Annotated in this window: 57 protein-coding genes and 2 pseudogenes (2 of these 59 running past the window's edge); 19 read left to right on the top strand and 40 right to left on the bottom strand. The window is 66.3% G+C overall.

Translation table 11 applies throughout. The features are described from left to right. From QZL87_RS00795 to ahcY, 4 genes are all read right to left on the bottom strand, one after another. On the bottom strand, window positions 1-493 hold the 5' portion of the coding sequence (locus tag QZL87_RS00795) for a phosphotransferase (protein WP_295327077.1). 479 nt of this gene lie to the left of the window's left edge; only the first 493 of its 972 coding nucleotides appear in the window; it begins with the start codon at window positions 491-493; its stop codon lies off the left edge, out of view. Further along, complete coding sequence (gene tsaE / locus QZL87_RS00790; RefSeq protein WP_295322612.1) at window positions 490-939, bottom strand: tRNA (adenosine(37)-N6)-threonylcarbamoyltransferase complex ATPase subunit type 1 TsaE; 450 nt, start codon at window positions 937-939, stop codon at window positions 490-492. The genes QZL87_RS00795 and tsaE overlap by 4 nt, the downstream gene beginning before the upstream one ends. Window positions 940-1021: 82 nt before the next feature. After that, window positions 1022-3385 (bottom strand): PAS domain-containing sensor histidine kinase, encoded by a 2364-nt coding sequence (locus QZL87_RS00785; protein WP_295322608.1) that lies wholly within the window; start codon window positions 3383-3385, stop codon window positions 1022-1024. 252 nt (window positions 3386-3637) lie between these two features. Further along, window positions 3638-5053: an adenosylhomocysteinase gene (ahcY, locus tag QZL87_RS00780; protein ID WP_295322605.1), complete on the bottom strand. Its 1416-nt coding sequence runs from the start codon at window positions 5051-5053 to the stop codon at window positions 3638-3640. Between the two features lie 392 nt (window positions 5054-5445). On the opposite strand from ahcY, the gene QZL87_RS00775 reads away from it, so the two are divergent. Further along, window positions 5446-5844 carry a hypothetical protein gene (locus QZL87_RS00775; RefSeq protein ID WP_295322603.1) on the top strand — a complete coding sequence of 133 codons (399 nt, stop codon included), beginning with the start codon at window positions 5446-5448 and terminating at the stop codon, window positions 5842-5844. Between the two features lie 115 nt (window positions 5845-5959). On the opposite strand, the gene QZL87_RS00770 is transcribed toward QZL87_RS00775, so the two are convergent. The 8 genes and pseudogenes from QZL87_RS00770 to QZL87_RS00740 form a co-directional block, all read right to left on the bottom strand. Then, window positions 5960-6523: a YqgE/AlgH family protein gene (locus QZL87_RS00770; RefSeq protein ID WP_295322600.1), complete on the bottom strand. Its 564-nt coding sequence runs from the start codon at window positions 6521-6523 to the stop codon at window positions 5960-5962. A gap of 122 nt (window positions 6524-6645) precedes the next feature. Then, the gene (locus tag QZL87_RS00765; protein ID WP_295322598.1) at window positions 6646-7380 is read right to left on the bottom strand and encodes a DUF4336 domain-containing protein; all 735 of its coding nucleotides are present in this window, start codon (window positions 7378-7380) and stop codon (window positions 6646-6648) included. 58 nt (window positions 7381-7438) lie between these two features. Then, window positions 7439-7621, bottom strand: coding sequence for a DUF2238 domain-containing protein (locus QZL87_RS19220; RefSeq protein WP_362988204.1), 183 nt, complete (start codon window positions 7619-7621; stop codon window positions 7439-7441). Then, on the bottom strand, window positions 7539-8060 hold the full coding sequence (locus QZL87_RS00760; RefSeq protein ID WP_362988201.1) for a DUF2238 domain-containing protein: 522 nt from the start codon (window positions 8058-8060) through the stop codon (window positions 7539-7541). The genes QZL87_RS19220 and QZL87_RS00760 overlap by 83 nt, the downstream gene beginning before the upstream one ends. Before the next feature lie 242 nt (window positions 8061-8302). Further along, on the bottom strand, window positions 8303-9328 hold the full coding sequence (locus QZL87_RS00755; RefSeq protein WP_295322594.1) for an aspartate-semialdehyde dehydrogenase: 1026 nt from the start codon (window positions 9326-9328) through the stop codon (window positions 8303-8305). Window positions 9329-9367: 39 nt separating this feature from the next. Continuing rightward, the gene (locus QZL87_RS00750) at window positions 9368-9976 is read right to left on the bottom strand and encodes a DUF1287 domain-containing protein (protein ID WP_295322592.1); all 609 of its coding nucleotides are present in this window, start codon (window positions 9974-9976) and stop codon (window positions 9368-9370) included. Between the two features lie 98 nt (window positions 9977-10074). Further along, a complete protein-coding gene (gene rplS / locus QZL87_RS00745) occupies window positions 10075-10452 on the bottom strand; it encodes a 50S ribosomal protein L19 (RefSeq protein WP_037555002.1) in 378 nt (125 codons plus the stop codon). A gap of 5 nt (window positions 10453-10457) precedes the next feature. Continuing rightward, window positions 10458-10547, bottom strand: a pseudogene (locus QZL87_RS00740) (tRNA (guanosine(37)-N1)-methyltransferase TrmD); the annotation flags it as partial. 238 nt (window positions 10548-10785) lie between these two features. On the opposite strand from QZL87_RS00740, the gene QZL87_RS00735 reads away from it, so the two are divergent. After that, window positions 10786-12156, top strand: coding sequence for a sulfatase-like hydrolase/transferase (locus tag QZL87_RS00735; RefSeq protein WP_295322591.1), 1371 nt, complete (start codon window positions 10786-10788; stop codon window positions 12154-12156). Here QZL87_RS00735 and trmD read toward each other — a convergent pair. From trmD to QZL87_RS00720, 3 genes are read right to left on the bottom strand one after another with little or no spacing between them, the layout of a single operon-like run. Beyond that, window positions 12129-12836, bottom strand: a complete 708-nt coding sequence (trmD, locus tag QZL87_RS00730) for a tRNA (guanosine(37)-N1)-methyltransferase TrmD (protein ID WP_295322589.1) — start codon at window positions 12834-12836, stop codon at window positions 12129-12131. The two genes, QZL87_RS00735 and trmD, sit on opposite strands and share 28 nt — an antisense overlap. Beyond that, complete coding sequence (locus QZL87_RS00725) at window positions 12833-13159, bottom strand: hypothetical protein (RefSeq protein ID WP_295322586.1); 327 nt, start codon at window positions 13157-13159, stop codon at window positions 12833-12835. Before QZL87_RS00725 ends, trmD begins: the two co-directional genes overlap by 4 nt. Further along, on the bottom strand, window positions 13156-14076 hold the full coding sequence (locus tag QZL87_RS00720) for a LysR substrate-binding domain-containing protein (protein WP_295322584.1): 921 nt from the start codon (window positions 14074-14076) through the stop codon (window positions 13156-13158). Before QZL87_RS00720 ends, QZL87_RS00725 begins: the two co-directional genes overlap by 4 nt. Window positions 14077-14177: 101 nt before the next feature. Here QZL87_RS00720 and QZL87_RS00715 point away from each other — a divergent pair, with 101 nt between their 5' ends. Next, the gene (locus tag QZL87_RS00715) at window positions 14178-14378 is read left to right on the top strand and encodes a hypothetical protein (protein ID WP_295322581.1); all 201 of its coding nucleotides are present in this window, start codon (window positions 14178-14180) and stop codon (window positions 14376-14378) included. A gap of 74 nt (window positions 14379-14452) precedes the next feature. Here QZL87_RS00715 and QZL87_RS00710 read toward each other — a convergent pair whose 3' ends face one another. The 4 genes from QZL87_RS00710 to QZL87_RS00695 all read right to left on the bottom strand — a co-directional run bounded on the left by QZL87_RS00710 (window position 14453) and on the right by QZL87_RS00695 (window position 19553). Continuing rightward, window positions 14453-15970 (bottom strand): serine hydrolase domain-containing protein, encoded by a 1518-nt coding sequence (locus tag QZL87_RS00710; protein ID WP_295322578.1) that lies wholly within the window; start codon window positions 15968-15970, stop codon window positions 14453-14455. A gap of 257 nt (window positions 15971-16227) precedes the next feature. Next, window positions 16228-17820 (bottom strand): MDR family MFS transporter, encoded by a 1593-nt coding sequence (locus tag QZL87_RS00705; RefSeq protein ID WP_295322575.1) that lies wholly within the window; start codon window positions 17818-17820, stop codon window positions 16228-16230. Window positions 17821-17985: 165 nt separating this feature from the next. Continuing rightward, on the bottom strand, window positions 17986-19107 hold the full coding sequence (locus QZL87_RS00700; RefSeq protein WP_295322570.1) for an HlyD family secretion protein: 1122 nt from the start codon (window positions 19105-19107) through the stop codon (window positions 17986-17988). Next, window positions 19107-19553 carry a MarR family transcriptional regulator gene (locus QZL87_RS00695; RefSeq protein WP_295322567.1) on the bottom strand — a complete coding sequence of 149 codons (447 nt, stop codon included), beginning with the start codon at window positions 19551-19553 and terminating at the stop codon, window positions 19107-19109. The genes QZL87_RS00700 and QZL87_RS00695 overlap by 1 nt, the downstream gene beginning before the upstream one ends. Window positions 19554-19679: 126 nt before the next feature. On the opposite strand from QZL87_RS00695, the gene QZL87_RS00690 reads away from it, so the two are divergent. The 3 genes from QZL87_RS00690 to QZL87_RS00680 all read left to right on the top strand — a co-directional run bounded on the left by QZL87_RS00690 (window position 19680) and on the right by QZL87_RS00680 (window position 23256). Further along, window positions 19680-20327, top strand: a complete 648-nt coding sequence (locus QZL87_RS00690; RefSeq protein ID WP_295322563.1) for a 2-hydroxychromene-2-carboxylate isomerase — start codon at window positions 19680-19682, stop codon at window positions 20325-20327. Between the two features lie 261 nt (window positions 20328-20588). After that, on the top strand, window positions 20589-21341 hold the full coding sequence (locus tag QZL87_RS00685) for an alpha/beta hydrolase (protein ID WP_295322559.1): 753 nt from the start codon (window positions 20589-20591) through the stop codon (window positions 21339-21341). 76 nt (window positions 21342-21417) lie between these two features. Then, window positions 21418-23256: a M2 family metallopeptidase gene (locus tag QZL87_RS00680; RefSeq protein ID WP_295322557.1), complete on the top strand. Its 1839-nt coding sequence runs from the start codon at window positions 21418-21420 to the stop codon at window positions 23254-23256. 226 nt (window positions 23257-23482) lie between these two features. On the opposite strand, the gene QZL87_RS00675 is transcribed toward QZL87_RS00680, so the two are convergent. Further along, entirely contained in the window at window positions 23483-23809 is a 327-nt protein-coding gene (locus tag QZL87_RS00675; protein WP_295322554.1) for a metalloregulator ArsR/SmtB family transcription factor, read from the bottom strand. Window positions 23810-23857: 48 nt separating this feature from the next. Between QZL87_RS00675 and QZL87_RS00670 the strand changes: the two genes are divergently transcribed. After that, window positions 23858-24340 carry an SRPBCC family protein gene (locus QZL87_RS00670; RefSeq protein ID WP_295322553.1) on the top strand — a complete coding sequence of 161 codons (483 nt, stop codon included), beginning with the start codon at window positions 23858-23860 and terminating at the stop codon, window positions 24338-24340. A gap of 210 nt (window positions 24341-24550) precedes the next feature. On the opposite strand, the gene QZL87_RS00665 is transcribed toward QZL87_RS00670, so the two are convergent. The 5 genes and pseudogenes from QZL87_RS00665 to ffh form a co-directional block, all read right to left on the bottom strand. Further along, window positions 24551-26032: an AMP nucleosidase gene (locus QZL87_RS00665; protein WP_295322551.1), complete on the bottom strand. Its 1482-nt coding sequence runs from the start codon at window positions 26030-26032 to the stop codon at window positions 24551-24553. 228 nt (window positions 26033-26260) lie between these two features. Next, complete coding sequence (locus tag QZL87_RS00660; RefSeq protein WP_295322549.1) at window positions 26261-26743, bottom strand: peroxiredoxin; 483 nt, start codon at window positions 26741-26743, stop codon at window positions 26261-26263. 303 nt (window positions 26744-27046) lie between these two features. Beyond that, window positions 27047-27538 (bottom strand): ribosome maturation factor RimM, encoded by a 492-nt coding sequence (gene rimM / locus QZL87_RS00655; RefSeq protein WP_295322545.1) that lies wholly within the window; start codon window positions 27536-27538, stop codon window positions 27047-27049. Window positions 27539-27697: 159 nt separating this feature from the next. After that, window positions 27698-28162, bottom strand: a pseudogene (gene rpsP, locus QZL87_RS00650) (30S ribosomal protein S16); the annotation flags it as partial. Between the two features lie 104 nt (window positions 28163-28266). Beyond that, entirely contained in the window at window positions 28267-29724 is a 1458-nt protein-coding gene (gene ffh, locus QZL87_RS00645) for a signal recognition particle protein (RefSeq protein WP_295322538.1), read from the bottom strand. A 426-nt stretch (window positions 29725-30150) separates the two neighbouring features. Here ffh and QZL87_RS00640 point away from each other — a divergent pair, with 426 nt between their 5' ends. The 6 genes from QZL87_RS00640 (at window position 30151) to QZL87_RS00615 (ending at window position 36290) form a co-directional block, all read left to right on the top strand. After that, a complete protein-coding gene (locus QZL87_RS00640; RefSeq protein ID WP_295322535.1) occupies window positions 30151-31782 on the top strand; it encodes an EAL domain-containing protein in 1632 nt (543 codons plus the stop codon). Window positions 31783-31932: 150 nt separating this feature from the next. Beyond that, window positions 31933-32739: a diaminopimelate epimerase gene (gene dapF, locus QZL87_RS00635; protein WP_295327075.1), complete on the top strand. Its 807-nt coding sequence runs from the start codon at window positions 31933-31935 to the stop codon at window positions 32737-32739. Next, window positions 32736-34043, top strand: coding sequence for a MiaB/RimO family radical SAM methylthiotransferase (locus tag QZL87_RS00630; protein ID WP_295322533.1), 1308 nt, complete (start codon window positions 32736-32738; stop codon window positions 34041-34043). The genes dapF and QZL87_RS00630 overlap by 4 nt, the downstream gene beginning before the upstream one ends. Then, window positions 34040-34966, top strand: a complete 927-nt coding sequence (ftsY, locus tag QZL87_RS00625; RefSeq protein ID WP_295322530.1) for a signal recognition particle-docking protein FtsY — start codon at window positions 34040-34042, stop codon at window positions 34964-34966. The genes QZL87_RS00630 and ftsY overlap by 4 nt, the downstream gene beginning before the upstream one ends. After that, window positions 34963-35619, top strand: a complete 657-nt coding sequence (locus QZL87_RS00620) for an inner membrane-spanning protein YciB (RefSeq protein WP_295322529.1) — start codon at window positions 34963-34965, stop codon at window positions 35617-35619. Before ftsY ends, QZL87_RS00620 begins: the two co-directional genes overlap by 4 nt. Before the next feature lie 98 nt (window positions 35620-35717). Further along, entirely contained in the window at window positions 35718-36290 is a 573-nt protein-coding gene (locus QZL87_RS00615) for a urate hydroxylase PuuD (RefSeq protein WP_295322525.1), read from the top strand. A gap of 129 nt (window positions 36291-36419) precedes the next feature. Here QZL87_RS00615 and QZL87_RS00610 read toward each other — a convergent pair whose 3' ends face one another. From QZL87_RS00610 to QZL87_RS00590, 5 genes are all read right to left on the bottom strand, one after another. Continuing rightward, window positions 36420-36974 carry a gamma carbonic anhydrase family protein gene (locus QZL87_RS00610; protein ID WP_295322524.1) on the bottom strand — a complete coding sequence of 185 codons (555 nt, stop codon included), beginning with the start codon at window positions 36972-36974 and terminating at the stop codon, window positions 36420-36422. After that, complete coding sequence (locus QZL87_RS00605; RefSeq protein ID WP_295322521.1) at window positions 36971-39223, bottom strand: fused MFS/spermidine synthase; 2253 nt, start codon at window positions 39221-39223, stop codon at window positions 36971-36973. The genes QZL87_RS00610 and QZL87_RS00605 overlap by 4 nt, the downstream gene beginning before the upstream one ends. Before the next feature lie 4 nt (window positions 39224-39227). Next, entirely contained in the window at window positions 39228-40226 is a 999-nt protein-coding gene (gene hemB, locus QZL87_RS00600) for a porphobilinogen synthase (protein ID WP_295322517.1), read from the bottom strand. A 183-nt stretch (window positions 40227-40409) separates the two neighbouring features. Continuing rightward, the gene (locus QZL87_RS00595) at window positions 40410-41951 is read right to left on the bottom strand and encodes a M23 family metallopeptidase (RefSeq protein ID WP_295322515.1); all 1542 of its coding nucleotides are present in this window, start codon (window positions 41949-41951) and stop codon (window positions 40410-40412) included. 123 nt (window positions 41952-42074) lie between these two features. Beyond that, the gene (locus QZL87_RS00590; protein ID WP_295327169.1) at window positions 42075-42371 is read right to left on the bottom strand and encodes a hypothetical protein; all 297 of its coding nucleotides are present in this window, start codon (window positions 42369-42371) and stop codon (window positions 42075-42077) included. Here QZL87_RS00590 and QZL87_RS00585 point away from each other — a divergent pair. The 6 genes from QZL87_RS00585 (at window position 42268) to QZL87_RS00560 (ending at window position 51177) form a co-directional block, all read left to right on the top strand. Further along, on the top strand, window positions 42268-45024 hold the full coding sequence (locus QZL87_RS00585; RefSeq protein WP_295322512.1) for a helicase-related protein: 2757 nt from the start codon (window positions 42268-42270) through the stop codon (window positions 45022-45024). The two genes, QZL87_RS00590 and QZL87_RS00585, sit on opposite strands and share 104 nt — an antisense overlap. Window positions 45025-45031: 7 nt before the next feature. Next, window positions 45032-45331 (top strand): RNA-binding S4 domain-containing protein, encoded by a 300-nt coding sequence (locus tag QZL87_RS00580; RefSeq protein ID WP_295322508.1) that lies wholly within the window; start codon window positions 45032-45034, stop codon window positions 45329-45331. 173 nt (window positions 45332-45504) lie between these two features. After that, entirely contained in the window at window positions 45505-45843 is a 339-nt protein-coding gene (fdxA, locus tag QZL87_RS00575; RefSeq protein WP_188235565.1) for a ferredoxin FdxA, read from the top strand. A gap of 357 nt (window positions 45844-46200) precedes the next feature. Beyond that, on the top strand, window positions 46201-46851 hold the full coding sequence (gene clpP, locus QZL87_RS00570) for an ATP-dependent Clp endopeptidase proteolytic subunit ClpP (RefSeq protein ID WP_295322505.1): 651 nt from the start codon (window positions 46201-46203) through the stop codon (window positions 46849-46851). A gap of 260 nt (window positions 46852-47111) precedes the next feature. Next, window positions 47112-48383, top strand: coding sequence for an ATP-dependent Clp protease ATP-binding subunit ClpX (gene clpX, locus QZL87_RS00565; protein ID WP_295322502.1), 1272 nt, complete (start codon window positions 47112-47114; stop codon window positions 48381-48383). A 271-nt stretch (window positions 48384-48654) separates the two neighbouring features. Continuing rightward, window positions 48655-51177 carry a TonB-dependent receptor gene (locus tag QZL87_RS00560; RefSeq protein ID WP_295322500.1) on the top strand — a complete coding sequence of 841 codons (2523 nt, stop codon included), beginning with the start codon at window positions 48655-48657 and terminating at the stop codon, window positions 51175-51177. A gap of 349 nt (window positions 51178-51526) precedes the next feature. On the opposite strand, the gene QZL87_RS00555 is transcribed toward QZL87_RS00560, so the two are convergent. From QZL87_RS00555 to QZL87_RS00510, 10 genes are all read right to left on the bottom strand, one after another. Beyond that, window positions 51527-51937: a SufE family protein gene (locus QZL87_RS00555; protein WP_295322498.1), complete on the bottom strand. Its 411-nt coding sequence runs from the start codon at window positions 51935-51937 to the stop codon at window positions 51527-51529. A gap of 182 nt (window positions 51938-52119) precedes the next feature. Beyond that, on the bottom strand, window positions 52120-52365 hold the full coding sequence (locus tag QZL87_RS00550; protein ID WP_295322497.1) for a hypothetical protein: 246 nt from the start codon (window positions 52363-52365) through the stop codon (window positions 52120-52122). Between the two features lie 23 nt (window positions 52366-52388). Then, window positions 52389-52649, bottom strand: coding sequence for a hypothetical protein (locus QZL87_RS00545; protein ID WP_295322496.1), 261 nt, complete (start codon window positions 52647-52649; stop codon window positions 52389-52391). A 34-nt stretch (window positions 52650-52683) separates the two neighbouring features. Further along, window positions 52684-52947 carry a hypothetical protein gene (locus QZL87_RS00540; RefSeq protein WP_037554916.1) on the bottom strand — a complete coding sequence of 88 codons (264 nt, stop codon included), beginning with the start codon at window positions 52945-52947 and terminating at the stop codon, window positions 52684-52686. 13 nt (window positions 52948-52960) lie between these two features. Then, on the bottom strand, window positions 52961-53281 hold the full coding sequence (locus QZL87_RS00535; RefSeq protein WP_295322494.1) for a hypothetical protein: 321 nt from the start codon (window positions 53279-53281) through the stop codon (window positions 52961-52963). Between the two features lie 10 nt (window positions 53282-53291). Continuing rightward, window positions 53292-53591: a hypothetical protein gene (locus QZL87_RS00530; protein ID WP_295322492.1), complete on the bottom strand. Its 300-nt coding sequence runs from the start codon at window positions 53589-53591 to the stop codon at window positions 53292-53294. A gap of 38 nt (window positions 53592-53629) precedes the next feature. Then, window positions 53630-54010 (bottom strand): envelope stress response membrane protein PspC, encoded by a 381-nt coding sequence (gene pspC, locus QZL87_RS00525; RefSeq protein WP_058804067.1) that lies wholly within the window; start codon window positions 54008-54010, stop codon window positions 53630-53632. Window position 54011: 1 nt separating this feature from the next. Further along, window positions 54012-54290, bottom strand: a complete 279-nt coding sequence (pspB, locus tag QZL87_RS00520; protein WP_295322487.1) for an envelope stress response membrane protein PspB — start codon at window positions 54288-54290, stop codon at window positions 54012-54014. Window positions 54291-54302: 12 nt separating this feature from the next. Further along, the gene (pspA, locus tag QZL87_RS00515) at window positions 54303-54965 is read right to left on the bottom strand and encodes a phage shock protein PspA (protein ID WP_295322484.1); all 663 of its coding nucleotides are present in this window, start codon (window positions 54963-54965) and stop codon (window positions 54303-54305) included. 114 nt (window positions 54966-55079) lie between these two features. Next, window positions 55080-55122: the final stretch of a hypothetical protein gene (locus QZL87_RS00510; protein WP_295322481.1), read on the bottom strand. Its footprint extends 242 nt past the window's final position; only the last 43 of its 285 coding nucleotides appear in the window; the start codon falls outside the window, past its right edge — the gene reads right to left on this strand; the stop codon is at window positions 55080-55082.

Here is a 55122-nt window from a genome sequence, read left to right as displayed (position 1 = left end):
ACGCGGCGCGGAATGCGTCGCGATCGGCCTCGATACCCAGGGCGGGACAATACCAGTCGGTGAACAGCATCACCTCGTCGAGCCACTGCGCGAGCCCATGCACCGGCAGCCCATCCATCGGCGGCCGCGCGTGGAGGTGGACGAGCAGGTCGGTCACCCCGGCATAATATTCGGCTTCGCGGTGCAGCGCGGCATCGACCGTTTCGCGCAGCCGGACGTCGCCGAAATCCTCGATCAGCAGCAACCCCCGGTCGAGGTCGCGTGCGAGGATCGTCGGCGCGTTGAGCCCCTGTTCGCACAGATATTCGGCGACCGCGATGAACGGGCGCGGGTCCTCGTGCGGCGGCGGCGCGTCCATCAGCACCGCCTGCCGGCCGCCCTCGACGACGCGGAAATAGCGGCGGAAGGATGCATCGCCCGCAAGCGGCAAAATCCGGGCGTCGCCCCAGCCATGCGCGGCAAGAAAGGCGGGCGCATGAGCGGGCGGAATCATCGAAGCGGCCATCGCGTTTCCCAAGCGGGCGGCACATCGGCTGTCAAGACGCGCGCGTCGCCTTCGCCCGAAATGCGGAGCGTCAGCGCACCGGGCCAGCCTTCGCCGCCCAGCCGTTCGGGCCATTCGATCAGCAGCGCGCCGTCGTAAAGATAATCGTCGAGCCCCAGTTCGATCAGCTCGTCCGCATCCTCGATCCGATAGAGATCGACATGCGCGATGGCGAGGTCGATCTCGGGCGGCGCATAGGGCTGAACGATCGCGAAGGTCGGGCTCGGCGCCTCGCCCGCCAGCCCGCGCGCCTTCAGCACCGCGCGCGCGAGCGTCGTCTTCCCCGCGCCGAGCTCACCCGACAGCAGCACGACGTCGCCCGCCTTCAGCGCCGCGCCGATCGCGGCGCCGATCCGCTCGGCTTCTTCGAGAGAGTAGGAATGGCGGGATTGCATCAAGGCTCAGCGCGGCCGCGAAAAAAAGCCGTGTGCTCCCGCCTTCGCGGGGACACACCGACAATGATTGTTGCGCTAGCCATCACGCCCCCCGCGGCAAGCTGATCCGCACCAGCGTCCCCTGCCCCTGCTCGCTCACCACTTCCATCGTCCCGCCGTGCGCGGCGACGAGCTGGCGCGCGAGCGCGAGGCCGATGCCGCCGGTCGCGGTGCCCGCCTGCTGTCCCTTGGCGACCGCCGCGGCCGCTTCGGGCATGCCGGGGCCGTTGTCGGACACGATGATGTCGATCCCGCGCGCGTCGCCGTCGGCGTGGAGCAGAACGCGCGCGCCCGATTTGCGCGACGGCGCGGTGAAGCGCACCGCATTGTCGAGCAGCCCCGCGACGAGCCGCGACAGCCGCGGCGCGTCGCCTTCGATCGTGCCGAGGTCCGCCGAGATATTGCCGACCAGTTCGACCTTCTCGCCATCGGCAAAACCCTTGGAGTCAGCGAGCGCGCTTTCGAGCAGCGCGCCGACGTCGACCGGCGCGCGTTCGATCGCGAGCGTCCCCGCCTCGCCCTGCGCGAGGTCGAGCACATTGTCGATCTGGCGGCCGAGCACAGCGACCGAATCCATGATCGCGTCGATATAGGCGCGCTGCTGGTCACCGAGCTTGCCGGCATAGCCCGCCTGCAGCATCTCGCCGAAGCCACCGATCGAGGTCAGCGGCGTGCGCAGTTCATAGCTCATCCGCGACAGGAAGGCGGTCTTGGCCTTGTCGGCCGCCTCGAGCGCCTCGTTGCGCTCGCGCAGCGCCCCCTCCATCTTCCGGCTCGCGGTGATGTCGAGCATGATGAGCAGCGCATTGCCGTCGGGAAGCGGGATCGAGGCAAAGTCGAAATGGCGCCCGTCGGCGAAGCGGACCTCGCCGACGCGCTGCTGGCGTTCCAATGTCGCGGCGCGGATCACTTCCTGCACGATGCTGATCTGGTTCGGCTTCGCGAGCCGGTCGGCGAGCCCCGCCATCAGCGCATCGACGCGCGGATGCGCCGCGAGCGTCGGCTCGTCGATGCCCCACAGGCGGCGGAAACGCTGGTTCCACAGGTGGAGCCGCCCGTCGGGCGCGAACACCGCGACCGCCTCGAACAGATTGTCGAAGGTCGCGGTGCGGACGCGGAGCAGCGTGTCACGCGCCCCCGCGAGCTGCACCTGTTCGGTCTTGTCCTCGGCGATCAGCAGCAGGCCGCCGTCGGGGGTCGGCTGTGCGACGACGTGAAGGTGCGTGCCGTCGCGCAGCAGCCAGTCCTCCTCGCTCGCCTCGGCCTGCGCGAACCAGTCGACATGCGCCTGCCGCCATTCGGGATAGTTGCGCACTTCGGGGGTCCGCCCGCGCTCGCGCCAGTCGTCGAGCAACCGCGCGAAAGGCAGCGCCTCGGCGACGTCGTCGGCCTCGATCCCGAACAGGCGGCGGAACGGCAAGTTCGCGAAATTGAGTCCCTGGTCGGGACCGAATTGCGCCACCGCCGCCGACAGCCGGTCGAGCAGTTCGCGCTGCGTATCGACGAAGCGGCGGTGCGCCCCGCGCTCGGTTTCGAGTTCCTGGATGTCGATCGCATAGCCCGCAACGCCGATTACCCGGCCGCCCTCGGGCGCGAGCGGCACATCGACGACGCGCATGATCCGCCGCTCGCCCTCGATCGTCACCGGGATGGTGCGCATCTGCGCCGATCCGGCGGCGCGCGCCGCATCGGCGGCGTCGGCGGCGCTCACCCCCGCGACGGTTTCGCACAGCTCGACGCCGCCGTCGATCACGGCGGCTGCGCCCTTCGCCTCGACCGCGCGGACATAGGCGCTATTGACGAGCGCGAGCGACAGATCGGTGTCGCGGAACCACATCGGGAAGGGCGCCGCTTCGATCAGCCCCGACAGCGCCTCGAACGCCGCCATCGCTTCGTCGCGCTCCTGCCGCGCGTGCGCGAGCGCCTGCTGCCCGTCGGTCGCGTCGCTCAGCCAGAGCAGCACGCTGCCCGGCCCGCCGACCGCCTGCGGCGCCGCGGCGCCATGGACGATGATCGTGCGGTGGCTGCCGTCGGGCTTGAGGCTCAATACGAAGGGTTTGGCGCCGCGCTGCGCGCCGAGGATCGCCTGACGCAGCGCGTCGTGCGCCTGCGCGTCGAGCCCGCTGCCGAGCCCGCGAAGCTCGTCGAAATTGCGCGGTCCGTGGTCGAGCCCGAGCCAGCGCCCGAGCCGCTCGCTCGCCTCGATCCGCCAGTCGGCGCGGACGATGACCGGAAGCTGCGGCGACGCCTCGACGAGGCTCGCGAGCCGTTCGGCCTGCCCCGCAACGAATGCCGAGCGCCGCTGCATCGCAATCCCGCGCAGCGTCGCCCATAGTCCGGCGAGCAGCCAGAGCGCCGCGAACAGGCCGAGCGCGAACAGCAGGGTCGGCGAAAGCGTGTCGCTCATCCCGCTTCAGTCTTCCACTTTTCCGCCGATTGCGCGATTACCATGATCGCCAGCCCTATAGGCGATACCGGCATGTTTCAATCGCGTGTCACCGCCAGTCGCCGCGTCCGATCGTCCGATGAGCTTGTCATCCACAATTTTCGTCATTGCGAGCGAAGCGAAGCAATCCAGAATAGCCTAAACCGCCCTAGATTGCTTCGCGTCGCTCGCAATGACGAGGAAGAAGCGAGCGTGCGGCCCGCCTCTTCGAAATCAATAACGATAATGATCGGGCTTGAACGGCCCTTCGACCGGCACGCCGATATAGTCGGCCTGCTTCTGCGTCAGCTTCGACAGATGCACGCCGAGCTTTTCGAGGTGCAGCGCCGCGACCTTTTCGTCGAGATGCTTCGGCAGAACGTACACGTCGTTCTTGTACTGCTCGCTGCGCGTCCACAGCTCGATCTGCGCGAGCGTCTGGTTGGTGAAGCTCGCCGACATCACGAAGCTCGGGTGGCCCGTCGCATTGCCGAGGTTCACCAGGCGGCCCTTCGACAGGATGATGATCTGCTTGCCGTCCGGAAATTCGACCAGATCGACCTGCGGCTTCACCTCGGTCCACTTGTAATTGGCAAGCGCCGCGATCTGGATCTCGCTGTCGAAGTGGCCGATGTTGCACACGATGGCCTGGTCTTTCATGGCCTGCATGTGTTCGCGGGTAATGACGTGGTAATTGCCGGTGGCCGTGACGAAGATGTCGGCATGGGGCGCGGCTTCTTCCATGGTGACGACCTTGTAGCCTTCCATGGCGGCCTGCAGCGCGCAGATCGGATCGATTTCGGTGACGAGCACGCGCGCGCCGCCATTGCGGAGCGACTGCGCCGAACCCTTGCCGACGTCGCCGAAGCCCGCGACGGTCGCGACCTTGCCCGCGAGCATCACATCGGTGCCGCGGCGGATCGCGTCGACGAGGCTTTCCTTGCAGCCATAGAGGTTGTCGAACTTCGACTTGGTGACGCTGTCGTTGACGTTGATCGCGGGGAAAGGCAGCTCGCCCTTCTTGGCGATATGATAGAGGCGGTGGACGCCGGTCGTCGTTTCTTCCGACACGCCCTTGATCGCCTTGACCGTCTTGGTCAGGTAGCCGGGGTTGGCGGCGACGAACGCCTTCAGCGCGCGCTGCATCTCCACTTCTTCCTCATTCTCGGGCGCCGGCATCGTTTCGCCCGCCTCGAGCTTCGCGCCCCACAGCGCGAACATCGTGGCGTCGCCGCCGTCGTCGAGGATCAGGTTGCAGGTCGTACCGTCCTCGACGCCCCAGTCGAAAATGCGGCCGACATAGTCCCAATAATCGGCAAGGCTTTCGCCCTTCACCGCGAACACCGGCACGCCCGACGCGGCGATCGCGGCGGCGGCATGGTCCTGGGTCGAGAAGATGTTGCACGTCGCCCAGCGCACTTCGGCGCCGAGCGCGGTCAGCGTCTCGATCAGCACCGCGGTCTGGATCGTCATGTGCAGCGAACCGGTAATGCGCGCGCCCTTCAGCGGCTGAGCGGCGCCATATTCGGCACGCAGCGCCATCAGGCCCGGCATTTCAGTTTCGGCGATGTTGATTTCCTTGCGCCCGAAATCGGCGAGGCTGATGTCGGCAACGACATAGTCACGGGTGTCGGCGGCGAGAGTAGCCACGGGGATTCTCCATATTTGGCATGTCGACCGCAGGCGAGCGGCCACGAAATTATCTTGCGCGCCCTAGCCGAAACGCCGCCGCCGATCAAATATAAACTTTTCTTTATATCACGCCCGCAGAACGATCCGTCGACATCTGCGCCCGCGCGAATCGGCGGCGCGAAAACGCACCGGCCGCAAAAATAATTTTCGCGCGCATCAATTGTGACAATCGGGGGCCCCGATTGTGACATGGAGTCGCAAAGCCCAAGATTCTGAAAAACCGGACTTATAATGCGCCTTGCGTTGAGCTTAATCGCTCTTTGTGACAGCTATGTTACAAACCCCCGAAAACATTGACTTTTTACACAGCGCACGAGAAAATCGGCCCAAGTTTTCGGGGAGATACCTAGATGAAAAAAATTCTGCTGCCGCTGATCGCCTTGGCGCTTTCGAGCCCTGCCGCGGCGCAATCGATCGTCGTCGTGACCGCGCCGGAGGCCGATTCGGTAATCCTTCCGGTCGCCTATGCCGAACTCAAGGCAGGCGAAAACGACGCCGCGGTCGAAAAGCTGACCGGCGACACCGGCCTCGACGCGCGCGACCCCTCGCGCCTGATCAATCTCGGCACCGCTTATGCCCGGCTGGGCCGCACCGCCGAAGCGGCGGCGGCCTATGACGCCGCGATCGGCAGCCCGATCCGCTACGATGTCGAGCTGGCGAGCGGCCGCTACATGGATTCGCGCTGGGCGGCGCGCACCGCGCTCGCCAACCTCAACCAGGGCAAGCCGCTGCTGGCGCTGGCTCGATAAAAACACGACTAAGAGCACGTCGCCCCCGCGAAGGCGGGGGCCGTTGCCGGCCTTATGCAACGCCGAAAGCATGACCTCCAGCGGCCCCCGCCTTCGCGGGGGCGACGGCTAAGGCTCAGGCCTCACCGCCCTCGGTCGTCAGCAGGCGGGCGTCCACTCCCGCCTCGGCAAACGCCGCCTGCCACCTTTCGGCGGGCGGCGTTTCAAAGAGCAGGCCGTCGCTGCCCGGCGTGACATGCCAGCCGTGGCGCACCATCTCGCCTTCGAGTTGCCCGGGCGACCATCCCGCATAGCCGAGCGCGACCAGCCAGCGCGACGGGCCGCGCCCTTCGCCGATCGCGCGCAATATGTCGTGCGAACTCGACACCATCCAGCGATCGCCGACCTGCACCGCCTCCTGCCCGCCCCAGTCGCGGCTGTGGAGCACGAAACCGCGCGACGGCTCGACCGGCCCGCCGAGGAAAACCGGCTGGTCGAGCGGCTCTTCATGCTCGATCTCGAGCTGGTCGAGCACCGCCCCGACGGTCATTCCGTCGATCGGATCGCCGATGCCGATCCCCATCGCGCCGTCCTCGTCATGGCTGATCATCGCGATCACCGAATGTTCGAAACGGGGATCGCCGATGCCCGGCAGCGCGAGCAGCAATTGGCCGGTGAACCAGGCGGGGACGGTTTCCATATCCGTACAATGCCGCGACAGGCCGAAAGGGTCCAGCCTCTTTGCCGCAAGCGAAGCGCGACCGGCGGCTTCGAAGCGTCGAGCGGAAGCAGCAGACCATCCCCGCGAGCAGCCCGCCCGGGCTAAAGCGCCCATCCGAACGCGCGGCGCAATTCGGCCGCGCCGCCGCGTTCATAGGGGAGGCCGTGCGCCATCACGACGCGCTCGCAGTCCCAGGCCACGATTTCCGTCATCGCGGCGCGCACGGCGCGGCGGCGCGGCCAGAAGGTCAGGCGCATGTCGGCGGGAGTGCCGCCCGCCGGGTGCGCGACGCCCGCCAATCGCACCAGCCAGCGAAACAACCGGCTGCGCACGCGCGCGGGTTCGAAATTTTCGATCAGATCGGCCAGAATGACGGTGCGTGAAGCCGCGTGAAAAAACACCGCTTCGCTGACCATCGTGCCCGGAACCAGCACGCCCGCGATCCCGCCCGGAAGCGGCATCGCCGGACCTTCGAGCAGCGCGTCGATGCGGAAGTCGCGCTTCGCCTTTTCGGCGAGCCCCGGCACGGCGAGCGTGCGCGCCGCGGGATAGCGCGCCTGCCAGTCGGCGACGTACCAATAATGGATGCTGTTCGGTGCGACGAGCCAGGCCACCTCGCCCAGCCGGTCGATCGCCGCGAACAACGCCTCGTCGGGGGCGATCGGCGAGTGGATCCACAGCCGCCTGCCCGGCAGACGCACGACCGTCATCCGCGTCGGAAAGGGCATCGAGGCGGGGCCGTAATCCATGCGGATTTCGGGACCGTCGACGGTCCATATCCGCTCGCCGAACGGCTTGGGCACGTTGAGCGGCGCATAGGGAACGAAGCTGGACATGGACGGCAGGGTATAGATGCGGCGGCCGCCTTTCAATTCGCCGGTCGTTCCCGCATGCCTATTTCCCGCCGCGCCGCGGGATCGCGAGCACGAGTATCGCACCCAGGGCTGCGAGCGCCATATCCTTTTGCGCGTCCCATATGTCGCCCTGTTGTCCGTTATAGCGATCGGCGGTCTCGCCCGCCGCGACGATGGTGAGCAGCCATTCGAAGATTTCGTAGAGGCACGAGATCGCAAGCACCCAGCCGAGCACGGCCACAGCCGCGCCGGCCGAGCCCGCCCCTCCGCCGGGCGATTTCGGCGACGGGGATCACCGACAGCGCGCCGAAGGCGAAATGAGCGAGCCGGTCATAATGGTTGCGCGTCCAGCCGAAGGCCTCGGACGGGCTCGTGCCCGTCAGCGCGCGGGCCCATTCGTCGTAGGGGACGTTGCTGTAGGCGTAACGGCCGCCGAGCGTGTGGAGCGCCATGAAGAGGGCGATGCAGGCCAGCGCAGCGGTGGACAGCGGCCAGCGGCGGAGCAGCCAGGGTGACGCGGCGAGCAGAAGCAGCGTCGGGATATGCTGAAGCAGCGCGACCTCGGGATAGGGCTGGTCGATCTGCGCGAGGAGCAGCAGCGCGAAGAGCAGGCCGAGCAGGCGGCGCTGCGGGCGAGGGATGGCGGCGAGAGAGGCGAACATGACCTTCCCTACCGAGCCGGAGCGGAATCTTTAAGTCCTCCTCTTCGGAAGGCGTCGGCTTTGGCTGGTTAGCTGCCATTCCCAACATTCGTCATTCCCGCGAAAGCGGGAACCCAGAGCGTGCGTCGGCTGACTCCGCACTGGGTTCCCGCTTTCGCGGGAATGACGAAGCTATGAGATGCTCAGCGTCCGCAACCGGCCGAAAGCAGTCATACCGCTTTCCTCTTTGCAATGGATATGCCTCAACCCTTCTTCAGATGCCGGCGGCCGAGCAGTTCGGCGATCTGCACCGCGTTGAGCGCCGCGCCCTTGCGGAGATTGTCCGAAACGCACCAGAGGTTGAGGCCGTTTTCGACCGTCGGGTCCTCGCGCACGCGGCTGACGAAGGTCGCGAAGTCGCCGACGCATTCGACGGGGGTGATGTAGCCGCCGTCCTCGCGCTTGTCGTGGAGTACGACGCCCGGCGCCTCGCGCAGGATGCGCTGCGCGTCCTCGGCCGACAGTTCCTCCTCGGTCTCGATATTGATCGCTTCCGAATGGCCGACGAAGACGGGCACGCGCACGCAGGTCGCGGTGACCTTGAGCTTGGGATCGAGAATCTTCTTGGTCTCGACCACCATCTTCCATTCCTCCTTGGTCGAACCGTCGTCGAGGAATTTGTCGATGTGCGGGATGACGTTGAAGGCGATCTGCTTGGTGAACTTGTTGACGTCCTTCTCGTCGCCGACGAAGATCTGGCGCGTCTGGTTCCACAACTCGTCCATGCCCGCCTTGCCGGCGCCCGACACCGATTGATAGGTCGAGACGACGACGCGCTTGATCGTCGCGGCATCGTGCAGCGGCTTCAGCGCGACGACCATCTGCGCGGTCGAGCAATTGGGGTTCGCGATGATGTTCTTCGCCGTATAGCCGTCGATCGCCTCGGGGTTCACCTCGGGCACGATCAGCGGCACGTCGGGGTCCATGCGGTAGAGCGAGCTGTTGTCAATCACGACGCAGCCCACCGCGGCCGCCTTGGGCGCGTGGATCGCGGTCGCGTCGCTGCCGATCGCGAAGATCGCCATGTCCCAGCCCGACCAGTCGAAATTCTCGATATTCTGGCACTTCACGGTTTTACCGGTATCGCCGATCTCGATCTCGTCGCCCTGGCTGCGCGACGATGCGACCGCCGCCAGTTCGTCGTAGGGAAATTCGCGCTCGGCGAGAATGGCGAGCACTTCGCGCCCGACATTGCCCGTGGCTCCGGCGACAACGATACGATAACCCATTTACTCACTCCTCGGTGCAAACTCGGTTGAAAACGATAATCAGACTTTCCAGCGGAAATGGCCGGTCAGCGGGTGGTCGAACAGCGCATCCTCCTCGCGCGTGCCGCCACCGATATTGTGGAGGACGAGCGGCACGCCGGTGGTATCCTTGCGGTCGGACACGATACCGGTATGCGGCATCCGCCCGCCGACCATCTGGGTGAAGATGTCACCCGGACGCCAGTCGGCGGGGTCGTCGGTGACGGGGAGCGAAGCCCCCTGCCGCCGCCAATAGGTCGCGAGATTGGGCACGCGGCGATGGTCGATGTTGCGGTCGGGGCGCCCCAGCCCCCAATTCTTCGGATAGGCCCCGAAATTGGCACGCATGTCGGCGTTTACAAGGGCCTGAAGGTCGGCGCCGAGCGCATCGCGGAACGCGCGGATCACGACGTCGGTGCAGACGCCCTTGGCGCGGTCGACGTCGCCGTTGGGAAAACGCAGGACGCTGTAGGCGGGGTCATAGGTCAGCGTGACCCCGACCTGGCGCCGCGCCGCACGCACCACGCGCTGCGCGGGGGTGAGCGCCATCGCCTCGCCCGACACGCCGAACGCGAGCACCGCGCCAAGAAAGGCGCGCCGTGTCGGCCGGAAGGATGAGGGTGCTCGCATCAGATTCGCCTTGCCCAAAAGAAAACGACCGGCTCTGCCTGTTGGCGGAACCGGTCGTTTTTGAAAGCTGTTTCGGCTTTGGGTGAGAGAAGCTCTCCTTAGCCTTCGCCGGCTTCCGACCGGTAATCGCGGCGCTCCGCAATACGTGCCGATTTACCAGTGCGCCCACGCAGATAGTAAAGCTTCGCACGACGGACAGCGCCCTTGCGGACGACGGTAATCGAATCGATGTTGGGCGAATAGAGCGGGAACACGCGCTCGACACCTTCGCCGAACGACATTTTGCGCACGGTGAAGTTGGAGCCCATGCCCTTGTTCGAGCGTGCGATGCACACGCCTTCGAAATTCTGGACGCGGGTGCGTTCGCCTTCGACCACCTTCACGCCGACTTTCAGCGTGTCGCCGGGACGGAAGGTCGGAATCGTCTTGCCGGCCTTGGCGATTTCTTCGGCTTCGATCGTCTGGATGAGGTTCATATCCTCTAGTCCTTTTCTTTTCGCCGCGCGCCAGAGGCAGGTCGGGCCCGAGCGCCCTCATGGCGCTCCCAAAGGTCCGGCCTGCGTAACCGTGTCCGTCGGCAAGGCCCCCCGATCGCAGCACTTCGGGAACCCTGCGCCCCGCCCGGCAGACCGGTCGGGGATAAGCGGAAACAGACGCGCGCAATCGACGCGATTCGCCACGGCTCCGCTTGAAGCCGCGGCCACTACGCCGGAAAGCGACGAAATGCAAGGGGTTCGGGGTGCAGCGGACAGGGCCGATTTAAACGGCCCTTAACCAAAATCGCCCATGGAGGGCGCCGGAGGGACCCGATGTCATATGTGACCGCCATCAAGCCGCTGGCAAGCCGCGTTTTCGCGCCCGCCGACGGCGCCGCGCTGGCCGCGTTCCTCAACTGGGCGCTGTGCTGGTTGCTGCTGCCCAACCTCGCCTTCCTGCCGATCACGATCATGGGCGGACCGATGCGCGCACCCGAAATCTGGCTGTGCGGCGCGGTCGGCCTTGTCGCGAGCTGGTTCGGATATTGGGTCCGCGTCGCCGCCTTCTTCGCGCTGCTCGCCTATCTGGTGCTCGTTTTCATCGCGAGCATGTTCAACATGCACGTCAGCATGATCCTTTCGGTCGTCGCGCTCGTGCTCGACATTCGCCCCGCCGCCTCGCCCGAATATCTGATCGGCGGCGCGTTGCTCATCCTCGTCCTCGCGCTCGCCGCTCGTCAGCTTCGCCGGCCGAACAAGCTGCGCGGACTGCAGTGGTTCGTCGCCGCGGCGGCGCTGACCTATGCCCTGGCGACGGCGGACTATGTCAGGGCGCGCGACAGCGCGACTGCCTATAACCGGCTCGCCCCCGCCGACGCGCCCTTCACCTCGGCAACGCGGCAAACCGGCTTTCTGAAGCTCGCCGACGGCGAGAGGCATGTGATGATCGTCATGGTCGAAGCGATGGGCCTTCCGACCGAGCCCAGCCTCCGCGCGCGGCTCGATGCGATCTGGACGCGCCCCGAACTCGCCGGGCGGTTCGAGATCAGTCAGGGCGACACGGCCTTCTATAATTCGACGACCAAGGGCGAGATTCGCGAGCTGTGCCAGCACTGGGGCGACTATAAGGAGATCGTCGCGCCGGCGCCCGATTGCCTGCCCGCCGCCCTCGCGCGGCGCGGTTATGCGACACACGCCTACCACGGCTTTTCACCTGGATTTTTCGACCGCGACCGCTGGTATCCGCTGATCGGGTTCGAGCTGACGAGCTTTCGCGACGCGATCGAGGCGCAGGGCGCCGGCCATTGCCCCAACGTCTTTCCCGGCGCGTGCGACCGCGACATCCCGCGGCTGATCGGCCGCGACCTCGCCGCGGCGCAGCGGCCGCAATTCGTCTATTGGCTGACGCTCAATTCGCACCTGCCGGTGGTCGCCAACGCCGAACTGCGCACCGAGGATTGCCGCCAACTGGGGGCGACGCTCGATGCCGATTATCCGCAGGTCTGCCGCCTCTTCGCGATCTGGGACGACACGGCGGCGGCGCTCGCCGCGATGGCGAGCCGGCCCGGTTTTCCGCCGACCGACATATTGATCGTCGGCGACCATATGCCGCCCTTTACCCAGCAGAAGAGCCGGATGATGTTCGACAGCGGCAAGGTGCCGTGGGTATTGCTGCGCTATCGGTCCTCGCGCCCCGCAGCATAGGCCTGCCACAGATCGGGGCGGCGCGTTCGCGTATCCTGCTCGGCGCGCTCGCGGCGCCAGGCGGCGATCTTCTTGTGATCGCCCGAACGCAGCACTTCCGGAATGTCGCGCCCCTCCCAGCTGACCGGCCTTGTATAGTGCGGATATTCGAGCAGTCCTTGTTCGAAGGATTCGTCGTCGCCGCTGACGGCCGCACCCATGACGCCGGGCAGCAGGCGAATACAGGCGTCGAGCAGCAATAGCGCCCCCATCTCACCGCCCGACAATATGATGTCGCCCATCGACACCTGTTCGACCGCGCGCGCGTCGAAGATGCGCTCGTCGAATCCCTCGAAGCGGCCGCAGAGGATGATCGCGCCGGGACCCGACGAAAGCTGGCGGACGCGCGCTTGTGTGATCGGCGTGCCGCGCGGGGTCATCGCAAGGATTGGCAGCCCCGGATGCGCCGCCATCGCATGGTCGACGGCGGCCGCCAGCACATCGGCCTTGAGCACCATGCCGGCGCCGCCGCCCGCGGGGGTGTCGTCGACGGTGCGATGCTTGTCGGTCGCGAAGTCGCGGATCTGCACCGGCGCGCAATGCCAGGTCCCGCTTTCGAGCGCGCGCCCCGCCATGCTGTGCCCGAGCGGGCCGGGGAACATGTCGGGATAGAGGGTGAGCGGAACCGCGGTGAAGGTCATTGAGAGCGTCCGCCTGAAATCTGACCCCAAGTCCATTGCATCAAGCCATGTCCCAATAGCCACGCCAAAATTGCGCCAACCGGCCCCCACCAAAGAAAAGAAACGGCGAACATCCAGCCAAAAGCGGCAGAGTAGAGCCACAATCCGACCAAAACCGGAATCAGCAACAAAGCCGGCACAATCGCGGGAGCGACAATAGCCATTTCCCGGAAACCAACGCCGCCCCTGCCTGCACGACGTAACGAAGCGCGATAGAGGAACATCATCCCAAGCTGCATGGCGAGAATAAACGAGATCAGCGAGATGGCCGGAATTATGCTCATGACGGCGGCTGCCATAGCGCGTCGGGGATGAGGTGGCGATCCTTGGCGAGCTCGGCGTGCAGCCATTCGCGGAAACGTTCGATCTTGCGCACGCCGACGCGGTTTTCGCGGTGGACGAGCCACATGGCGCGATCCGAAACATGGAGCGTTTCGAACGGCTGGACCATGCGGCCGCTGGCGAGGTCGGCCTGCCAGAAGAGCGGGGTCATCATCGCGGCGCCGAAGCCCGCCTGCACCGCGCTCGCTTCTTGGAGCTGGCTGTCGAGTTCGATCCCGCGCCGCGACGGCGCGAGCGGCGTTTCCACCCCGGCGGCCGCGAACCAGTCGGCCCACCAGCTGTCGTTCGGCGCGAGCCGCTGGACGCGCAGCAGGTCAGCGGGTTCACGAATGCCATGTTCCTCGATGAACGCGGGCGAGGCCAGCGGCGCGACATGCTGGCGCATCAGGAAGTCGCTACGCAGCCCCGGCCACGACCCCGTCCCGATCCGGATCGCAAGGTCGACGTTCGACGCGTCGAAATCGATCAACTGGTTGCTCATCGACATGCGCACCGCGAGTTCGGGGTAGAGAAGCTGAAAGCTGCCGATGCGCGCGCTGAGCCAGCTGCCCCCGAAACTGGTTACCGTGCTGATCGTCAACACTTCGGCCTCGTCGCTGCCCAAGGCGGCGAAGGCGTCGCCCATCGCGGCGAAGGCGCCCGAGATCGCGGGGAGCAGCCGCTGCCCGGTTTCGGAGAGGCGCACGCGCCCTTTTTCGCGCACGAAGAGCGCGCGGCCGAGCCGGTCCTCCAATTGGCGGACCTGATAGCTCACCGCCGCCTGCGTCAGCCCCAACTCTTCGGCGGCGCGCGAGAAATTCTGCAGGCGTCCGGCGGCTTCGAAGGTGCGTATAGCGGCAAGGGGCGGAAGGCGGGACATGCGACCTTATAAGTTCAGCTTATGATATGGTCCACGCCTTTTGTTGGCGCTGCCGTGCATGGAGGGGCATTTAGGCGGCACCAAGCGAAAGGAGATGAGCGATGAAAGACGAGCAGTTCATGCGCGTTTGGAATGGCGGTCATGATCATTTCAGCGCCGACATCACCCGTGCCCTCAAATGGCTGGCCGAACCCTTCCGCCGCATGGGCGAATATATGGGCCCGGCGAGCGCACCGGGCGAGGATAGCTTCTTCACCCGCGCCGCCGCGCATTGCGGTGTGCATCCGCGCCGCGCGCGATAATCGCTGCCCCCTCTCGAAGGTCCGGGGCGAAACGGGACGGGGCCGTCCCTTGCAAAGACCCCGTCCCGTTTCCATCAGTCCCTATCGGGCGGAACGACGCGAAAACGCAGCGCCTGCACCGTCGCCGGCGTCGTCGGGGCGAGCAGCAAGACCCCGTCGAGCTTGCCCTTTTCGCAGTTGAGCCGGAAGGCGGTCGACATCGCGCCCATCGGCGCGAGCGGTTCGTCGGCGGGGCATTCGCCAACCTCTTGCTTCAGCGCCGCGAATTCGGCCGCCCAGTTGGCGGCCGAGCGGTCCATCAGGAAATTCATCGCGAGCCTGCCCCGAAGCGCGCCGAGATCGCCTGCGGCATAAGCGGCCTTTGCCGCCGCATAAGCCTCCGCCACGGCGGACGACACCGGCACCTCGCGCGGTTCGAGCAGCCCCGCCCTCTCCATCGCGACCGCCGTATTCCACGCGGGCGCCGACGGTCCGGCGTAGGTGCGGTTCGCCATCGCGAAGACGCCAACGCCATGATCGGGCATCAGCATCACATGACTGCCATAGCCGGGATAGCCGCCGCCGTGCGCGAGCGTCAGCCCGAGGTCGCAATCCTGCGCGACGCGCCAGCCCATGCCATAAGCCGCCGCCTGTTTGCACGCGCTCGCGCCGCTCGTGCCGATGCGATTGGTCACCGATACGAAATTGAGCCCCTGCGCGACCTCACGCACCGTCGACCGCTTCACCGGGCCGGTGTCCGCATCGTCGCGCGCGGGCCACGCCGAGAGCAGAAAGGCGACCCATTTGGCATAGTCGTTCGCGCTGACCTGCAGCCCGCCCATCGCGTTGAACGCGCCGTCGGCCATTTCGGGCTCCGCCGACCAGCGGCCGTTTTCCCAGCGATAGCCGAGCGCATAGCGCGCCTTCGGTGCCTGGGTGACGTCAAAGCCGCTCGCCGTCATGCCGAGCGGGATCAGGATCGCCTGCCGGACATAGTCGGTGTAAGCCATGCCCGACGCCTCGGCGACGATGCGGCCGAGCAGCGCATAGCCGAAGTTCGAATATTCATGCTGGCTTTGCGGCACGCGGCTGAACGGCACGCCCGCGGCGAGCATTTTCGTAAATTCGTCCTGCGGCAGGACCTGCTGCCGGTCGCCCCACGGGTCATCGGTGACGAAGCCCGCGACATGGTGGAGCAGGTCGCGGATACGGATACGCGGGCTGTCGCTGGTCGGATAGGTCCAGCTTTTCATTTCGGGAACATGGACTTCGGCGAGATCGTCGAGGCGGAGCTTGCCGTCGTCGCGCAGCTTGAGGATCGCGAGCGCGGTGAACGCCTTGGTCATCGAGGCGATGCGGAACAGGCTGTCGGGAGTGACGGGACTTTTGTCGGTCAGGGTCTGGACGCCGATGCCCTTCACATAGGCGAGCTGACCGTCCTTGACGACGCCATACACCATGCCGGGGATATGCTGATCGGCCTGATATTTCGCGAACAGCGCGTCGATTTCGGGGGCGAGCTGGTCGAGGGCCTCGGGAGTGGCTTCCTGTGCGGCGGCAGGGACCGAGCTTCCCAGGATGAGGGCGAAAGCGAAACCCGGTTTCCAGCGCATAATCCCTCCGTGACCGATCGCCGTCAGGCTAACAGCGGCGGCGGCGGCCGGCAATCAGCGATAGAAGGACGATCATCTCACCGGGACGGCGAAGGCCTTAAACGACCGAAGGCCGACATTCCGCATCCTTAAAACTTCGTCATTCCCGCGAAAGCGGGAACCCAGAGCGTGCGTCGGCTGACTCCACACTGGGTTCCCGCTTTCGCGGGAATGACGAATGTTGGGAAGGGCGGGAAGCCACTCCAACGCCGACGCCTCTAATGTCCCATATCCGCCGCCGATGCTTTGGGCCCACCTGGCTTCGGCGACCTCAGCAGCACTACCAGCGGCACCGACGCCAGCGTCACCCACATCATCAGCCAGAAATCGTCGATATAGGCGACCATCGCCGCCTGCCGGTTGATCTCGGCGTTGACCATCGCCATTGCCGCCTCGCCCATGATGCCGAAACGGTCGGAGGTCGACGGGTCGAGCAGGCCGACCGAGCTGTTGGTGACATGCGCCGCCAGGTCCTCGTGGCTCGTCTGCGTGTTCGCGCCGAGTAGGGTGGTGACGACCGAAATGCCGACCGACGCTCCAAGGCTGCGCAGGAGGTTGAGCAGGCTCGACCCGTCGGTGCGGTGCTGCGGCGCGATCGTCGCAAAGGCCATGGTGTTGAGCGGGATGAAGATCAGCCCCATGCCCAGCCCCTGCACCAGCCCGCTGATGACCACCGGCTGCATCCCCATGGCGAGCGACCAGTGGCTCATCTGCCACAGCGAGTATGCGGCGATGACGAGACCGGTGCCGACCAGCCAGCGCGCATCGATCCGGCCGAGCAATTGTCCCGCGACCCACATGCTCATCAGGATGCCGACGCCGCGCACCGCAAGGACGATCCCGGTGTCGATCACCGGCCAGCCGAACAGAGTCTGCAGCATCGGCGGCAGCAGCGCCATCGAAGCGAACATTACGACCCCGATCACGACCATGAAGCCCATTGCGGTGACGAGGTTGCGGTCGGCGAGCATCTTGCGGTTGAACAGCGTATCGCCGCGCGCGGTGAACAGATGGACCAAGAACATCCACAGGCACGCGATGGCGACCCCGCACTCGATCCAGATTTCGACGCTGTTGAACCAGTCCTCGTGCGCGCCGCGGTCGAGCATCAGTTGCAGCGCGGCGAGGCCGAGCGCGAGCATCGAGAAACCGAACAGGTCGAACTTGCGGTCGGCCCTGCGCGTCGCGGGCAGCAGCGCCCACATCATCGCGAGCGTGAGCAGCCCGACGGGCAGGTTCACGTAAAAGACCCAGCGCCAGTTGACGCTCTCGGTCAACCAGCCGCCGAGCACGGGGCCCAGGATCGGGCCGATCATGATCCCCATGCCCCAGATCGACATCGCGCGCGCGTGGCGCTCGGGCGGGTTGATGTCGAGCATCACCGACTGCGACAGCGGTCCGATGAAAGCGGCGAAAATCCCCTGCATGAAGCGAAAGGCGACCATCTGTTCGAGCGTCTGCGCCGCGCCGCACGCCATCGACGCGACGATGAAGCCCGCGACCGCGCCGAGGAACAGCTCGCGCCGCCCGATGCGGTCGGCGAGCCAGCCGGTGATCGGCATCGCGATCGCCGAGGCGAGGATATAGCTCGTCAGCACCCAGGTCACCGTCTCGCTCGTTGCGCCGAGCGCCGACTGCATATGCGGGATGGCGACGTTGGCGATCGTCGTGTCGAGAATCTGCATGATCGACGCGCCCATGACGGTGACGGTCAGGAGGCCGCGATAGCGGACGCGTTCGTGGAGCGGGATCGAATCGTCGTCGGGCAGCGCCGAGGCGGCGGATCGGCGGGGAAGGGCGTTGCTAGCCATGGTTATCTAAAGCCCCTCCCCTTCAGGGGAGGGGTTGGGGTGGGGGCTCGCGACATAGCGCAAGGCCGATGGCCCCCACCCGCTACGACTAGGCAGCAAGCTGCCAAGTCTCGCTGCCCTCCCCTGAAGGGGAGGGTCTGAAGCAGGTAAAGTGGCAAGGTCACCCTATTTCCCCGAAACCGCACCGCCGCCGGTAAACACCCGCACATCGGCCGACAGTCCCGCGATCATATCGCGCGCGGGCTTTTCGTCGAACGCGATCCGCACCGGCACGCGCTGCGTCACCTTGACCCAGTTGCCAGTGGCGTTCTGCGCCGGCAGCACCGAAAATTCGCTGCCCGTCCCCGCGCCGATCGTCAGCACATGGCCGCGCACCCTCAGCCCCGGATAGGCGTCGAAGCTGATTTCGGCGCGCTGGCCGACGCGCATGTTCGCAAGGTCGGTTTCCTTGAAATTGGCCTCGACCCACGGATGCGCGGTGTCGACCAACGTCACTGCGGGCAATCCCGCGACCATCATCTGGCCGACCTGCAGCCGGTCCGACTGCGCGATGCGTCCCGCGCTCGGCGCGCGCACTATCGTCCGGTCGAGGTTCACCTGCGCCTGCGACCGCTGGACGCGCGCCGCCTCCACCTGCGGGTTGATCCCGCTCGACGGACCCGCCGCGAGCTTGGTGCGCGCTTCGGCGGCGGCGGCTTCGGCCTGGCGGACGCTTTCGCGTGCTTGGCTGAGTGCGTGGCGCGACGCGTCATAGGCTGCCCTGGTGGTGAAGCCCTTTTCCATCAGCGCCGCCTGCCGGTCGAAGGTCACCTGGGCGAACTTCACATCCTCGCGCGCCGCGGCGATGTCGACGCTCGACGTGTTCGCGCTCGCCGCCAGATTGCCGACCTCGACCCGGGCGGCGTCAATCGCCGCGGTCGCCTGCGCGACGCTCAGCGCATAGGGCTCGCCGTCGATGCGGAAGAGCAACTGCCCTTTCGCGACCTGCTGGCCGTCGCGGACGGCAACTTCGGTGATCCGCCCGCCGACCTCGGCCGCGACCGACACCTTGTCCATCTGGACATAGGCATTGTCGGTCGACACCGACCCGCCGCTCGTCAGCCACCAGCCGGCGCCGCCCGCGACGAGCAGGGCGGGCAGCCCGAACATCAACAGCCGCGTGCGCCAGCTCGCCTTGGGCGCGGCGTCGGCGACGGGCGCGGGGTCCGGCAGCGGATCGGCCTTCGGCGCGCGCTTCGCGGGCATCGCCTCTTCGGCTTTCGGACGGGACGGGGAAAGCTGATCCATCAGATTGTCTCTTTTTCTTTTTGGCATATGCGGCGGGACAGGTTGGCGCGGACGCGCTCGACAAGGTCGATCAGCTGTTCGCTCTCGGCGGCGCTCAGCCCTTCGGTCGCTTCGGCGTTGAGCGCGTCGGCGGTGGCGCGCATCCCGCCCAGAAGTTCGCGGGCGCGCAGCGTCAGATAGAGCCGCCAGGCGCGGCGGTCGGCGGGGTCGGCGCGGCGCTCGACCAGCCCGGCCTCGGCCAGCCGGTCGACCATCCGCGACAGGGTGATCGGTTCGACCTCGATCAGCTCGGCGAGCGGGCCCTGCCTTATGCCCTCGTGGCGCTTGAGGTAGGTGATCAGCCGCCATTGCAGCGCGGTGATGCCGCTGTCACGCGTGCGCGCGTTGAACGCGCGCCGGAACAGGCGCGCGGTGTCATTCAGCAAGAATCCGACCGTTTCGCTCATAGCGCAGCATATAATAGCAGTGGCTACTATATTCAATCGCCATGCGGGGTTGGCAACTGTCTCGAATATGGTGTAAAATTTCTTTACAGTGCTTGCATGGCACCATTTTTCGGGCAGGATGTGGGGATGACTCTGACCGCCGACCTTTTCTGGTCCTTTCGCTCGCCGTACAGCTATCTTGCCATCGGGCGGTATCGCGCGCTCGCCGCGAGCCACGACCTGACGATCAATTTGCGCCCGGTCTATCCGCTCGCGATCCGCCAGCCCGACTTTTTCGAGCGCAATCACCCCAATTGGCTGAGCTACACGATGCGCGACATGATCCGCGTCGCGCAGTTCCATGGCATTCCCTTCGGTCCGCCGCGTCCCGACCCGATCGTCCAGAATGTGGCGACGCGCGAGATCGCGGCGGAGCAGCCCTATATCTATCGCCTCACCCGGCTCGGGCAGGCGGCTTCGCGCCGCGGCAAGAGCCTCGCTTTCGCGCATGAGGCGGCGCAGCTAATCTGGGGCGGCGCGCAGGACTGGCATTTGGGCGATCATCTGGCGGGCGCGGCGAAGCGCGCCGGGCTCGACCTCGCCGAACTCGACGAAGAGGCGGTGCGCGACGCCGAGGCGCTCGACAATGAAATCGCCGGCAACCAGGTCGCGCTCGAAATCGCGGGCCATTGGGGCGTGCCGACCCTCGTGTTCGAAGGCGAGCCCTTTTTCGGACAGGACCGGATCGAGATGGCAAAGTGGCGCATGGAGCAGAAGGGGCTGCGTCCGCGATAGGACGAGCGCCAGATCGTCGTCCCGGCCTGGTTTGTCGAAAGGGAGGGAGGAGTGCTTTGGGGTGAAGAACTGCCATTCTCTACCTCGTCATTCCCGCGAAAGCGGGAACCAGTGCGGGATCGGCCTACGCACGCTCTGGGTCCCCGCTTTCGCGGGGATGACGATATAAGAGGCCGCAATCGGTCGTAAACGGCCGGACCGGTTGTCGAGCCGCCCGGCGCTCGGTTGCGCGAACCCGCGCGGAGCGCGTAAGGCGGCACCATGACCATCGAACCGACATTTTTCGAAGCGCGCGACGGCGTGCGGCTGGCGTGGCGCGAAATGGGCGAAGGCGCTCCCGTCGTCCTGCTGCACGGACTTTTCTCGACCGCCGAAGTCAATTGGATCAAGTTCGGCACCGCGGCGCGCATCGCCACCGAAGGCTACCGCGTGATCATGCCCGATCTGCGCGTTCATGGGTCGAGCGACGCGCCGCATGAAGAGGAGCATTATCCGCCCGATGTGCTGGTGCATGATCTTGAGGATCTGGTCGCGCACCTCGGCCTGAGCGCCTTCGACCTCGGCGGCTTCTCGCTCGGCGCGCGGACGAGCGCGCGCGCGGTCGTGGCGGGAATGAAGCCGCGGCGGCTGATCCTTGGCGGCATGGGACTTGCGGGTCTCGCGGGCTGGCAGCGGCGCGGGCAATTCTTCAAGCGGGTGATCGCCGAATATGAAACAGCGAAGCGCGGCGACGACACCTGGCTGTCGATCCAGTTCATGAAGACGATGAAGGTCGACCGCATCGCCGCGGAGCATCTGCTCGACAGCTTCACCGACACGACGCCCGAGATGCTCGCGGCGCTGACGATGCCGGTGCTCGTCGTATGCGGCGAGCAGGATCAGGATAATGGCTCGGCCGAAGAGCTGGTCGCGGCCTTGCCCGACGCGCGGCTCGCGGCGATCCCCGGCACGCATATGTCGAGCGTGACCCAACCCGAACTGGGCGAAGCGATCGCGGCTTTCCTCACGGCTTGACCCCGCTCCCGCCGCGCGCCAAGCTGTCGGCATCGCGCCAGAGAGCGCAGCCAGAACAATCCAGAGGACGCACCCCATGAAAGCCATGATTTCGACGCTGTCGCTTGCCCTGTCGCTCGCGGTGGCCACCCCCGCCCTTGCGCAAGCGGCGCCCGCCGCTGCTCCCACCGCCGCCCCTACAGCCGCCGACGCCGATGCCTTTATCGCCGGGGTAGAGAAGGATCTGTTCGACTATACGGTCGAGGCGAGCCAGGTGAACTGGGTCAATTCGACCTATATCACCGAGGACACCGACGCGATGGCGGCGCGGATCAACGCGGTCGGCACCGAAAAGTCGGTCAAATATGCACTCGAAGCGGCCCAATATATGAATGTGCCGGGGCTCAGCGCCGATACGAAGCGCAAGCTCGACATCTTGCGCAACGGCATCGTGCTGCCCGCGCCGACGACGCCGGGCGCCGCGACCGAGCTCAACACGATCGCGACCGACCTGCAGTCGCAATATGGCAAGGGCCGCGGCACGCTCAATGGGAAGGAAATCTCGGGGTCGGACATCGAGGCCGAGATGGGCAACCTTCAGAACACGCCCGCGCAGTTCGCAGAAATGTGGACGAGCTGGCACGACAAGGTCGGCGCGCCGATGAAGGACGATTATGCGCGCATGGTCACCATCGCGAATGAGGGCGCGAAGGAGCTGGGTTTCGCCGACACCGGCGCGATGTGGCGCTCGGGCTACGACATGCCACCCGAGGAATTCGCCAAGCTGACCGAGAAGATCTGGCAGGACATGAAGCCGCTCTATGTCGCGCTCCACACCTATGTCCGCTGGAAATTGAACGAGAAATATGGCGACGCGGTGCAGCCGAAGACCGGCCCGATCCGCGCCGACCTGCTCGGCAACATGTGGGCGCAGGAATGGGGCAATATCTATCCGCTCGTCGCGCCCGCGGGCACCGGCGATCTCGGTTACGACATCGGCGACCTCCTGACCGCGCAGGGCAAGACGCCGCTCGACATGGTCAAGGCGGGCGAGAATTTCTATTCGTCGCTCGGCATGGCGCCGCTGCCCGAAACCTTCTGGAAGCGCAGCCAGTTCCTGAAGCCCGCCGACCGCGAGGTCGTGTGTCACGCCTCGGCATGGGACGTCGACAACAAGGACGACATCCGCATCAAGATGTGCATCAAGGTGAACGCCGACGACTTCATCACGATCCACCACGAGCTCGGCCACAATTATTACCAGCGCGCCTATAACAAGCAGCCGTTCCTCTACCTCAACGGCGCGAACGACGGCTTCCACGAGGCGATCGGCGATTTTGTCGCGCTGTCAATCACCCCGCAATATCTCGTCGACATCGGCCTGCTCGACAAGGCGAAGGTGCCGAGCGCCGACAAGGACATCGGCCTCCTGCTCCGGCAGGCGATGGACAAGGTCGCCTTCCTGCCCTTCGGCCTGCTCGTCGACCGCTGGCGCTGGGGCGTCTTCGACGGCTCCATCCAGCCCGCCGACTATAACAAGGCGTGGACCGAGCTGCGCACCCAATATCAGGGCATCGTCCCGCCGGGCGAGCGCCCAGCGAACGCGTTCGACGCGGGTGCGAAGTTCCACATCCCCGGCAACACGCCCTACACGCGCTATTTCCTCGCGCGCGTGCTGCAGTTCCAATTCTATCAGGCGGCGTGCAAGCAGGCGGGCTGGAAGGGGCCGCTCCACCGCTGCTCCTTCTATGGCAACAAACAGGTCGGCGCGAAATTGAACGCGATGCTCGAAATGGGCGCGTCGAAGCCATGGCCCGACGCGCTGCAAGCCTTCACCGGTAGCCGCGAAATGTCGGGCAAGGCGATGGCCGACTATTTCGCGCCGCTGAAAAAATGGCTCGACGAACAGAATAAGGGCAAGCCGTCGGGGTGGTGATCGCGGTTGCGGCGATGTGACAAGGGCCGGGGAGGCGACTCCCCGGCCCTTTATGCGCGAGCGCAAATATCGGCTTTGGGCTAGGAAGAGGCCATTCCCAACCTTCGTCATTCCCGCGAAAGCGGGAACCTAGAGCGTGCGTCGGCTGGTTCCCGCTTTCGCGGGAATGACGAAGTTATGAGATGCTCAACGGCCGATACAGGCCATTCCCCGTCACCGCCCCGCATCACTCCGCCTCCACCGACTGTTTGAACCGCGCGAGCCGCGCGCTCGCCGCCGCCGCGTGCGGGCCGATCCAGCGGTCGTGGATGTCCTGGATCGGCATCGCGTTGAGATGATTCCAGCGTTCGCGGCCGCGGCGCTCGGCGATGACGAGCCCGGCGTCCTCCAGCACCTTCAGATGCTGCATCACCGTGCAGCGGTCGATGTCGGCGAAATGGCTGCACAGCATCCCGGTCGTGAGCGGCTGATCCTTGAGGTCGTCCAATATCTGCCGCCGGATCGGCGAGGCGAGCGCCTTGAAAGTTGCGTCGAACTGATCGTGAATTGACATGTTATAAATTTATAACATAATAGAGCGCGACTCAAGCGGAGAATCGACATGGAGCTGAAATTCAGGGTCGCGGCGCGGATCGCGAAGCCGGTGCGTGAGGTGTTCGAGGCGGTCGCCGACCCCGCGAAGCTGTCGAACTATTTCACCACGGGCGGCGCCAAGGGCCGGATCGAGACGGGCGCGACGGTGACATGGGACTTCCACGACTTTCCCGGCGCTTTTCCGGTCTGGGTGATCGAGGTCGTAGAGGACGAGAAGATCGTCCTCGAATGGCAGGCGAGCGAGGGCGAGGCGCACAATGTCGAGGGTAGCGAGCCGAAGGAGGCCGATTACCGCACCCGCGTGACGATGCGCTTCAAGGCGCTCGACGACGGGCGCACGCTCGTCGAAATCGCTGAAGAAGGCTGGCGCGAGAATCAGGGCGCGCTCGGCGCCTCCTACGGCAATTGCCAGGGCTGGTCGCAGATGCTCTGCGCGCTGAAAGCGTGGATCGAGCATGGCATCAACCTGCGCGAGGGCATGTATGTGTGACGCGCCCCGCCCCTGGTCGGTCTGGATGTCCGTTTTGGGGTGGATTAGCGACGTTTAAGAGTTGAGCTGTTTTCCCCTCCCGCAAGCGGGAGGGGCAGCGAAACTTGCGAACTTGTTCGCTAGTTGCAGCGGGGTGGGCAATCGCAACGTCGCTGCCCACCCCCGACCCCTCCCGCTTGCGGGAGGGGAGACAATGTCCGCTACCGCCCGTTACCGGAACGGCGGCTCGTTGAAGGCGCGGAGTTTGCGGCTGTGGAGCTTGGCGCCCTCGTCGCGCATCGTCTCGCACGCGCGGATGCCGATCTGGAGGTGGGCGGCGATCGCCTCCTCGTAGAAGCGGTTCGCCTGTCCGGGCAGCTTGAGCTCGCCGTGGAGCGGCTTGTCGGAAACGCAGAGCAAGGTGCCATAGGGGACGCGGAAACGATAGCCCTGCGCGGCGATCGTCGCGCTCTCCATATCGATGCCGATCGCGCGCGACTGCGAGAAGCGCAGCGCGCTGTCGGTATAGCGCAGCTCCCAATTGCGGTCGTCGGTGGTGACGACCGTGCCGGTGCGCATCCTTTTCTTGAGGTCGGCGCCGCTGGTGCCAGAGACGCTTTCGGCGGCGGTCGCGAGCGCGACCTGCACTTCGGCGATCGGCGGAATCGGGATTTCAACGGGCAGCACCGCGTCGAGGATATGATCGTCGCGCAGATAGGCGTGCGCAAGGACGTAATCGCCGATCCGCTGGCTCGGGCGCAAGCCGCCGCAATGGCCGATCATCAACCATGCTTCGGGACGCAGCACCGCGAGATGGTCGCAGATCGTCTTCGCGTTCGATGGGCCGACGCCGATATTGACGAGCGTGATGCCGCCGCCATCGGGGGCGATCAGGTGATAGGCGGGCATCTGGTGCCGCCGCCACGCGCTGTCGGCGACGAGTGCGCTGGCGTTGACGCCGGGCTGGTCGACATAGAGGCCGGCGGCGCCCGCGAGCGCGGTATAGCGCCCCTGCCCGACCTGCGCCCCCGCCCAAGCGACGAATTCGTCGACATAGCGGTGATAGTTGGTGAAAAGGATGTAGCGTTGAAAATGCTCGGGCGCGGTGCCGGTGTAATGCCGCAGGCGCGCGAGGCTGAAATCGGTGCGCAGCGCGTCGAACAAGGCGAGCGGCTGCGATGCGGCGGGGTCCTGACCGAACAGCCCGTCGGCGAGCTCGTCGCCGATGTCGGCAAGTTCGGTGGTCGGGAAATGGCGCGCGAGCTCGAGCGGGGTGACGCCGCCCATGTCCGACCCGTCGCTCGCGTCGAGCACATAGGGGAAGGGAATCTGCTGGCCCGTATGCTTCACCTCAAGCGTGATGTCATAGTGGCGCGCGAGGAGCATCAGCTGGTCGCGAAGATAATCGGCGAAGAGGTCGGGGCGCGTCACCGTGGTTTCGAAGATGCCCGCGCGCTCGAAGCGGCCGAAGGAGAGATTATGCCCCTTTTGCCCCTCGCGCTGCTCGCCGGTGGTGACGAGGCGGATGGCGGGATAGTCGAACAGGCCGGTCGCGGCGGCATCGGCCGGCGGCAGCGTGCGGTCGCGGACATAGGCGGCGATCGCCGATTTGAGGTTGGAGACCGACGTGCGGAACGCGGTTTGAAGTTCGGCGATGATGTCGTCGACGAGCGCGGCGGGGTCGGTGGCGTCTTGCGATGAGCTGGATGTCATCGCGTCGCTGTTGCATGAAAATGTGACAAAAGGAAAGGGGGTGGGCAACTGGTTCGCGCCCTCCCCTTCAGGGGAGGGCGGCGAAACTTGCCAGCTTGCTGGCTAGTTGCAGCGGGTGGGGGCCATCGGCCTTGCGCAAGGCCGATGGCCCCCACCCCGTTCGACTAAAGGCCCGGCTACGCCGAACCAAGTCTCACCCCCCTCCCCTGAAGGGGAGGGGGAGCTATCTTACAGCTGCTCGAGCATATGGTCGGCGCTCGACACCTTGAATTCGCCGGGCGCCTCGACGTTGAGCTGCTCGACGACGCCGTCGTTGACGATCATCGAGAAACGCTGGCCGCGCTTGCCCATGCCGAAGGCGGTGCCGTCCATCGTCAGGCCCACCGCTTCGGCGAAGGCGCCGTTGCCGTCGGCGAGCATGGTGACGCTGTCGCCCGCGTTCGCATTCTTGCTCCACGCGCCCATCACGAAGGCATCGTTGACCGCGGTGCAGGCGATTTCATCGACGCCCTTCGCCTTGAGCTCGTCGGCCTTGTCGATGAAACCCGGCAGATGCTTCGCCGAGCAGGTCGGGGTGAAGGCGCCGGGAACCGAAAAGAGCGCGATCTTGCGGCCCTTGAAATAATCGGCGGTATTGACCTGCTCCGGTCCGTTTTCGGTGACCTTTACAAAGGTCGCGTCGGGCAGCTTTTCTCCGGTCTGGATCGTCATGGTCGGCATCCTTTCGCTTGAGGGAGTTTTGGTGGCGCCGACATCGGGTGCGCCGGTCGCCAAGTCAAGGATGGCAAGGGTGGGATGGTCATTTGGGGCGAAGGTCTGTGTCCGAATTGCTGCCGGAAGCGGGCATTGTCTCCCCTCCCGCTTGCGGGAGGGGCCGGGGGTGGGCAGCGACGTCGCGATTGCCCACCCCGCTGCAACTAGCGAACAAGTTCGCAAGTTTCGCTGCCCCTCCCGCCTGCGGGAGGGGAAACCAGCTCAACTCCTAAACGTCGTCAATCCACCCCAAGGCGGATGCTATTCGACGAACGCCGCTTCCACCGTCACGCCGTCGTCGTTCCACGCTGGCACCGCCTGCGCCGTCATCGGCACCATGAAGCGTTTGCCGTTCGGCTTTTCGATTTCGAGGATGTCGCCCGCGCCGAAATTCTCGACCGCGGCGACATGGCCGATCGGAGTGCCGTCGGTCGAGACGCACCGCAGGCCGATCAGGTCGTGGTGATAATATTCGCCCTCGCCCAGCGGCGGCAGCGCCGACCGCGGGACGGTGAGCACCGCACCGCGCAAGGCTTCGGCGGCGCTGCGGTCGGCGATTTCGGCGAAACTCGCGACCGCGCCCTGATTGGCGGGGCGCACCGATTTGAGGGTCAGCTTGCGCGTCCCCGCGTCGAAAACGGAAAAGGCGCGGAGAGCATCCGCGCCTTCGCCGAACAATTTGAGCCGCACCTCGCCCCGCACCCCATGCGCGCCGGCGATGGCGGCGAGGGTGACGGGACGATCGGCGTTCATATGCGCTTAGCCTTCGGCCTTTTCTTCGGCTTCGGGCGCAACCGGGCCGCCTTCGGCGACTTCCTCAGCGATCGCCGCCGCATCTTCGGCGGTCGCGTCGGCCGGGACTTCATCGGCGACGGCGTCGGCGACGGCTTCGGCGGTTTCCTCGCTCTTCACCGAGCCCGTTGCGTCCGACTCGGCGGCTTCGGGAGCGGCAGATTCTTCGGCAGCCGGAGCGGCTTCTTCGGCTGCTTCGGGTTCGGGTGCCGGAGCAGCGGCGGCGGCGGCTGCGGCTTCTTCGGCGTCAGCCAGCTTCTGCGCCTTCTCCTCGGCGCGTTCCTTGGCCTTTTCGCCCGGGACCGCCTTGTTCGGATTGTTGCGCACAGCGCGTTCCTTGATGCCCGCGGCGTCGAGGAAGCGGGCGACGCGGTCGCTCGGCTGGGCGCCGACGCTCAGCCAATGCTTCGCGCGGTCGGCGTCGAGCTTGACGCGCTCCGGGCTGTCCTTGGCGAGCAGCGGGTTGTAGCTGCCGATGCGTTCGATGAAGCGGCCGTCGCGCGGGCTGCGCGAATCGGCGACGACGATCTTGTAATAGGGACGCTTTTTCGAACCGCCGCGTGCGAGGCGAATGGAGGTAGCCATGAGTTAAATCCTTCTTTCTAAACTTCAAATATCAATTCAAACTTGAACTTTTTCTCAACCGGCGAGATCCCGGCCTTCGCCGGGATGACGGCCGGCCGGGACCGTCACTTCTTCTTGTTCATCAGGTTGGCGAGCTCGGGCGGGATGCTTCCGCCGCCGAGGCCGGGAAGGCCGCCGCCGCCCATTCCGCCGCCGCCAAGACCGGGCATGCCCGGAATGCCGCCGCCGCGCCCGAACAGCGCGCCGAGGCCCTTGAGCCCGCCCATCTTGCGGATCTTCTTCATCGCGCTAGCCATTTCCTGGTGCATCTTCAGCACCTTGTTGACCTGCTGCACCGTCGTGCCCGACCCGTTGGCGATGCGAATCTTGCGCTTCGCGTTGATCAGTTCGGGCTTCGCGCGCTCCTTCGGGGTCATCGAGCCCATGATCGCGTCGAAATGGACGAGCATCTTGTCGTCGGCGCCGCCCGCGGCCATCGCCGCCTGCGCCTTCTTGATCCCCGGGATCATGCCCGCGAGCGCGCCGATGCCGCCCATGCGGCGCATCTGGTTGAGTTGCGTGCGCAGGTCGTTGAGGTCGAAGATGCCCTTCGCCATCTTCGCCGCCATGGCCTCGGCCTCTTCGGCCTGGATCGTTTCGGCGGCGCGCTCGACGAGGCTGACGACATCGCCCATGCCGAGGATGCGGCCCGCGATGCGCGAGGGCTGGAAGAGTTCGAGCCCGTCGAGCTTTTCGCCGGTGCCCGCGAACTTGATCGGCTTGCCGGTGACCGCGCGCATCGACAGCGCGGCGCCGCCGCGCGCGTCGCCGTCCATGCGGGTGAGCACGACGCCGGTGAGCGGCACCTGATCGGTGAAGCGCTGCGCGACCTGCACCGCGTCCTGACCCGTGAGGCTGTCGACGACGAGCAGGGTCTCGGCCGGGTTCGCGGCGCGCGAGACCGCCTGCATCTCGTCCATCAGCTGCTGGTCGACGTGAAGGCGGCCCGCGGTGTCGAGCATCAGGACGTCATAGCCCTGCAGCTTCGCCGCCTGCAGCGCGCGCTGCGCGATCTCGACCGGCTGCTGGCCCGCGACGATCGGCAAGGTCGCGACGTCAATCTGCTGGCCGAGCACGGCGAGCTGTTCCTGCGCGGCGGGGCGATTGACGTCGAGCGACGCCATCAGCACCTTCTTGCGCTCCTTGTCCTTGAGGCGCTTCGCGATCTTCGCGGTCGTCGTCGTCTTGCCCGAGCCCTGCAAGCCGACCATCATGATCACGGCGGGCGGGGTGACGTTGAGGTCGAGCTCGGCGGTTTCGGAGCCGAGCATCTCGGTCAGCGCGTCGCTGACGATCTTGACCACCTGCTGCCCCGGCGTGACCGAGCGCAGGACATTCTGGCCGATCGCGAGTCCGGTGACTTGGTCGACGAAGCTGCGCACCACGGGCAGCGCGACGTCGGCTTCGAGCAGGGCGATTCGCACCTCGCGCATCGCCGCGCGCACGTCGGCCTCGGTCAGCGCTCCGCGGCCGCGGAGCTTTCCGAAAACATCGCCAAGCCGATTGCTCAGACTGTCGAACATGCGCCTCAAATCCTTCGTTTCGAGGCCCGCAACGCAAAAGACGCCGGTGAGCGAAACCTCGCCAACCAGCGGCTATCCGTGGACAGACTTTCCGTCGCGGACATCGATATGCCCGTGCGCAAGATGCGCGCGGACGCGGCGGCCTTTACGCAAAATGGCAGGTTAAAGCAAGTCCAACCGATCCTCCCTGTGGCGAAGCCATGGGGAGGTGGCAGCGGCGGAGCCGCTGACGGAGGGGCAAGGGCGCAACGTCGCCGCCCCTCCACCACCGCTTCGCGGCGGTCCCCCTCCCCATCGCTGGCCAAAGGCCAGTTTATCCTGAGCGGCCGGCCTGCCGGCCAGCCGAAGGGCGACAGGGAGGATGCGCACTTAACCCAAATTTCACCGCTTCGGCCGTATCAGGCCCGCGAGGGTGGGACCATATATATGACATCGACGCCGAAGCCATTCGACCGCAGCGAGGGCGCCAAGCGCGACATCATCGCGGGCGGCATCGTCGTCGCCGCGATCCTGCTGTTCGTGGGCACGGGCAGCACCGTGATGCAGGCGGCGGTGCGCGCGCTGATCGGCATTGGCGGCGGGCCCGACCGCGCGCTGGCGACCGCGCTGGTGCTCAACATCGCGCTGATCCTGTTCGGCTGGCGCCGCTACAAGGACCTCAACCGCGAAATCGTCGAACGCACCGAGGCCGAGCAGCGCGCGCGCTACCTCGCCGACACCGACCCGCTGACGGGATTCCTCAATCGCCGCGCCCTGCTTTCGACGGGACAGCAGATGATCGCGGAAGCCGTCGCCGAAAAGCGCCAGGTCGCGCTGTTCCTGCTCGACCTCGATCATTTCAAGACCGTCAACGACATTCACGGCCATGCCGCGGGCGACCGCGTGCTGCAGGTCGCGGCCGAACGCATATCAGCCGTCCTGCCGCCCACCGCGACCAAGGCGCGGCTCGGCGGCGACGAATTCGTCGCGATGCTGGCCTTCGAGCCCGCGGCGCGCGCCGACATCGACGCGCTCGCCGCCGAGCTGGTCGCGGCGCTCGACAACAGGATCACGCACGACGCGCAGCAGATCCGCATCGGCGCGTCGCTCGGCATCGCGCTCGCGAGCGACGCGAGCATGACGATGGAAACGATGGTGCGTCAGGCCGACATCGCCATGTATCATTGCAAGGACGAGGGCCGGAACCGCTTCTGCTGGTTCGAGGCGGGGATGGAAATGGCGGTGCAGGTCCGCAACCAGATCGAGACCGGCATCCGCGAAGGCATGCCGCGCGGCGAGTTCATTCCGCATTTCGAGCCGCAGGTCGACATCGCGAGCGGGCGGCTGATCGGTTTCGAGATGCTGATGCGCTGGGAATCGCCCGAATATGGCATGATCCCGCCCGAACGCTTCATTCCGGTCGCCGAGGAAAGCGGGATGATCGGCGAATTGTCGCTGAAAGTGATCCGCGACGCGATGGAGGTCGCGAAACGCTGGGACCCGTCGATCATGCTCGCGGTCAATATCTCGCCGCAGCAGCTCAAGGACCCATGGTTCAGCCAGAAGCTGACCAAGCTGCTCGTCGAAACGGGCTTTCCCGCCGCGCAGCTCGAGGTCGAGATCACCGAAAGCTCGCTGTTCGAGAATCTGCCGCTCGTGCGCTCGATCGTCACCAGCCTCAAAAATCAGGGCGTGTCCTTGAGCCTCGACGATTTCGGCACCGGCTACAGCTCGCTGTCGCACCTGCGCGCGCTGCCGTTCGACCGCATCAAGATCGACCGCAGCTTCATCGCCGCGATGCGTGGCAGCCCCGATGCGCAGGCGATCGTCGTCGCGATCGTGCGGCTGGGCGAAAGCCTGGCGATGCCGATCACCGCCGAGGGGGTCGAGGATGAAGCGATCGCGATCGAACTGACGCGGCTCGGCTGCTCGAAGGGCCAGGGCTGGCATTTCGGCCGCGCCGCATCGGCGGCCGACACCGACCGCCTGCTCGCCGAGCGCGGGCTGCTGCGTGCGCCGATGGTGCCGCCGGCGGGGCCCGATGCGAGCGAGGATGAGCCGCTGCGAAAGACGGCGTAGCTCTTTACGTCGCCCCCGCGAAGGCGGGGGCCGCCATCGGCCTTTCCATTCGCGGCTGCGTGAACCTCCAGCGGCCCCCGCCTTCGCGGGAGCGACGGTAGACTGCCCGCATCGCTAGACTTCGCCGTCCCCCGCCCCTAAATGCGCCTGATGGCAGACCGCTTCACCAAGATGCACGGCCTCGGCAACGACTTCGTCGTGATCGACGCGCGCGAGAACGGCGTCGAGATGACGCCCGCGCGCGCGCATGCGATCGCCGACCGCCGCCACGGCATCGGGTGCGACCAGCTGATCCTGCTCGAGCCGTCGAACAGTGCGGACGTGAAGATGCGCATCTTCAACGCCGACGGCGGCGAGGTCGAGGCGTGCGGCAATGCGACGCGCTGCGTCGCGACGCTGATCGGCAAGCCCGCGGTGATCGAGACGCTGGGCGGGATGCTGCGCGTCACGCCAGCCGATGGGGGCGCCGAAGTCACGCTGGGCGAGCCCCAATTCGACTGGGAGCATATCCCGCTCGCGATGCCGATGGATACCCGCGACATGCCCGTCGCGTGGGACGAGCTCGAACATGGCGCGGCGGTCAATGTCGGCAATCCGCATATCGTCTTTTTCGTGCCCGAGGCCGATGCGGTCGCGCTCGATCAGCTCGGCCCGCGGATCGAAACCGACCCGCTGTTTCCCGAGCGCGTCAACGTCAATGTCGCGAGCCTCGACGGCGAGAACCAGTTGCAGCTGCGCGTGTGGGAGCGCGGCGTCGGCCTGACGCAGGCGTGCGGCACCGGCGCCTGCGCAACCGCGGTTGCGGCGATCCGCGCGGGGCTGGTGCAATCGCCGGTGACGGTATCGCTGCCCGGCGGCGACCTCGTCATCCGCTGGGCCTCGGGCGAGCCGATCGTGATGAGCGGCGCCGCGACGCGCGTCTATGAGGGCGAGACCGACTGGGCGCAGTTCGGATGAGCGCTGCCCCCGCCGACCGTCAGCAGGTCGTCAATTTCGGTTGCCGGCTCAATATCGCCGAGGGCGAGGCCATCCGGTCGGCCGTCGAGGCGGCGCGCGCGCGCGATGTGGTCGTCTTCAACAGCTGCGCGGTGACCGACGAGGCGGTGCGGCAGGCGCGGCAGGCGGTGCGCCGGAGCCTACGCGAGCGGCCGGGAGCGGAGGTGGTCGTGACGGGGTGCGCGGCGGAGCTCGAGGCCGAACGGTTCGCGGCGATGGGCGCGCGGGTGGTGCGCAACGATGCGAAGGGGCTGGCGGCGAGTTATCAATCCGGCGTGTCCCCGCGAAGGCGGGGACCCATCTCCGGTGGGTTCGAAATGGCACCGGCCGGTGATGGGCCCCTGCCTTCGCAGGGGCACAGGGAAGATTACACCCCCGCCCTCTCGGGCGCCGACCATGCGCGCGCTTTCCTCGGCGTGCAGACGGGTTGCTCGCACAGCTGCACGTTCTGCGCGACGGTGCTCGCGCGCGGGACGGCGCGGTCGGCGAGCGTCGAGGCCGTGCTCGACGCCGCGCGCACCGCGCTGACCCGCGGGCAGCGCGAAATCGTCCTGACTGGGGTCGATCTGGCGAGCTATGGCGACGACAGCGGCTCCAGCCTTGCCGCGCTGGTCGGGGCGCTGCTCGCGCTGCCGGTCGAACGCCTGCGCCTCTCCTCGCTCGACCCCGACCGCATCGATGATGCGCTGTTCGCGCTGCTGACGCAGGAAAAACGCGTGATGCCGCACGTCCATCTGTCGCTGCAGGCCGGCGACGACATGGTGTTGGCGCGGATGAAGCGCCGCCACCGCCGCGCCGACGCGGTGCGCCTGATCGAGCGGTTGAAGGCTGCGCGCCCTGAGATCGCGATCGGCGCCGACCTGATCGCGGGCTTTCCGACCGAGGATGACGCGATGTTCGCGAACTCGCTGGCGCTGATCGACGATTGCGACATCGTTTTCGGCCATATCTTTCCGTACAGCCCGCGCGCCGACACCCCCGCCGCGCGGATGCCGCAGGTCGGACGCACCGTTGCACGCGAACGTGCGGCGACGCTGCGCGAGGCCAATGCGCGGCGGCGGCAGGGCTGGCTCGACGCTCAGGCCGGCCGCACCGCTACGATGCTCGTCGAGCGCGACGGCCTGACCGGCCACGCCGAAAATTTCGCCGCCGTGACGCTGACCGCCCCCGCGGCGCCCGGCTCCATCATCGACGTGCGCCTGCTCGCGCGCGACGGCGACCGCATGGTCGTGACCCCTACGCAAGAAAAGGACATCGCCGCATGACCGGCAAAAGCTGGAGCGAAAGGCTGCTCGGCGGCTTTCGCCGCACCTCCGAACGTCTCGGCGAGAATCTTGCCGGGCTGACCGGCAAGTCGCGACTTGACGACGACGATCTCGACCGGATCGAGGAGGCGCTGATCACCGCCGACCTCGGCCCGGCGATGGCGGAGCGCATCCGGGGCCGCCTCGCCGAACGCCGCGACATCGCCGCGAACGGCACCGAGGAATTGCGCAAGGTCGTCGCCGACGAGATCGCCGCGGTGCTGCGCCCGGTCGCCGAACCGCTCGACATCGACGCCTTTCCGCGGCCGCAGGTCATATTGGTGATCGGGGTCAACGGATCGGGCAAGACCACGACCATCGCCAAGCTCGCGCATCTGTTCCAGGAACAGGATTATGGCGTGATGCTCGTCGCGGGCGACACCTTCCGCGCCGCCGCGATCGGCCAGCTCAAGGTCTGGGCCGAGCGGCTCGGCGTGCCGATCATGGCGGGGCCCGAGGGCGGCGACAGCGCCGGCATCGTGTTCGACGCGGTGAAACAGGCGACCGCGACGGGCATCGACGTACTGATCGTCGACACCGCCGGACGGCTGCAGAACAAGCGCGAGCTGATGGACGAGCTTGCCAAGATCAAGCGGGTGCTCGGCCGCCTCAACCCCGCCGCGCCGCACGACGTCGTGCTCGTACTCGACGCGACGACGGGGCAGAATGCGCTGGCGCAGATCGACGTCTTCCGCGAGGTCGCGGGGGTCACGGGTCTCGTGATGACCAAGCTCGACGGCACCGCGCGCGGCGGCGTCCTCGTTTCGGCGGCCGAGCGCCACGGCCTTCCCATCCACGCGATCGGCATCGGCGAGACGATGGAGGACCTTCGCCCGTTCGATGCGGACGAGATCGCAGGCATTATTGCAGGAAATATCCGATGAGCGACGTCCTCCCTAGCGGCCCCGAGCCGGTCCCGGCGCCGCCGCCGGCCAAGCATGGCTGGCTCAATTTCGTGATCGATTTCGGCCCGCTGCTCGTCTTCTTTCTCGCCTATAAATATTCGTCGGGCGGCGAAGGCGCCTTCGCGGCGACGACCGCCGCGATCAAGGGCACGATCGCCTTCATGGTCGCAATCGTCATCGCGATGGCGGTGTCGAAGTGGAAGCTCGGCAAGATTTCGCCGATGCTGTGGATGTCGAGCATCCTCGTCCTCGGCTTCGGCGCGCTGACGATCTGGTTCCACGACGAGCGTTTCATCGTGATGAAACCGACGATCATCTACGCCACCTTCGCGGTGCTGCTGCTCGGCGGATACTGGTTCAAGCGGCCGATGCTCAAATATCTGCTCCAGTCGGCGCTCGAGGGGCTGACCGAACGGGGCTGGCTGCTGCTCTCGCGCAACTGGGGGCTGTTCTTCGGCGCGCTCGGCATCGCGAACCATGTGATGTATGAGCTGATTCAGGCGAAGCAGATGAGCTTCGACCTGTGGCTGACGATCAAGGTCTGGGGCGTCACCGCCCTCTCCTTCCTCTTCACGCTGAGCCAGGTGCCGGTGATGCTCAGGAACGGGCTGGCCGTTTCCGATCAGGAATAGCCGTCGCCCCCGCCTTCGCGGGGGGACGCGCATCTTAACTTGAGCCCCTTCCGTTAGACTGTCATAGATTTTCGCCAGATAACGGAGGGGGAATTGCCATGGACAAGTTTTTCGGAAATCTGCACGCCGTTCTGGGCGCTGGGCTGGTGCTGGCGATCGTCCTGATGCTCTGCCTCAACGGCCAGAATTTCGAGGACGGGATCGCCGCGGGCAATGCGATCATGCGCTGGCTTCACACCTTCTTCGGTGTGCTGTGGATCGGGCTGCTTTATTATTTCAACTTCGTCCAGATGCCGACGATGCCGAAGATCCCGGCCGAGCTGAAAGCCGGCGTATCAAAGCATATCGCGCCCGCCGCGCTCTTCTGGTTCCGCTGGGCGGCGCTCGCCACCGTGCTGCTGGGGATCGGAATCGCGGGTCATGCAAAATATCTCGTGCCCGCGCTGGGACTGCAGGATCCCTATAAGCTGATCGGCGCCGGCATGTGGCTGGGGCTGATCATGGCGTTCAACGTCTGGTTCCTGATCTGGCCGAACCAGAAGAAGGCGCTGGGGATCGTCGAGGCCGACGATGCGGCGAAGGCGAAGGCCGCGCGGACCGCGATGATCTTTTCGCGAGTCAACACCTTGCTGTCGATCCCGATGCTCTATGCGATGGTGAATTTCAGCTAAATTCGCTCCCCTCCCGCTTGCGGGAGGAGTTGGGGGTGGGCAGCGACGTCGCAAGGGCCCACCCCGCTGCGACTAGGAAGCAAGCTTCCAAGTCTCGCTGCCCCTCCGCTTGCGGGAGAGGATATCAGCTTACTCCTCCACCGCCGCCTTGTGCATGCGGCCGTTCATCACATAATGCGCGACGCCCATCTGCATGCCCGCCGCCTGGGCATCGCCGATCTCGCGCACGCGCCGCGCGGGCGATCCGGCCCAGAGTTCGCGGTCCGGAATTTCCTTATTCTCTGTGAGCAGCGCGCCCGCCGCGAGCATCGCGTCGCTGCCGATGCGGCACCCGTTCATCACCGTCGCCTTCAGGCCGACGAAGGCCCGATCCGCCAGCGTGCAGCCATGCACCATCGCGAGATGTCCGATCAGCACATCCTCGCCGATGATCGTCGGAAAGCCTTCGGGGTGATGCGGCATCGGTCCGTCGCAATGGACAACGCTGCCGTCCTGGATGTTCGACCGTGCGCCGACGACGATATGGCTGACATCGGCGCGCAGCACGCAATTATACCAGATGCTGACATCGGGACCGATCGTCACGTCGCCGATGATGCGGCAGCCGGGCGCGATGAAGGCGCTGGGGTCGATCCGCGGCGTCTTGCCATTGACGCTGATGATGCTGACGTCCCGATATGTCATTCGTCGCGGCCTCCGATGATATTCTTCCAGATCAGGACCGGCAGCGTCGAGGCATAATCGTCGGTCCAGCGGGTGAAGCCGGCGCGCGCCTCGATCGGCACCCAGGCGCCGTCTTCGCGGGAATCCTTGCGCGGGCGGAGCCCGCCGGTCAACTCCCGCATCCGTTCGGGCGTCGCGGTGAGCGCGACCCAGTTCGAGCCCGTCAGGTCGCCATATTCGTCGCCGACGGGGCCGGGGTCCATGCGGATCGCCGCGGTCCAGCCGCGCGCTTTCGCTTCGGCGGCGAGCACCGGTTCGAGCCCGAAGAAGCGGTTCGAGATGTGGATGAGCAAGATGCCATCGGGTTTCAGTGCGCGCGCATAGATGCCGATCGCTTCCTTCGTCAGCAGATGGAGCGGGATCGCGTCCGACGAAAAGGCGTCGATGACGATGATGTCGAAGCGGGCCGCCGGCTGTTCCGCGATCTGCAGCCGCGCGTCGCCGATAACGATCGGCGTGTCGGGCGCGCAGTCAGCGATGAAAGTGAATTTGGCGGGATCGCGCGCGATGCCGACCATCACCGGGTCGATCTCGAAGATCGTCCAGTCCTGCCCCGGCTGGCGGTAACAAGCGAGCGTCCCCGCCCCCAGCCCGACGATGCCGATCGACGCGCCGGGGCCCGCGAGCGCCTCGGCCTTGTCCAGCGTCAGCCCGACCCCCGACTGCGGCCCGTAATAGGTCGTGGGATCGCGCCGGTGTTCGGCGTCAGTGCGCTGGAGCCCGTGGAGCGTCGTGCCGTGCGCGAGGCGGCGCTGGTTCGTCTCGGGATAGTCGGTGACGGTATAGACGCCGAAATAGCTGCGCACGCGCGCGCCGGTGAAGCTTTCCTGGATCGTGTCCCAGCCCCCGACCCCGATCATCAAGAGCGCGAGCACGGAGACGTAGGACCAGCGCCAGCCGATGACGAGCATGCCGATCACGAAGATCGCGATGCCCCAACCCGTCACCGCGCCGTCGAGCCGGCCGGTCCACTGATCCACCATGTGCCAGCTCGCAAAGGCCGCGATCAGGACAAGCACGACCGTGACGGCGCGCGTCGTCTTCGCCTCGAGCCCCAGCCATTTGTCCCATGGGAGAAGCGCGGGTAGCGGCAGCAGCATCGCGGCGGCGAGGATCAGCAGCGGATGCTCGTAAACCCAGTCGAAGATCAGCGGCGCAAACAGCGCCGCGAACAGCCCGCCGAGCACCCCGCCCGCCGACATGATCAGATAGAAAAGCGTCAGATGCCGCGCGACCGGACGGAGATGATAGAGATAGCCGTGGAGCGCGACCGCGACGGTGAAAAGCATCGCGAGGCTGGCGAGCGCGACCATCATCGACCCGCCGCCCGAGCTCAAGAGTCCGAGCCCGCCAACCGCGAGCAGCACGACCGGAGCGAGCAAGGTGATGATCTGCGTCGCGCGCGTGAACGTCGAAAAGGCGATGACGAAGCTCAGGAGATAGAGGCCGAGCGGCAGCACCCAGAGCAAGGGCATCGCGACGATGTCGGTGGTGAGGTGCGTCGTCGTCGACAGCATCAGCCCCGACGGCACCGCGGCGATCAGCAGCCAGTGGAGCTGCCGGCGCAGCGTCGGCGCGGGCTCACCGGCGCCATCGGCGTGCGCTTCGGCGCCGCCGTGCCAGCGCGCCGCCGCCGCGCCGGCGACGAGCAGGACGAGCAGCGCATAGCCCGCGGTCCAGCTCCAGCTTTGCGCCGCGAGCGGCATCGCCGGCTCGACGAGCGCGGGATAGCTGATGAGCCCGGCAAAGCTGCCGAGATTCGACGCGGCATAGAGATAATAGGGATCGCCCGCCCCCGCGTCGGCGGCGAACCAGCGCTGCATCAGCGGCGCCTGCGCCGAGACGACGAAGAAGACGGGGCCGATCGACGCGAGCAGCAGCAGCGGCACCCACAAAGCCTCTTGCCCCGGTCCGGGCGGCGCGATCTCGGCGATGCCGATCGGAAGCCACAAGGCGGCGGCGAGGAACAGGGCGACATGGATCATCGCCTGCCGCCGCACGGTGAAGCGGCCGAGCCAGTGCGCATAGGCGTAACCGCCGAGCAGCAGCGCCTGATAGACGAGCATCGCGCTGTTCCACACCATCGGTGCGCCGCCCAGCCGGGGCAGCACCATCCGCGCGACCATCGGCTGAACGAGGAAGAGGAGGAAGCTGCCGACGAGGATCGTCAGCACGAACAGCCAGCGCCGCGGCGATGCGGTTTCGCTCACGAAATCAGGCGCCGAGCAGCCGCGCCGCGTGGAGCGCATGATAGCTGAGCACCCCCGACGCGCCCGCGCGGCGGAAGGCGAGCAATGTTTCGAGGACGAGTCCGTCGCGCTCGCCCGCGCCCGCCGCCGCCGCGGCCTCGATCATCGCATATTCGCCCGACACCTGATAGGCGTAGACCGGCACCGCGAAATTGTCCTTCACCGCGCGTACGATGTCGAGATAGGGCAGCCCGGGCTTCACCATCACGCTGTCGGCGCCCTCGGCGAGATCCTGCGCGACTTCGCGCAAGGCTTCCTCGCTGTTCGCGGGGTCCATCTGATAGGTCTTCTTGTCGCCCTTGAGCAATCCGCGCGAGCCGACCGCGTCGCGGAAGGGGCCATAGAAGGCCGAGGCATATTTGGCGGCATAGCTCATGATCTGGACATGGCCGAAGCCTTCGGCCTCGAGCGCCTGCCGGATCGCGCCGATACGGCCGTCCATCATGTCCGAAGGCGCGATGATGTCGGCGCCCGCGCGCGCCTGATTGAGCGCCTGCCCGACCAGCATCTCGACCGTTTCGTCGTTGAGCACATAGCCCGCATCATCGATCAGCCCGTCCTGCCCGTGGCTGGTATAGGGGTCGAGCGCGACGTCGGTGAGGATGCCGATGTCGTCGCCGAGCGCCTGCTTGATCGCGGCGGTGGCGCGGCACATCAGGTTATCGGGATTGAGCGCCTCGCCGCCATTCGCGCTGCGCCGGTCGGCCTGCGTATAGGGAAAGAGCGCGAGGCACGGGATGCCCGCGGCGACCGCGTCCCTTGCGCGCTCCACGAGCAGATCGACCGACCAGCGCGACACGCCGGGAAGGCTTGCGACCGGTTCTTCGGCGTCCGCACCGTCGCAGACGAAGAGCGGCCAGATGAGGTTCGCGGGCGAAAGATGCGTTTCGCGCACCATCGCGCGGCTCCAGCCGGTGCGGCGGGTGCGGCGCAGGCGCAGGTCGGGGAAAGCGGCTTGGGTCATGCGGGGTGCATAGCGGGGTGCGGGCGCGGGGCAAATGGTTCTTCTAAAGCCCCTCCCCTTCAGGGGAGGGGTTGGGGTGGGGGCTCGCGACATTGCGCAAGGCCGATGGCCCCCACCCGCTGCGACTAGGCAGCAAGCTGCCAAGTCTCGCTGCCCTCCCCTGAAGGGGAGGGCGTAAACCCTTCAAATCCCGTCCCCAGCCCGCTTCGACGCCACATCGGCGAGGCTGCCGAGTTTCGGCCCCTCGACCTGCTTCGGCGCGATGGGGGCCAGCGCGGCGCCCGGCGCGACCGAGGTCAGTTCGCGGATGCGCGCGCGGAAGGCGGCGAGCGCCTTGCCTTCGAGTTGCGCCCGGGTGACGAAGGTCACCGACGACGGATTGACCGCGCGGCCGTTGCGATAGAGCTCGTAATGGAGGTGCGGGCCCGTCGAAAGGCCGCTCGAGCCGATATAGCCGATCACCTGCCCGCGACGGACGCGCTGGCCCGACCGCACCGCGATGCGGCTCATATGGCCGTAGCCGGTGCCGAGGCCCTTGCCGTGATTGAGCTTCACATAATTGCCGAAGCCGCCGTGGCGCCCGGCGATGGTCACCACACCGTCGCTCACCGCATGGATGGGCGCGCCATAGCCGCCGCCGAAATCGATGCCGCTGTGCATGCGCTTGTAGCCGAGGATCGGATGGCGCCGCATCCCGAAGGTCGAGGTGACCCGGCCGCGCGTCGGCCGCATCATGCCGCCGCGCTGCTGCCCGACGCCCGACGCCTCGAACCACTGGGCGCGGCCGTCGGCCGTCCATTCGAGCATCGAGAGTTTGGGCTTTCCGCCGCGAATCAGCCCGGCGTAGAGCAGCTTGCCCGTCTCGCTCTCGCCCGTTTCGGCACGGCGATAGTCGACGATGATGTCGAACTCGTCGCTGCTGCGAATATCGCGGCTGACCGAAATCTGGCGGCCGATGACGCGCAGATAGGACTGGATCGCCTCGGGCGGCGCGCCCGCGGCGCGCGCCGAGCGATAGAGGCTGTCGCCGACCTTTCCGCGAATACGCAGCGGGGTCGCATCGACCGCGATCGGGATGCGCCGCATGACGAGCTGGCCGCCGATCCGCTCCATTTCGATGCGGAGGTCGAAGCGCGCGCGCATCGCAAGCGCCTCGACCGGGCGCGGCATGGTGCGCGCGGCGCGGCGGCCGAGGATCAGGTCGATGCGCGTGCCCGGCGCGATGTCGGCGAGCGGAACCGCGTCCGCCACGCGGGTCGCCAGCGCCTGCGCCTCGCGGCTGCCGACGCCCGAGCGTTCGAGCAGGCGCGCGAAGCTGTCGCCGCGCCCGAGGGTGGCGGTGAGTTCGATCTGCGGCCGTTCGGGGGTCTGGGCGAGCGGACGGACGGCGTCGGTCGCCGCCATGTGGCGCCCGGTGTCGCCGCCGAAGGCCAGCGGCACGATCATCTGGCCGCGCGCTTCGTTGAAATCGGCGGCATCGAGTGCGGGCGCACCGACCGCGAGCGGCTGGACGCCCGGGAAGGTCGCGATCGCGGCGCCGCAAAGCAGGGTTAATGTCGCGAGCCCGCGCCACCATTCGGCCGAGCCGATATTGCTGCCAAGGTCGGGGACAAGGTCGAGCTGCGCCAGCCGGTCGCGCCAGCCGAGCTGCGGCTGCGCGCCGGAATCGCCCTGCCGCAGCGGGATCGCTTGCGACATCGCGAGCGCGGCCGCGTTGCCCGACATCCCCGCAATGGGTTCGTGACGCTGAAACAAAGTGCAACCCCCGCTCGGCGGATGGGCCCTCCCCTAAGCCGCCGAATGATGTTTTCGAGGGCCTGTCTGTAAAGAAAGACCGTTAAAGTCAATTTAATGGCCGATTTGCGCCGGTGCATTGCGGCGAGGCGTGGCGGGGCCGGGATATTTTGCAAGCCACCTCGTCATCCCGGCGAAGGCCGGGATGACGGATGGAAAAGGACGGTGAACGGAACCGAAATCTCGGCCATTCGACGATCGGCTGTTGCGCGCGGCCCGCGCCCATGCCAGCTTGGCTTCCAAGAAAATGACCTCTTCCTCTTCCCAGCCGGTCAAGGCTGTCCTTGGCCCCACCAACACCGGCAAAACCCATTTGGCGGTCGAGCGCCTGACCGCCCATTCGAGCGGCATGATCGGCTTTCCGCTGCGCCTGCTCGCGCGCGAGGTCTACGACCGCGTCGTGGCGATCAAGGGCGCGGCCGAGGTCGGGTTGATCACCGGCGAGGAGCGGATCATGCCGCCCGAGGCGCGCTATCTGCTCGGCACGATGGAGGCGCTGCCGGTCACCCGCGACGTCGCCTTCGTCGGCATCGACGAGGCGCAGCTCGGCGCCGATCCCGAACGCGGCCATGTCTTCACCGACCGGCTGCTGCGCGCGCGCGGGCGCGAGGAAACGATGATTCTCGGCTCGGCGAGCATCAAGACCCTCGTCCGCGGCCTCGTCCCCGAGGCCGAGATCATCACCCGCCCGCGCTTCTCGACGCTGAGCTATGCCGGATCGTCGAAGCTGTCGCGCCTGCCCAAACGCTCGGCGGTCGTCGCCTTCTCGGCCGAGGAGGTCTATGCGATCGCCGAAATGCTGCGCCGCTTTTCGGGGGGAGCCGCGGTGGTGATGGGCGCATTGAGCCCCAAGACGCGCAACGCCCAGGTCGCGATGTTCGAGGCGGGCGAGGTCGACTATCTGGTCGCGACCGACGCGATCGGCATGGGGCTCAACCTCGACGTCCAGCATGTCGCCTTTGCGAGCCTGCAGAAGTTCGACGGACGGCGCCTGCGGCGCTTGACGATTTCGGAAATGGCGCAGATCGCCGGACGCGCCGGACGCCACCAGCAGGACGGCAGCTTCGGCACCGTCGGCCTGCCGCAAGGCGGCTTCACGCCCGAGGAAATCCACGCGATCGAAGGCCATCATTTCCCGCCGCTCGCCAGCCTGTTCTGGCGCAATCCGACGCCGCGTTTCGGCTCGCTCGACCAGCTTCTGGCCGATCTGGCGCAGCCGCCCAGCCAGCCGATGCTGCGCGCCGCGCCCGAGGCGGTCGACATCGCGGTGCTCAAGCATCTGGCGGGCGACATGGAAGTGCGCGCGCGCGGCGGAGATTTCGATGCCGTCGAACGGCTTTGGGACGTCTGCGGCCTGCCCGATTTCGAGCAATTGGGCGCCGAGCATCACAGCCGCACCGTGCTGAAGCTCTGGCAATGGCGCACGAGCGGCGACGGGATGATCGATCCCGACTGGTTCGCGCGGCGCCTCGCGCGGCTCGACGATGTCGAGGGCGACATCGACCAGCTCGCGAGCCGCATCGCCGCCGTTCGCACGCTCTGTTTCATCGCGCAGCGCGGCGACTGGATCGCCGGCGCGGCGGGCTGGACCGAGCAGGCGCAGGCGCTCGAATCGCGGCTGTCAGACGCCTTGCACGCCGCGCTCGCGCAGCGCTTCGTCGACCGGCGTCTCGCGCTGCTGCTGCGCGACGCGGGGCAACGCGGCACCGCGCTGCCGGTCGCGGTCGGCGCCGACGGCACCGTCGCGGTCGATGGCGAAGCGATCGGCACGCTCAAAGGGTTTCAGTTCAAGGTCGACCCGGTCGCCAGGGCGAGCGACCACCGGTTGCTGCTCGCGGCCGCCGAAAAGCATCTGCGCGCCGAGCTGGCGCGCCGCGCGACCGCGCTCGCCGAGGGTGAGGATACCGCGCTCTCGCTCGTCGCCGAGCCCGGCACCGCGCCGCGCCTCGCCTGGCACGGACATGTCGTCGCAACGCTGGCGCGGGGCCCGACGCTGGTTCAGCCCGCGATCCAGATCGATCCGTCGCTCCGCCGCCTCGAGCCCGCGCAGGTGCAGGCGATCGCCGAGCGGCTCCAGCGCTTCGTCGCCGCGCAGCTCGCGCGCCACGCCGGCCCGCTCGCCGCGATGGGCGAGGCGGCGGGCGACCTCTTCACCCCGCCGCGCGTCCGCGCGCTGCTCGCCGCGCTCACCGACAACAGCGGCACGATCGGCCGCGCGGCAGTCGAGGAGCAGCTGAACGCGCTGACGCCCGACGAGCGCCCGCAGCTGCGCAAGCTCGGCTTCACCATCGGCTCGCTCGATATTTTCCATCCGCTGCTGCTCAAGCCCGAGGCGGTGCGCTGGCGCGCCGCGCTGACCGCCGCGCAGCAGGGCACGCCCGTCCCCGCGCTGCCGCCGCACGGCGCGGTGCTGCAAAAGAACGGCCATCAGGCGGGCCTCGCCATCGCGGGTTTCCGCCGCTGCGCGTCGGGCTGGCTGCGGATCGACATGGCCGAAAAGCTGGCACGACAGGCGCACGCCGCACGCATGCAGGCGGCGGCGCCGCCGACCTCGCCGGTCGCGGGCAGCGACGAGCATCACCACGACGATCAGGGCGAGGAGCAAGCGCACAGCGCCGCGCCGCCGGGTTTCGCGATCGACCCCGCGCTCGCCACCTCGCTCGGGCTCGACGAGGAAACGCGCCGCGCGCTGCTCGGCAGCTTCGGCTTTCGCGCCGTCGGCGATCCGGCGCTGCACCGCTGGCGCTGGTCGGGGCTGCGCAAGGCCGCCGACAAGCGCCCGCGCCGCAAGAGGGATCGCAAGAGCAGCGACAGCGCACCGCGCGCCGCGGTCAATGGCACCGCGCGCCGCCCGCCCGCGACCCAAGCGAAGGGCAAGCGCGGCAAGCCGGGCAAGCCACGCCCCGACGCCCCGCGCCCGCCGCGTCCCGAGCGTCGCGGCCCCTCGCCGAACAGCCCGTTCGCGGGGCTGGCCGCGCTGCTCGCGGACGCGCGCAAGGACTGACGCGCTTATGGCAAGCCCCGGCGCCGCAGGAAGCATCCGGCTCGACAAGCTGCTGTGGTTCCTGCGTTTCGCCCGCTCGCGCAGCATCGCGCAGGCGATGGTGGCGGCGGGGCATATCCGGCTCGACGGGCGGCGCGTCACCCGCTCGTCCTGCGCGGTCCACGCCGGCGCGACATTGGTGCTGCCGGTCGGCGAGCGCATCGAGGTGATCCGCCTCCTGACCCTCCCGCTGCGCCGCGGCCCGGCGCCTGAAGCGCAGGCCTGCTACGTCCGGCTCGATTCGGAAGCCTCCGCCCCCTCCAGCTGAACTATCGGCGGGCGAGGAAAAGCTGTCCCCCCAAAGCGCGCGCTTTTCCCTATCGAGTGAGAGTGATTCGCAACTGTCGCTTTGCGTTGACGCGTAACATTCGCGCGGCTTAGAGGCGGGGGCATTCATTGTCCGGACGGCAAGGGTGCCGCCGACCAAGGGAGCGAATACCCATGACCTATGTCGTCACCGATGCCTGCGTCCGGTGCAAATATATGGACTGCGTCGAGGTGTGCCCCGTCGACTGTTTCTACGAGGGCGAGAATATGCTCGTCATCAATCCGAACGAGTGCATCGACTGCGGCGTGTGCGAACCCGAATGCCCCGCCGAGGCGATCCTGCCCGACACCGAGAGCGGCCTCGAAAAATGGCTCGAGGTCAACAGCAAGTTCAGCGCCGAATGGCCGAACATCACGGTCAAGAAGGACAGCCCCGCCGACGCCGACGAATATAAGGGCGTCGAAGGCAAGTTCGAAAAATATTTCTCGCCCGAACCGGGCGAAGGCGACTAATCGCTTGATGCGAGACAGCGGGGCGGGACTTTCCCGCCCCTTATTTTTTGGCGAGAGTGACCCTTAATCCTCCCTGTGGCGAAGCCATGGGGAGGGGGACCGTTCGCGAAGCGAATGGTGGAGGGGCCAGCGATGTCGCGCCACAGCCCCTCCGTCAGCGGCTGCGCCGCTGCCACCTCCCCATGGCTTCGCCACAGGGAGGATCGATCCACCGCCACCCACCCACGCTACCACCATCAACCGTCCCCCATGATTTGCCCCCTTGAAACGCTCCGCCTTGCCGCCGATGTAGGTCACCGAAGGGGGAGCCCGCCGGTCCTCGGCGTGGCAACCCGGAAAATATAAGGACTCTATTCCATGATCGACCCGCTCGCCGCCCTTGTTCCCGTCGTCGTCGAGCAGACGAGCCGCGGCGAACGCAGCTTCGACATTTTCTCGCGCCTGCTGCGCGAACGGATCGTCTTCGTCACCGGCGAGGTCGAGGACAATATGGCCTCGCTGATCGTCGCTCAGCTCCTGTTCCTCGAATCGGAAAATCCGAAGAAGGACATCTATATGTACATCAACTCGCCGGGCGGCGTCGTCACGGCGGGCATGGCGATCCACGACACGATGCAATATATCCGCCCGCGCGTCGGCACCGTCTGCATCGGCCAGGCGGCGTCGATGGGCAGCTTCCTGCTCGCGGCGGGCGAGCCCGGGATGCGTGTCGCGCTGACCAATGCGCGCGTGATGGTCCACCAGCCGTCGGGCGGCGCGCGCGGCATGGCGTCGGACATCGAGATCCAGGCCAAGGAAATCCTGCGCATCAAGAAGCGGATGAACGACCTCTATGTCAAATATACGGGCAAGTCGCTGAAAGAGATCGAAAAGGCGATGGACCGCGACACCTTCCTCGAAGCCGACGAGGCCAAGGAATTCGGTATCGTCGATCATGTCTACGACCGCCGCCCGGGCCTGCCCGGCGACGACGCGCCGAAGGATGTGAGCGAGGGTCCGACACCCTGATTCGTTAGCGCACGGCGCCGGCCCGCTCCCCCTCCCAGCCTCCCATAGGATACCGTGTCGGGAGGCTGGGAGGGGGAGCGCGCCGGCGCCGTACGCCAAAGCAAGGACTCTTGGTAACCCTGTTTCTTGACGCTCGCTTGGCGCCTTGGCGCTAGGCGGAACATTGAACCGATGTCACCCAATTGCCATATTGTAATTGGGTGACCGGGGGCTAGGATAAGGACGGCGCCGCCCCTTTTGGGCCCGCCATAGGAAGATTTATGACGAAATTGAGTGGCTCGGACAGCAAGAGCACCCTCTATTGCTCCTTCTGCGGCAAGTCGCAGCACGAAGTCCGCAAGCTGATTGCCGGGCCGACCGTGTTCATCTGCGACGAATGCGTCGAGCTGTGCAACGACATCATCCGCGAAGAGATCAAGGGCGGCGTCGCCGCGCGCAAGGACGGCGCGGTACCGACCCCGCTTGAAATCTGCCAGCATCTCGACGCCTATGTCATCGGCCAGAACACCGCCAAGCGCGTGCTGTCGGTCGCGGTGCACAATCATTACAAGCGCCTCGCGAACAGCGGCCGCGGCGACGATGTCGAACTCGCAAAGTCGAACATCCTGCTCGTCGGCCCGACCGGCAGCGGCAAGACGCTGCTCGCGCAGACGCTCGCGCGTTTCCTCGACGTACCCTTCACCATGGCCGACGCAACGACGCTGACCGAGGCGGGCTATGTCGGCGAAGATGTCGAGAACATCATCCTCAAGCTGCTGCAGGCCAGCGACTATAATGTCGAAAAGGCGCAGCGCGGCATCGTCTATATCGACGAGATCGATAAAATCTCGCGCAAGGCCGAAAATCCGTCGATCACCCGCGACGTGTCGGGCGAAGGCGTGCAGCAGGCGCTGCTGAAGCTGATGGAAGGCACGACCGCGAGCGTCCCGCCGCAGGGCGGCCGCAAGCATCCGCAGCAGGAATTCCTGCAGGTCGACACGACGAACATCCTGTTCATCGCGGGCGGCGCGTTCAGCGGCCTCGAAAAGATCATCGGCGACCGCCTTCAGGGCAAGTCGATCGGTTTCGGCGCGCATGTCGCCGGCCCCGACGAGCGCCGCTCGGGCGAAGTCCTCAAACAGATCGAGCCCGAGGATCTCCTCAAATTCGGCCTGATCCCCGAATTCGTCGGACGTCTGCCCGTGATCGCGACGCTCGAGGATCTCGACGTCGACGCGCTGGTCAAGATTCTCGGCGAGCCCAAGAATGCGCTGGTCAAACAGTATAAGAAGCTGTTCGACCTCGAAGAAGTCGCGCTGACCTTCACCGACGACGCGCTCGTCGCGGTCGCCAAGAAGGCGATCGAACGCAAGACCGGTGCGCGCGGGCTGCGCTCGATCGTCGAGGCGATCCTGCTCGATACGATGTTCGACCTGCCCGACCTCACCGATGTGGTCGAGATCGTCGTCGACAAGGATGTCGTCGAAGGCCGCAAGGATCCCGTCCGCGTCTATGCCGACAAAAGCAAGGAAGCGGCGGGCGACGCCGCCTGATCCCGAGTCGCGCGCCGCGCCGGCGCGCGACTTCATGTTGCATTGCAGCAACAGTAGCAGAAAAAAACGCAGCCGCGCCTGTGGATAAAAACCGGCACGGCACGCGAATCCGTGCTTTTTCCATCCTCGGCCGAGCGGCGCAGCGCGCACGGCTTGCACTGTCACAATTGCTGTCACAATCGTGCCACATGCGGGCTTCAGGGGCGCTCGCAGGTCTTGGCGCGCCCCGATCGCGCGCCTGCCGAACGCACACCAAAGGGGACATCCTGAAATGAAATTCCGTCAAACGCTCACCGCCAGCGTTGCGCTGCTTCCGGTCGCGCTGCTCTCCACGCCGGCTTTCGCCCAGTCGACCGGCTCGGTCGACTTCGACGACGAAATCGTCGTCACCGGCACGACCTCCACCGACGTGGGCGGCGTCTCGCTGCCCAACACGCCGAAGGCGAAGCAGGTTCTGGACGAAGAGATCATCCGTCGCCAGCGTCCCGGCCAGACGGTCAACGACATCGTCAATCTGGTCCCCGGCGTCAATTTCCAGAATAACGACCCGTGGGGTTCATCGGGCGGCGGCTTCACGATCCGCGGCTTCTCGGCCGACCGCATCTCACAGACCCTCGACGGCCTACCGCTCAACGATTCGGGCAATTACGCGCTCTACACCAACCAGCAGGTCGATCCCGAAGTGCTGGAACAGGTCAACGTCAACCTCGGCGTCACCGACGTCGACAGCCCGACCGCATCGGCGGTCGGCGGCACGATCAACATCCGCACCCGCGTTCCCGCCAACGAATTCGGCGTCACCACGACGATCAGCTATGGCGACATCGTCGCAAGCGGCCGCCAGCGCAGCCGCCCCTATATGCGCGGCTTCCTGATGATCGACACCGGCGACATCACGGGCATGGGCACCAAGGCGTTCGTGTCGGCGAGCTACACCGGCTATGATAACCCGTTCAACAATTACGGCCGCGTCAAGAAGCAGCAGTATAACGGCCGCATCTATCAGGAGATCGGATCGAACGGCGACTTCGTCTCGGTCGCGGGTCACTATAACGAAAACCGCAACAATTTCTTCGGTTCGTTCCAGCTGCCCGATTTCCCGACGGCCCGCAAGGATCGCTTCTACGACATCAACTATCCCTGCACGATCGACCCAACCGTCGATTACAGCGATTCGGCGACCAGCGGCGGCTGCGGTGTGGAGTTCGACCGCCGCTACAATCCGTCGAACACAGGCAATATCCGCGGCTCGTCGCGCTTCACTCTCGCCGACAGCCTCGTCCTGACGGTCGATCCGAGCTATCAGTGGGTGAAGGCGAACGGCGGCGGCGTCGAGGATCTGCGCGAAGGCTTCCGCAACGTCGGCGGCGTCGACTATACCGGCTATATCGGCGGCGGCTATTATTATGGTCGCGACCTCAACGGCGACGGCGACATCAACGACCGCGTCGGCGGTCTCGATCCCAGCCAGACCAACACCCGTCGCTATGGCGTCATCGCGTCGCTCAACTACGACATCAACGACGATCACCATGTCCGCCTCGCCTATACCTGGGACCGCGCGCGGCATCGCCAGACGGGCGAAACCAACCTGCTCCAGCTGAACGGCGAGCCCATCGACGTCTTCCCGGTCAACGATCCGCTCGAAACGGTCGACGGCTTCGTGCTCAACAAGCGCGACCGCCTGTCCTATGCGATCCTGCACCAGGTGTCGGGCGAGTATCGCGGCGAGTTCGGCGACCTGACGGCGATCCTCGGCGTCCGCGCGCCCTTCTTCACGCGCGAACTCAACCAATATTGCTTCACGACCACGCCCAACGCGGGTCAGGGCTTCATCGACTGCCTCGGCACCCAGGATACGGCCGCCTATGAAGCGGCGAACCCGAACTATGCGCCGCCGCAGTCGCGCACCTACAAATATGACGACATCCTGCCGAACGTCGGATTCACCTACAAGTTCGGCAAGGCGTCACTGTTCGCCAACTATGCCAAGGGCTTGTCGGTGCCGGGCACCGACCCGCTCTATGCGTCGCTCTATTTTGCGGAAAACACGCCGGGCGTCCGCCCGGCGCCGGAAACGACCGACAGCTTCGACCTCGGCGTGCGCTGGTCGAGCGGCAACATTCAGGCCCAGCTCGCCGGCTGGTACACAATGTACGACAACCGCCTCGCCACCGCCTACGACCCGATCCAGGACACGACGCTGTTCCGTAACCTGGGCCGCGTCGACAAATATGGCATCGACGGATCGGTTTCGTGGCGCCCGACGCCCGACACGCTGCTCTATGTCTTCGGTTCGCTTACCGAATCGGAGATCAAGAACGACCTGCTTAACGGCACCTGCTCGCAGGATGCGGTTGACGCCGGTCAGTTCGGCTGCGCGGCCGTGGGCGATCCCGCCTATATCCAGCTCGGCGGCAAGCGCGAGAGCGGTTCGCCGACCTTCTCGGTCGGCGCCCGCGGCCAGGTTCGCCTCGGCGCGGTCGAGATCGGCGCGCAGGTCAAGCACACCGGCAAGCGTTATGTGAATGACGAGAATCTGCCCATCTTCGACGATGGCGCGCAAATCTTCGGCGCCACCGTGGGCGGTTACACGCTCGTCGATCTCGACGTGCGGTGGAACATCGGCAAGATGTGGAACGATCGCGACGTCGCGCTGCAGTTCAATATCACCAACCTGTTCGACGAGCTTTATGTCGGCTATTTCGGCGGCTCGCTCGACTCGAGCAGCTCGCCGTTCGTCCAGATCGGCCCGCCGCGCGCGGCGAGCGTGTCGCTCATCCTCGGCTTCTAAGCCGCGGCGAACGCAAGAAAGGGGCGCGGGAGGCAACTCCCGCGACCCTTTCTTTTGACGGCTTCCGGCTGGTAGCGGACCTATGTTTTATCGTCACCCTGGACTTGATCCGGGGTCCATTCACGCAGCGTGGAAAGAATGGATCCCGGATCAAGTCCGGGATGACAAATGTCCGAAACCAGCCGATTGCGGCCTCCTACATCGTCATCCCCGCGAAAGTGGGGACCCGCGCGTGCGTAGGCTGACCCCACACTGGGTTCCCGCTTTCGCGGGAATGACGAAGGTAGCGAATGGCGGCTCACCACCCCGAAGCGGCCCTTATGGCCGTCGCCGACAGGCCTCTCTCGGATCAATCCGCCGCGATACGGCGGGCGGTGTCCTGAACAAGCGCGACCATGTTGGGGACGCCCTGCGTGCGGTTCGACGATAGCTGGCGCGTGAGGTCGAAGGGGGCGAGCGCGGCGGCGATGTCCATTGCGGCGACCTCGCGCGCCGGCTTGTCCTGCACCGCGGCGAGGACGAGCGCGACGATGCCCTTGGTGATCGCGGCATTGCTGTCGGCGAGGAAATGGAGCCGGCCGTCATCGCGCGGCACCGGATAGACCCAGACGCTCGCCGAGCAGCCGCGCACCAGCGTCGCGTCGGTCTTGAGCGCATCGGGCATCGGCTCCAGCTCGCGGCCGAGCTCGATCAGCAGGCGATAGCGATCGTCGCCGTCGAGAAAATCATATTCTTCGAAGATGTCGGAGAGACTGCGCATGGCGGCGGCAGTGGCAGATTTTGGAAAGGGTTGGAAGGGGAAGCATCGCCCCTTCTGACCGTCGCCCCCGCGAAGGGCGTTTCAGAGTCACGTGCCTCTGAACGCGGCCGCTATCGGCGTTGCGCAAGGCTGCCAGCGGCCCCCGCCTTTGCGGGGGCGACGTTCTTTTTCATGGCGACGGTTTACAGATCGACCCCCGCCGCGATCGCTTCCAATTTGCGCAGCCGTTCCTTGAGGTCGGCGATCTCGATCCGCGAGCCGGCGTGCGGGACTGCCGCATCCTGCGCCAGCGGCGCGTGCCCCGCGGCCAGCTCCTCGCGCTTGAGCTGGATCCAGTCGCGCCAGCCGCGCAGCGCGACGAGGCTGACGATGCTCAGCGCGCTGAGCGCGACCGCGGCGGCGGTGAAGTCGGGCGTGATGAAAGCCATGAGCGTTGCTCCTTTACCGGCGTTCAGATTTTGCTGTTGTCGCGCAGCTTCTCGATTTCCTGATCGAGCGTGACCGCGCGGTTGTTGTCGGTGGCGATGCGTTCGAGCACCTGGATCCGGTCCTTGAGCGCACGGATCTCGGCCTGCAGCGCCTTGGTCTCGGCGTCGTTGCCGACGACATAATCATGGCCGTGGCGGTCGCGGCGGATGCCGTGCTTGGCGCGGATGATGCTGCCGATCGTCACAATGAGGACGATGCCGATGACCATTTCAAACGGGCCCATGGGGAGGTTCCTTTCCTATTCTCTTATCGTTGCGTCAGTTGAGCGGGGCGTCGCGCAGCTTTTCGATCTCGTCGGCGACATCAATTCCCTTGTCGGTAACGATGCGCTCGAGAACGCGGACGCGCGCCTCCAGCCGTTCGGTGTGCGCCGCATATTGGGCGGCCTTTTCGGCGGTCTCGTTGGTGATCGCCTTGAACTGCCGTTCCTTGAACTTCAGGTGACGCTCATAGGCCGCGTAGCCGATGCCGAGCGTCACGGGCAGTCCGACGACGATCAGAAGGATGACGATGGCTTCCATGGTTCGGGTCTCCTCAGTTCGCCGGACGCCGCAGCGCCTCGATCTCGCTTGCCACCCGGTGGCTTTCGTCGGTGACGATGCGCTCGATCACCGCAAGGCGATCCTTCACCGAGCCGAGCTCGGCGCGCAGCTGGGCGTTTTCCTGGCTGATCAGCTTGACGCGCTCCATCGCCTCGTCGCTGGTCTTGGGATAGACCGCCTTGCCCCAGCTGTTTTCGAGCGGATAGCCGTTCTTGACGCGCAGCCAGGTGGTGAAGACCCAACCGGCGACCCCGGCGAGGCCGACGATCGCGGCGACGGGGGCGATGGTGTTCAGGATTTCGAGTTCCATCATTCTTATCCTCTCAGCGCAGGCGGTCGATCTGGTCGGCGAGTTGCGCCGCTTTGCCGCCCTCTTCGGTCGCGATGCGTTCGAGCACCGCAATCCGTTCTTCCAGCCGGCTGACCTGCCCCGCCAGCTTGGCGTTGTCGTCGGTTAGCAGGGCGATTTTTCGATCAGCGTCGGGGTCGGTTCGATGAACCGTGCCGCCCCATTCATTCTCGACGGGATAGCCGTGCTTGGCGCGGACCCAGGTGGTGAACATCCAGCCGCCGATCGACAAGGCGATGATGGCGAGGACGAAAGCGGTGCCACCGAAATTCATATATCGTCTCCCTGTTGCCGTTTCCGTCTGAGGCCCGATCAGCGGAGAGCGTCGATCTCGTCGGCGAGGCGGCGGTTGTGGCTCGTATAATATTGCTCGATGTCGGCGAGCCGGCGGTCGATGTCGCGGAAGCGCGAGCGGATGTCGCGGGTCGAGGCGCTGGGGTTCGAGCGCACGCCCTGCCAGAATTTCGCCTCCTCGTTCGAGCCATAGAGCGCGAAGGGTTTCGGCGTGCCCATCCAGGCGACCATCCAATATGCGATCAGCGTCCAGGGGAAGCCCCCCATCAGCGTGAGCAGCACCGCGCCGACGCGGACCCAGAGCACGTCGATCCCGCTATAGTCCGCGATCCCCGCGCACACGCCGCTCCATTTGGCGTTCTGCTTGTCGAGATAGAATTTGGTGCGGCTGGCAGACATCTCAGTTCCTCCGGTTCGTCATGTTTTCGAGTTGCGCCAGCTCTTCATCGCTGCGTACCGCGGGGCGGAAGTCGGGATGGTCGGCGCTGATGATGCGTTCGACGGTGTGCAGGCGGTTTTCGAGCCTTCGTGCGGTGTCGTAGAGTTCGTCGAGCAGCTGTTCGTCTTCCCCGGTCAGCGTCTTGGCCTGCTTCCACTTGGTGATGTAGTGGAGGATCAGCCAGGGCAGACCGAGGAAGAGGGTGCCGATGACGATCGGGACGATGATGATCTCTTCCATCGGTCGGGCTCCTTACTTCTTGCCCTGCGCGGCCTTCAGCGCGGCGAGCTCGTCGGCGACCTTGTCGGCGGCCTGCAGCTCGGCGATCTCCTCGTCGAGCGACTTCTTGTAGCCGAGGCCGAGCGCATCGGCGCGGCCCTCCGCTTCGTCGACGCGGCGTTCGAGGATCTCGAAGCGCGAGAAGGCGTCTTCGACGCGGTCGCCGTTGGTCATCTCGCGCAGCTTGTAGCGATTCTCGGCGCTTTCGAGGCGATTGACGACGCTCGACTGGCGCGCGCGCGCTTCCGAAAGCTTCTTCTGGAGCTTGGCGATGTCGGCTTCATAGCCGGTCAGCGCGTCGTCGAGGACGGCGATCTCGGCCTTGAGGCGCTCGGCCATGTCGCCCGCCTTCTGCTTTTCGACCAGCGCGGCGGTGGCGAGATCCTCGCGGTCCTTCGACAGCGCAAGTTCGGCCTTTTCCTTCCAGCTGTCCTGCAGGCTTTCGAGCTTGGCGATGTGACGGCGCATCTCCTTCTGGTCCGCGATCGTGCGGGCGGCGGAGGCGCGGACTTCGACGAGCGTTTCGTTCATCTCGAAGATGATCTGGCGGATCATCTTTTCCGGATCCTCGGCCCGGTCGAGCAGGTCGGTGACGTTGGCGGCGATGATGTCGCGGGTTCGTGAGAAAATACCCATTTGAAACTCCTGTCGAAAACTTGAGACCTTATGTCTTTTTGGGGATGTCTGTTCTTGAAAAAGGCTGGTGCCGGGGCGGGGCAAGGGGGGAGAGTGCCCCGGCACCAGTGCCGGTCAGGCCATCGGACTGACCGCCGGGGTCGAAGCAGCACCGACC

The organism is uncultured Sphingopyxis sp. (assembly GCF_900078365.1).
Classification (GTDB): Bacteria; Pseudomonadota; Alphaproteobacteria; order Sphingomonadales; family Sphingomonadaceae; genus Sphingopyxis.
This window is presented reverse-complemented; position numbering and strand designations above follow the sequence as displayed.

Excerpts from the sequence above, each read along its gene's own strand:
- tsaE (WP_295322612.1), bottom strand. The coding sequence starts at position 939 with ATGCAATCCCGCCATTCCTACTCTCTCGAAGAAGCCGAGCGGATCGGC.
- QZL87_RS00785 (WP_295322608.1), bottom strand. The coding sequence starts at position 3,385 with ATGAGCGACACGCTTTCGCCGACCCTGCTGTTCGCGCTCGGCCTGTTC.
- QZL87_RS00775 (WP_295322603.1), top strand. The coding sequence starts at position 5,446 with ATGAAAAAAATTCTGCTGCCGCTGATCGCCTTGGCGCTTTCGAGCCCT.
- QZL87_RS00770 (WP_295322600.1), bottom strand. The coding sequence starts at position 6,523 with ATGGAAACCGTCCCCGCCTGGTTCACCGGCCAATTGCTGCTCGCGCTG.
- QZL87_RS00765 (WP_295322598.1), bottom strand. The coding sequence starts at position 7,380 with ATGTCCAGCTTCGTTCCCTATGCGCCGCTCAACGTGCCCAAGCCGTTC.
- QZL87_RS00760 (WP_362988201.1), bottom strand. The coding sequence starts at position 8,060 with ATGTTCGCCTCTCTCGCCGCCATCCCTCGCCCGCAGCGCCGCCTGCTC.
- QZL87_RS00755 (WP_295322594.1), bottom strand. The coding sequence starts at position 9,328 with ATGGGTTATCGTATCGTTGTCGCCGGAGCCACGGGCAATGTCGGGCGC.
- QZL87_RS00750 (WP_295322592.1), bottom strand. The coding sequence starts at position 9,976 with ATGCGAGCACCCTCATCCTTCCGGCCGACACGGCGCGCCTTTCTTGGC.
- rplS (WP_037555002.1), bottom strand. The coding sequence starts at position 10,452 with ATGAACCTCATCCAGACGATCGAAGCCGAAGAAATCGCCAAGGCCGGC.
- QZL87_RS00735 (WP_295322591.1), top strand. The coding sequence starts at position 10,786 with ATGTCATATGTGACCGCCATCAAGCCGCTGGCAAGCCGCGTTTTCGCG.
- trmD (WP_295322589.1), bottom strand. The coding sequence starts at position 12,836 with ATGACCTTCACCGCGGTTCCGCTCACCCTCTATCCCGACATGTTCCCC.
- QZL87_RS00725 (WP_295322586.1), bottom strand. The coding sequence starts at position 13,159 with ATGAGCATAATTCCGGCCATCTCGCTGATCTCGTTTATTCTCGCCATG.
- QZL87_RS00720 (WP_295322584.1), bottom strand. The coding sequence starts at position 14,076 with ATGTCCCGCCTTCCGCCCCTTGCCGCTATACGCACCTTCGAAGCCGCC.
- QZL87_RS00715 (WP_295322581.1), top strand. The coding sequence starts at position 14,178 with ATGAAAGACGAGCAGTTCATGCGCGTTTGGAATGGCGGTCATGATCAT.
- QZL87_RS00710 (WP_295322578.1), bottom strand. The coding sequence starts at position 15,970 with ATGCGCTGGAAACCGGGTTTCGCTTTCGCCCTCATCCTGGGAAGCTCG.
- QZL87_RS00705 (WP_295322575.1), bottom strand. The coding sequence starts at position 17,820 with ATGGCTAGCAACGCCCTTCCCCGCCGATCCGCCGCCTCGGCGCTGCCC.
- QZL87_RS00700 (WP_295322570.1), bottom strand. The coding sequence starts at position 19,107 with ATGGATCAGCTTTCCCCGTCCCGTCCGAAAGCCGAAGAGGCGATGCCC.
- QZL87_RS00695 (WP_295322567.1), bottom strand. The coding sequence starts at position 19,553 with ATGAGCGAAACGGTCGGATTCTTGCTGAATGACACCGCGCGCCTGTTC.
- QZL87_RS00690 (WP_295322563.1), top strand. The coding sequence starts at position 19,680 with ATGACTCTGACCGCCGACCTTTTCTGGTCCTTTCGCTCGCCGTACAGC.
- QZL87_RS00685 (WP_295322559.1), top strand. The coding sequence starts at position 20,589 with ATGACCATCGAACCGACATTTTTCGAAGCGCGCGACGGCGTGCGGCTG.
- QZL87_RS00680 (WP_295322557.1), top strand. The coding sequence starts at position 21,418 with ATGAAAGCCATGATTTCGACGCTGTCGCTTGCCCTGTCGCTCGCGGTG.
- QZL87_RS00675 (WP_295322554.1), bottom strand. The coding sequence starts at position 23,809 with ATGTCAATTCACGATCAGTTCGACGCAACTTTCAAGGCGCTCGCCTCG.
- QZL87_RS00670 (WP_295322553.1), top strand. The coding sequence starts at position 23,858 with ATGGAGCTGAAATTCAGGGTCGCGGCGCGGATCGCGAAGCCGGTGCGT.
- QZL87_RS00665 (WP_295322551.1), bottom strand. The coding sequence starts at position 26,032 with ATGACATCCAGCTCATCGCAAGACGCCACCGACCCCGCCGCGCTCGTC.
- QZL87_RS00660 (WP_295322549.1), bottom strand. The coding sequence starts at position 26,743 with ATGACGATCCAGACCGGAGAAAAGCTGCCCGACGCGACCTTTGTAAAG.
- rimM (WP_295322545.1), bottom strand. The coding sequence starts at position 27,538 with ATGAACGCCGATCGTCCCGTCACCCTCGCCGCCATCGCCGGCGCGCAT.
- ffh (WP_295322538.1), bottom strand. The coding sequence starts at position 29,724 with ATGTTCGACAGTCTGAGCAATCGGCTTGGCGATGTTTTCGGAAAGCTC.
- QZL87_RS00640 (WP_295322535.1), top strand. The coding sequence starts at position 30,151 with ATGACATCGACGCCGAAGCCATTCGACCGCAGCGAGGGCGCCAAGCGC.
- dapF (WP_295327075.1), top strand. The coding sequence starts at position 31,933 with ATGGCAGACCGCTTCACCAAGATGCACGGCCTCGGCAACGACTTCGTC.
- QZL87_RS00630 (WP_295322533.1), top strand. The coding sequence starts at position 32,736 with ATGAGCGCTGCCCCCGCCGACCGTCAGCAGGTCGTCAATTTCGGTTGC.
- ftsY (WP_295322530.1), top strand. The coding sequence starts at position 34,040 with ATGACCGGCAAAAGCTGGAGCGAAAGGCTGCTCGGCGGCTTTCGCCGC.
- QZL87_RS00620 (WP_295322529.1), top strand. The coding sequence starts at position 34,963 with ATGAGCGACGTCCTCCCTAGCGGCCCCGAGCCGGTCCCGGCGCCGCCG.
- QZL87_RS00615 (WP_295322525.1), top strand. The coding sequence starts at position 35,718 with ATGGACAAGTTTTTCGGAAATCTGCACGCCGTTCTGGGCGCTGGGCTG.
- QZL87_RS00610 (WP_295322524.1), bottom strand. The coding sequence starts at position 36,974 with ATGACATATCGGGACGTCAGCATCATCAGCGTCAATGGCAAGACGCCG.
- hemB (WP_295322517.1), bottom strand. The coding sequence starts at position 40,226 with ATGACCCAAGCCGCTTTCCCCGACCTGCGCCTGCGCCGCACCCGCCGC.
- QZL87_RS00595 (WP_295322515.1), bottom strand. The coding sequence starts at position 41,951 with ATGTCGGGCAACGCGGCCGCGCTCGCGATGTCGCAAGCGATCCCGCTG.
- QZL87_RS00585 (WP_295322512.1), top strand. The coding sequence starts at position 42,268 with ATGACCTCTTCCTCTTCCCAGCCGGTCAAGGCTGTCCTTGGCCCCACC.
- QZL87_RS00590 (WP_295327169.1), bottom strand. The coding sequence starts at position 42,371 with ATGCCGCTCGAATGGGCGGTCAGGCGCTCGACCGCCAAATGGGTTTTG.
- QZL87_RS00580 (WP_295322508.1), top strand. The coding sequence starts at position 45,032 with ATGGCAAGCCCCGGCGCCGCAGGAAGCATCCGGCTCGACAAGCTGCTG.
- fdxA (WP_188235565.1), top strand. The coding sequence starts at position 45,505 with ATGACCTATGTCGTCACCGATGCCTGCGTCCGGTGCAAATATATGGAC.
- clpP (WP_295322505.1), top strand. The coding sequence starts at position 46,201 with ATGATCGACCCGCTCGCCGCCCTTGTTCCCGTCGTCGTCGAGCAGACG.
- clpX (WP_295322502.1), top strand. The coding sequence starts at position 47,112 with ATGACGAAATTGAGTGGCTCGGACAGCAAGAGCACCCTCTATTGCTCC.
- QZL87_RS00560 (WP_295322500.1), top strand. The coding sequence starts at position 48,655 with ATGAAATTCCGTCAAACGCTCACCGCCAGCGTTGCGCTGCTTCCGGTC.
- QZL87_RS00555 (WP_295322498.1), bottom strand. The coding sequence starts at position 51,937 with ATGCGCAGTCTCTCCGACATCTTCGAAGAATATGATTTTCTCGACGGC.
- QZL87_RS00550 (WP_295322497.1), bottom strand. The coding sequence starts at position 52,365 with ATGGCTTTCATCACGCCCGACTTCACCGCCGCCGCGGTCGCGCTCAGC.
- QZL87_RS00545 (WP_295322496.1), bottom strand. The coding sequence starts at position 52,649 with ATGGGCCCGTTTGAAATGGTCATCGGCATCGTCCTCATTGTGACGATC.
- QZL87_RS00540 (WP_037554916.1), bottom strand. The coding sequence starts at position 52,947 with ATGGAAGCCATCGTCATCCTTCTGATCGTCGTCGGACTGCCCGTGACG.
- QZL87_RS00535 (WP_295322494.1), bottom strand. The coding sequence starts at position 53,281 with ATGATGGAACTCGAAATCCTGAACACCATCGCCCCCGTCGCCGCGATC.
- QZL87_RS00530 (WP_295322492.1), bottom strand. The coding sequence starts at position 53,591 with ATGAATTTCGGTGGCACCGCTTTCGTCCTCGCCATCATCGCCTTGTCG.
- pspC (WP_058804067.1), bottom strand. The coding sequence starts at position 54,010 with ATGTCTGCCAGCCGCACCAAATTCTATCTCGACAAGCAGAACGCCAAA.
- pspB (WP_295322487.1), bottom strand. The coding sequence starts at position 54,290 with ATGGAAGAGATCATCATCGTCCCGATCGTCATCGGCACCCTCTTCCTC.
- pspA (WP_295322484.1), bottom strand. The coding sequence starts at position 54,965 with ATGGGTATTTTCTCACGAACCCGCGACATCATCGCCGCCAACGTCACC.